The organism is Leeuwenhoekiella blandensis MED217, from assembly GCF_000152985.1.
In the GTDB taxonomy this organism is placed as follows: Bacteria; Bacteroidota; Bacteroidia; order Flavobacteriales; family Flavobacteriaceae; genus Leeuwenhoekiella; species Leeuwenhoekiella blandensis.
On record NZ_CH672395.1, the window covers coordinates 2936866 to 2994536 of the forward strand.

The window sequence follows — 57671 nt, forward strand, 5'->3', positions numbered from 1 at the left end:
ACCATATTCATTAAAAAAGGATTGCACCATAACAAAAAGGATGAAGACAAAGAGAAGAAAAAATCGATGCTAGAAAAGTTACAGCACTTTTTCGATAAGAGTGTTGAAAGCGCCATGAAGCATTATAAAATTACAGTAGGTATTGGTGTACTTTCTATAGTTGTAGGAGTATTCTTTTTCTCTAACCTATCGCAGGAATTGTTTCCGGTAATTGAAAGGAACCAGTTTGCAGTAGAAGTTTATCTTTCTAAAAACAGCAGTCTCGAGGAAACAGAAAAAGTAGTTAAAGCGTTTGAGAAGGTAATGGAAAAAGATGAGCGTATTCAAGACTATACCAGTTTTATAGGCGAAAGTTCTCCAAGATTTCATATGGTATATGCGCCTAACCTTCCTGCTAAAAACTACGCCCAAATTTTAGTGACCACTACCTCAGACGATGCTACGGAAGAGGTGTTAAAAGAATATGATAAAAAATATTCTGAAATGTTTACCAATGCGTATGTAAGGATGAAACAGCTGAATATGGTTGCCAAACCTGCGCAGGTAGAAGTGCGCCTTTTTGGTGATAATATTGACACCTTGAAAAGCTACGGAAACAAAATTATTGATCTGGCAAGGGAAACTCCGGAAACCATTTGGTCTAGAACCAATTATGGGGAAATGCAGCAAACCCTTACCATTGATGTTAATGAAACCGAAGCATCACGCCTGGGACTAACAAGTGAAGATATCGCCAACACTATAGCAATGAATATGGAAGGCTTAAATGCCACACAGGTTTGGGATGGGGATTACGCTATTAACGTAAAAATAAAGGCTGAAGATCACAAAAATCAATCGGTTTCCAGCCTAAGGGAATTATCCATTATTTCGCCTAACACCGGTAAAACAGTACCACTACGTCAGGTAGCCAAAATAGCCCCGGGTTGGGAACAAGAACAAATTGTTAGACGTAACGGAATGCGCTGTTTAACGGTACGCGTAGATATCGAAAAAGGAGCCGTAGCTAATGTAGTATTAGGCAAGCTTCGTCCCAAAATAGAAGAAATGATGCTTCCCGATAGCATTACTGTAGACTATGGAGGCGAACACGAAATGAGTCAGGAAAACCTAATGCCTATGGGGATCTCCTTATCCATAAGTATTCTTATTATATTCTTAATTCTACTTTGGCATTTCAAGGAATTTAAACAAGCCTTATTAAGTTTCATCACAATGCCGCTTAGTATATTTGGTGCAGCCTTAGGACTAATGTTAATGCAATATCCTTTTGGATTTACTTCCTTCTTAGGGCTATTGGCACTTTGCGGGATCGTGGTAAGAAACGGTATTATATTAATCGATTTTGCTAATGAATTGAGAATTCATCACGACCATTCAGTTTACCAAGCTGCCGCACACGCCGCCAAACGAAGAATGCGTCCTATTTTCCTTACCTCCTCTGCAGCAGCTGTTGGAGTAACACCTATGATTATTAGTAGATCAAGTTTGTGGGGACCATTAGGAACCGTTATCGCTTTTGGTTTAATGATGTCTATGATACTTACTTTATATGTTTTACCCGTATTATACTGGCTGTTCTTTAGGAACGAGAAAGACGAAGAGGAAAAAGGAGAAACAAAAGAAAATAATGCAAACGCCTAGAAATAGTATGAAAAAGATGCTAATAAAGAACAGTACATCCCTAGTTATTTGTTGTATGCTAAGTTTTTTGTCCTGCGGGAGTTTACTTGCACAAGAAAAACTAAATTTAGAGGAAGTTAAGCAAGCCGCATTATCGTACAGCAACGATATCAAAAATGGAAAAATAAGAATTGAACAAGCTGAAGCTGCCAAACAAGAAGCTATTGCCAACTATTTTCCGCAGATTAGCGCTACGGGGGTCGGACTGTATGGGTTTAAGGACTTTATACCTCCTATACCAGAAATACTGCCCGATGGAATCGATAATTTTTATCAGGCAGGGGCAACAGCGACCGAAGTTGTGTATGCCGGGGGAAAAATAAGAAGTGCTAACGCTTTGGCAAATCTTCAGGCGGAAACCCGAACCATACAAGCCGAACAGACGGTGGATTCGGTAATTCTCAATACTGAACAGAAATACTGGCAACTAGTACAAGTACAAGAACAACTTAAAGCTATACGGGCAAGTAAAATATACCTTGATGAATTACTGAAGCAACAGCAAGATTTGCTTTCAGCCGGACTTATCGCTAAAAATCAATTATTGCGGGTAAGAACCAACCGCAGCAGAGTTCTTTTACAAAAAAGCAAACTCGGTAATCAGCGTAAACTTGCATTACTTGATTTAGGGCTTTATGTAGGGAAAATTTATGATACAACTACAGTCGTCGCAGATACATTAAAGCAAGTTACCCCTCCCCGAATTAAATATCCTAAGCCCGACCTTGATTTTGATAATAACAATAATTACAAGTTGCTTGAAAAATCGATAACCGCATCGCAACTACAAACAAAAATTACAAAATCAGACGTATTACCACAGGTTTCTGTGGGAGTTAATGCGGGTTATTTCGGGACGTTCAACGATGCGATTGAGAGTCAGTTTATGCCGTTTGCCTTTGGGATGGTAAGCATTCCCATCTCCGATTGGTGGGGAGCCGGGCGTCATAAAGTAAAGCAAAAAGCCTTGCAGGAAAAAATTGTCCAGAATAATTTCCAAGATCGTAAAGACGAACTTAAAATAGGCATTATGAAGTGCTGGTACGACCTGATGGATGCCTATAAGCAAATTAATTATGCTAAGGACAATCTGGAGTATGCCAACGAGAACCTAAAGGTACAACGGGATAATTACAACAGCGGACTTAATAATCTTACCGATCTATTAGACGCACAACAACAAGTAGAATCGGCCGAAACCGAATACGCCAATGCCTATGCCAATTATAAAATTGCAGAATCCAATTATTTATTTGTAACAGATAACTTATAATAATCAGTAAGTTCTTGGTTGTGTCCATTTCATAATACCATCCATATTTTAATAATATTAATTACAAAAGAATGTTTAGATCAAGCCTCCTGTACCAATATCCACTTTTGAGGTTGTTTTTCAGGCAGGTTGGCTTTTGGTTTGTAGCCTATGGAGTGCTGTTGGTCGTACTATATTTCACGGCACAAATGGTAAAAACGCCATTAGACATTAATTGGAATATTAAATTCCCCAAGCTTTTTCTTTTTTTTATGGCATTTGGTTTTTTAACTGCAACTGTACTTTCTCTAGTGGAAGGATTACTGAAAATATTGCCATTTAAAAGTAGCTCTCTGATTGTTAACAGTCTGGTTAGGACGATTTTTTATTTTGTTGCTCTATGGCTTATTTTGAACGTCATAAAAAATGTATTAAATGACTATAGTTACTTATTTATAAGTGGATATTCGACAACACCTTCAAATACGAGGAATTTTGATATTATCATCCTAACTTATACCTTGTTTATGATTTTTATTGTCAGCTTTATAAATGAAATGATCAGTAAAAACAGCCCCGGGTTTACTATGCCTATGATCCTTGGTAAATATCGATTCCCTAAGGAAGAAAAAAGGATCTTTATATTTCTGGATCTCAAAGATTCTACCCATTTGGCTGAAGAATTGGGGCACTTAAAGTATAGTAGTTTTATTCAGGAAAGCATTATGGAGGTCAACCAAGCAGCTAAAATCTTTAAAGCTCATATCTATCAATATGTTGGCGATGAGATTGTACTTACCTGGAAGTTAGAACACTTTAATACATTAAAAGCCATTAAATTCTTGTTCGCAGTACACAAAAGATTTGAAAAAAGAAAGGATTATTATAATTCTGTTTACGGAACAGTGCCGTTTTTCCGTGCCGGTATACATCAGGGAATCGTTACTGCTATTGAAATTGGTGACCTGAAAAGGGAAATTGCCTTTCACGGTGACACCATGAATGTATGTTCTAGAATACAGAGACTTTGCAAAACTGTGAATAAAAAAATACTTATTTCAGAAGAGGTAAATCAGAATGAGGAAATAGCCCTAAACTTTAAAGTTACTGCGCTAGGTTCACATTATCTTGAAGGGAGAGAGCATCCTATCAATCTATTTTCAGTGGAAGAAGAATGATTAATGATTCTTTTCCCAAAATTTAAAAAATAGAGTAGAAATGATTATACAGCTATAAAAGTTATTCATCGGAGTTCCAGAACTATCAATTCAAGGATTTTCTAAATTGAATGGGTGACATTTTTGTCTTTGCTTTAAAAAGTTTACTAAATGACTGCGGATAATCGAAGCCCATTTGATAGGCTACTTCTGAGGCTGTCAAATCGCTTGTACTGAGCATCACCTTTGATTTTTCAATTACCTTTTGGTGAATATAATGTTGGGTAGTTTGACCTGTGGTGGCTCTTAACATATCACTCAAATAATTTGGAGAAACGTGTAACGCATTGGATAGAAATCCAACTGTTGGGAGTCCGTTGTGGAGTGGTAAACCTTTTTCAAAATAATCATTTAATGTTTGCTCTAACTTGCTCAATAAACTCGTGTTGGCAGGTTTTCGGGTTATAAATTGCCGATTATAATATCGATTGGAATAGTTTAATAGTACTTCTAAATGTGAAATGATTACATCCTGACTAAAATGGTCTATCGAAGTTTGGTATTCCTTGTGAATATGCTCCATAATGCCACCAATATTGGCTTCTTCCTCATCAGATAAATGTAAAGCTTCGTTCATTTCGTATTTAAAAAAACCAAACTCATTAATACGATTGGCAAGAGGATAGGTTTGTAAAAAATCTGGGTGAAATAGCAGCCACCATCCTTGTGGTTTATTCTTGCCCGGGGTTTCTACAGCTATCAATTGTCCGGGACCACAGAAAATCATTACGCCCTCATCAAAATCATACCATTGCTGGCCGTACTTCATTTTTCCATCAAAATCTTTTTTGATAAAAACAGAATAAAAATCATTGATAAAACTTCCGGGAACAGCTTCGTTGACCTCGTTTAATTCATCAAGATTGATGACACTTATAAGAGGATGTTTTGGTGACTTTATATTGAGCATACGATGCACTTCGGTCACGGAGGAAACGTGTTTAAAAGATTTTTTATTCATAATTTAAAAATAGTAAAAAAGGAAACAGTTGTGCTGTTTCCTTTCTTAAGTAGTTAACTTATTGATCAATACTTTCCATTCCGTGGGCATCATATCTTGCACCTGTGTCTGCTCCTAGTGGAACAATCCGTTCTAAACGCTGCACATCTTCATTGCTCAATATAATATTTGTAGCCTCAAAGTTCTTTTCTAAATGGGTTCTTTTGCTGGTTCCCGGTATTGGAACATAACCTTTAACTAAAACCCAAGCCAAAGCCAACTGCGCAGTAGTCACTTGTTTCTCGTTTGCTATTAGTTCAATTTCTTGTACCAAATCAAGATTTTTTTGAAACTGTTCTCCTTGAAAACGAGGAATATTCAAACGCCAATCGCCTTCCTTTAAGTCTGACGGACTTTTAATATCTCCGGTTATAAAACCTCTACCTAAAGGTGAATACGGCACAAAACCGATTCCCATTTCATCCAATGCCTTTAAAATACCTGCTTCTTCTACCGTTCTTTCAAACAATGAATATTCGGTTTGTAATGCTGAAATAGGATGTATATTGTGCGCTCTTTTTATAGTTTCTGCAGTGACTTCAGAAAGTCCAAGGTATTTCACTTTTCCTTCTTTGACCAAATCCGCCATCGCTCCGATAGTATCTTCAATAGGAACATTGGGGTCTAAACGGTGCAGGTAATACAAATCGATATAATCTGTATTCAGATTTTTCAAAGAGCGCTCTACAGCCGTGCGTACATATTCGGGTGTTGCGTTTACTTTCCAGGTTAATTCACCCTTATCATTTATTTCGTAACCAAACTTTGTCGCAATGGTATACTGATCTCGCTTGCCCTGAATTGCTTTTCCAAGGAGGCGCTCATTGTCTCCGGGACCGTATTGGTCGGCAGTATCTAAGAAGTTACCGCCCAGCTCCAGTGCTCGGTGAATGGTATTAATGGCTTCTTCTTGGTCTGCGGTTTTGTACACATCGTGACCGGCAAATTTGGTCATTCCCATACATCCAAGTCCTACTTGTGGAACGACCAATCCTTGTGATCCTAATTTTACTTTTTTCATTAGTTCTCGTTTTTAATTCGGATACAAAGTTCAGGAAAGAAGTGTCCTTGTAAGTGTTCAAATCTCTTAGGTTTGTATGCAAATCGCTCTTCAGCTATTGTTTTGTCAATTTGAGTACGGTGATTTCTGAAGTGGTTCCCAATCTAAATGGTGGTCCCCAGTAGCCGGTTCCAGAATTGGTATAGACCCACATATTTTCACATTTGTTAAGTCCTTTCGTATATGGCTGAAAAAGTTTTATAAGAATATTCCAGGGGAAGAACTGTCCTGCATGCGTATGCCCTGAAAGTTGTAAGTCAAAATAGGGAGCAGCTTCCTCGGCAATATTGGGTTGATGCGCTAATAAAATTTTAAGGTCTGTCTCCGGACTTCCCAAAAGTGCTTTCTGAAGATCAGGTCCACTGCCAGGATCCACTTCTTTTACTTCCGGATCGATGACTCCGGCAAAAAGGATGGATCTTTCCTTTTCAGGAACGACAAGATGTTCATTCATCAACACCTGAATACCCAAACTCTTGAAATACGCTAACCATTTATCACTGTCTTTGAGGTACTCGTGATTTCCGACGACATACAAAACCTGACTTTGCACTGTTAGTTTTGAGAGAGACGCTAGATAAGATTGATATCTTTCAAAACTTCCATCAGCAATATCTCCAGTTAAAACAACAAGATCTGCTTTTTGGTTTAGCGCCATCTCTACCGCATTATTTACATAAGTAGCGTCAATACCCGGGCCTGTATGTAGGTCGCTGATTTGAACAATTTTATAATTTTCTAAAGATGAGGGTAGATTATTGATTGGTATCTCAACGCTTACCAATTCCGGTCCTAGCTTAGCTTTCCAAAAACCTACTGCGAGCAATAAAAAAGAGAAACTAAACAAAAATGAAGTCGCAGATTTTGAAAACACAATAGATACCCATTCCACCTTTAAATAGACCAATGGAAGAAAAAGGATGTCTCTAAGGATAAGAAATGTAAGCAGTAGACCAAGTAGACCGATATCGAAATGCACTAGGGCTCTAAGAATCAAATCTGGTTTTTCAGGTAAAACGCCATACCATACCAATGGGTATAGCAATACCGTACCCACTATAAGGGATGCTAGAAGCCAAGAATACGTACCAATTCCGGTAATTCTATACCCTAGAAACAGCAATAGCGCAGCACAAATCGAAACAGCGATGACCAGAAACCAATTCATATATTTTTTTACTGGCCACAAAAGTCACAACTATTGCTTTATGAAAAGGGTTTAAATCTCTGTTTTTTGTGTTTAGATTTGTTGATTTCGGCCGATTTAATGCTTAACTAAAAGCGTATCGTTATTATGATGAATCAACTCTTTAAGTTAACAAAGAAATGTAATAATTATACTGCACAAATCTGCCCAATTCAAATCTACAATTTCGGCTAAGCCTAATGATTTATAACAAGAATAGAGAAAAGCTCTCTGTACGTTATCATTGCTACAAATGCATCAGCAAGAACACTATTTGTAAGCTACCTCAGACTAGAACTGGTTAATTTTTCTAAACATGTTCAAATGACGAGATTAAAATTCTACATGATCATCTAACTGAAAAGCAACTGATAAATTCGTTAATTTGATTAAAACATCACGTATGGCTATTCAAGCAACAAAATTGCAACTATCGAAAATCATATTGGAAAATGAAAAGACGGACTTTTGGGATGAATTGAGTATATCTGAACAAAAAGAAATAAAAAAAGGCATAAAAGATTTAGACAATGGAAAACGGATTTCTTACGAATCTTTTTTAGAGAAAATATCTTAATAAATAAATTTATTTTATCTGCATTTGCTAAAGCTAAAAATTTTTAAAATGTTAAATTTTGTTAACGCATCACCAATTCGGTGTCCCCTTTTTTCAAAATCCGTGTGATGCCTCATAAACATTGATACAGTAAAATTTTGGTCGTTCCGCCCGACTCCACTATCAAATGCAAAATTCCGCAAGGGATTAAAACTTAAAAATCCTGCCAGGTTTACCTGAGCAGGATTTTTTGTTTTAAAACCTCTGAGCGCTAGCGATGGGAATTTAGCATTTGCAGGACTGCAGGTATTGCGTTGAAACAAAGTTAACCCGCCCGACTCCACGATCACCCATAACCGCGTTATGGATTAAAACAAGAAAAGCCCATCAAATGTATTTGAATGGGCTTTTTATTTTTAAAACATCTGACTGATAGGACAGGCAGTTAAACTTGCAGGACCGGAGGTTTTATAAATCAAACTTTAACCAAGCTGATCACTTTTACTATAGCACAACCCCAACTCTAAACCTCTCAATTCTGCTAAAGCTTTTAGCCTTCCTATATACGAATACCCCGGGTAACTTTCAGAATTCCATTCTGAACGAAATAAAAACCCATGGTCTGGTCTTAATGGTAGGTTTATTTTGCGTTGCTGCATTATGCTTAGCACACCTTGCATGATTGCTGCCATAGGATGGTCACCGTCCAGATGTGCTGATTCTTGAAACAGTTTGGCATCATAACGCTTAATGTTTCTCAAATGTAAAAAGTGTATGCGCTCTTTAAAAGTTTCCAATACTTGGATCAAATCCGTTTCAGGGTCTGCTCCTAACGAACCTGTACAATAACAAAGTCCGTTAGCTTGATCAGGCACCGCTTCAAAAATTTGCTTCAAATCATCATAATTACGCACTACTCTAGGCAATCCTAAAACCGAAAAGGGCGGGTCATCCGGGTGAATAGCCATTTGTACATTACAGGATTTGGCTACTGGAATAATTTCCTCTAAGAAACAGATTAAATTTTTGCGCAGTTGATGCTCATCGATATGCGCGTAATCTGCCAACAACTCAAGAATTTGCTTAGCAGTAAAATGTCCTTTGCTTCCCGGAAGCCCTAGAAGCGCATTTTTAAACAATTCATTTTGTTCCTCATCACTTAGACGCTCACCATAAGCTCTCGCTGCTTGTAGTTCATCTTCGGTATAACTTAATTTGGCTCCGGGACGTTGTAAAAGATGTACATCAAAAAACACAAATGCGATATGATCATAAGCTAGTGCTAGCGTTCCATCACTATTTTCAAATCGATGATCCGTACGTACCCAATCGAGTACCGGCATAAAATTATACGTAACGGTGTAAATTCCGCATTGCGCCAAGTTTTCTAAACTGGTTTTGTAATTTACAATATGCCTTTCAAAATCACCTCTGCGTTGCTTAATCGCCTCACTCACCGGTAAACTCTCAACGACATTCCATCTTAAACCAAAAGAATCAATATACTCTTGTCGCTCTTGAATAGCTTTAATAGACCACACCTCCCCTACCGGTATCTCGTGTAAGGCAGTGACCACACCTGATACTCCTGCCGCTTTAAGATCGTCCAGTCTGATCGCGTCGCTAGGCCCAAACCAACGCATGCTCTGTTGTGTTGTATACATGGTATTCACTTTTTAAAATCCAATAGCGTTTCCTCCATCAACACAAAGTACGGTTCCTGTGATGAATTTAGACTCTTTTCCTGCTAAATAAAATACGGCATCTGCAATATCTTCTGGTGCTCCCATCTTCCCCATAGGAGTTCGAGAAAACACCCGGTCTTTACGTTGTTTATCACTATTTAATGCCTTGGCAGTCATAGGAGTCTTAATAAAACCCGGAGCTACGCAATTCACTCGGATGTTATATTGAGCAAGGTCGACCGCCATTGCACGGGTCATTCCTTCTATTGCGGTTTTACTGGCTGTATATGCGATGACTTGAGGGATACCATATTGAGCAGCCATAGAGCTGATGTTCACAATGCTTCCACCATAATTTCCTTTCATCGATTTTACTACTTCCCTACTTATCGCAAACACACTCTTGACATTAGTATGTAAAATACGGTCAAATTCTGCATCGGTCACTTCGGCAAAGTCCTTTTTCATATTGATTCCCGCGTTATTGACCAGAACATCGATTTTTCCGGTTGCCTGCAGGAGTTCGTCTATCAACTTGGGAATAGCTTCCAAATTATTTAAATCAAAAACGATGGGGACTACCAGTTCTCCCAAATTGTCTGCTGCCTGTCTCGTTTTTTCTTCATTCCTACCTATGATATAGACTTTATAACCTGCATCACAAAATTTACGCGCTATAGCATAACCTAGTCCTGAATTTCCGCCGGTAACGACGGCTGTTTGTATTGTCATATTAAAATTTTAAGAGGTTTTATATAAAAATGCCTCTATACATAGAGGCATTTTATAAGCTTGCTTTACACCTTTACTTTAAGGGCAGAAGACCTTTAAAGTATTATTGAGGATAACCCGGGTTTTGCTCTAATAAAGCACCACGGTTACCTTCTATCTCATTTGCAGGAATAGGCCAAAGATTCATATAATCTTGTAATCCCGACTCAACATAATACGGGTTAAAACGCTCTACTCTATCTACGAGTAAACCGAGTCTCATAAGTGTAAGTCTTCTTTTCTCTTCAAGACCCAATTCTCTCACGCGCTCATCTAAAATGTAATCAATATCCATTTCTGCTGCTGTCGCCTGGGAAGCATTTGCTCTATCTCGTATGACATTGATATCTGCCGCTGCCAAACCCGGAGCATTATTTGCAAGGTGTGCTTCGGCTCTTAATAAATAAGATTCTGCCAGGCGTAACATATACTGATCTGTATACGTTCCTCCCGCGTTACTGGTGAGTCCACCATCGTCATTTCTATAAAGACCGGAAGGATGGTTAAATGGTGTCGTAACCTTGGTTTGGTATGCATAAAACTCCCTGATCTTTTCAGAATCCTCTGTAGAATAGGTTTCTCCCGGGGCTAATGCGATCGTATTTTCTGAGTTATACACTCTCATAAAATTATGGTTTGCATTTCTGATATCATTTACAAAGTCTGGATTACTGGCATCACCGCCCCAAACAGTATTGCTAAAAAAGTCTGAAGATATCATCCAGCCAATACCACGTCCTCCGGTATAATCGCTCACGGGCCAGGATCTAAATGCTCCTAATCTGTTGAGTGGCGCGTGATGTCTTTCTAACATATAAGAACCCCCTCTACCCGTTGAAGCGAGACCTCCTCCTTGGGTATCCAATTCAAATTGAATCACCCAAATGGCTTCGGTATTTCCGCTAGTTCTGTTTTGGTTTCCTCTTCGGAATAAATCCCAATAAACATCTCCGGGGGTCTCCTCGCTACGGGAACCAAAACGTTCCTGCATCAATGCGGTTGCCGGATTATCGATAACCTTATTTAAAGCCGCAATGGCGTCGGTATTTCTACCCAAGGCTAAATATACCTCTGCTAAGAAGTGATATGCAGTCAATGCATTTATTCTACCATCTTCTGCAACTTCAGTAATACCCGGAAGATTTTGAGCTGCATATTCTAAATCGGAAGCAGCTTGATTTAAAACTTCTTCTTTTGAGGCTCTTACAAAATCTACTTTAGGAGCTGTAACTTCTGAAGTTACAAGTGGCACACCTCCGTATATATAGGCCAGAGCGCGATAGGTAAACCCTCTAAAAAAGCGTGCTTCTGCTAAGACGCTTGCTTTTTCTTCTTCGGTCATTTGAGATCCTTCTGAACGATCTATTATCGTATTGGTTTCTGCAATGGTCTTATAGTATAAATTCCAATGAACGGTAGGAATTGAACTGGCAGGATTGTATGCAGCTTCCATAAAACTATGTCTGTCACTATTTCTTGGCTCACCGTCATAAACCAAATCTGTACCGTATAAGAAATCAAAAGGTCTTTCTTCATCCCTACTATAATATTGGCGTCGCACCAAAAAATAGAGATTGTTAACAGACGCTAAAAAGTCGTCATAAGTAGTAAAGGCGTTTGCCGAACTCAAGAAATCTTCGGGATTCTCATCCAAATAATCTTCATCACACGAACTAAACGCGAAGATTAAAACTAGTAATATTATTGATTTTTTCATTGTTGCTTTTTTTAAAATGATAAATTAATACCTAAGGAATAGCCTTTTAAAACCGGCCTTCCTCCAAGCGTTAAACCTTGTCCGGTCTCCGGGTCCCAACCCTTCCAATCTGTCCAGGTCGCCAGGTTTTTTCCACTTACAAAAACACTAAGATCTGCTATGGCAAGTTTATCTAACAGGTCTTTGTTGAAACTATACCTTAAGCTAACATCTTGTAAGCGCACAAAACTTCGATCTTCATATCTAGTACCATTAGGACCTTCGGGAGTTTGGTAGGACATTGCGTTCAATCCATCAGGATTGGTTGGCGACCAGTAACTCACTCCACTTATTATATTGTTTCTCAATGAATTTGCATCTCGGTATAGTGCATTGTCATTCGCTCCCATATACCAGCCATTACCACCTTGAATCGAATTTAAAAACACATTTAGCGATAAATTCTTATAGGTAAACGTATTCAGCAAAGAGGCTCTGAAATTTGGACTGGTGTTTCCTATGAAAACACGATCATCCATTTGCTCAATGCTCCCATCTCCGTTTTGATCAACTACGCGATAGTGCCCGGGTAGATATCCATCTAAGATATTCTCTTCACCTATTTGATAAATCCCATTTACCTCATAAGTGTATATTTCTCCTTGAGGTCTTCCTATAAACAGACCATCTTGTATGAGGTCATCTTCTACACCATCACCATCTTCATCTTTTCCTGTTAATTCAACAATTTTATTACGGTTTAAAGAGAAATTGGCTGTGGCGCTCCAGGTAAAATCTGTAGTTCTTATAATATCTCCAGATAGAGATACTTCAACCCCATTGTTGTCTATTCTACCTAAGTTTGTTTGAATCTGATCAAAACCGGTTAAGTAAGGGACACGCACTGCATACAATAAGTCTTCAGTAATGTTATTGTATACGTCGATAGACCCTGATAGCCTGTTTTCAAATAAGCCGAAATCAAGACCAATATTGAGCCCCTTGGTACGTTCCCACCTAAGATTTGGGTTTGCCAGCGAACTCAACTCTTGCCCGAATGAAGGGTTTCCACCATCCCCAAAAACGTACGCAGCTCTTGTTATAAGTCGTGCCAGTGAGGTGTAACGTCCCGTTTGATTACCGCTAACACCATAACTCACGCGAAGTTTAAGATTATTGATAACATTAGATTGATCTAAGAACGATTCATTAGAAATGATCCAGCTCGCCCCACCTGAAGGGAAGTAAGCGGTTTTCTCATTGTCTGCAAATCCTGAAAAACCATCACGCCTAACTGTACCGGTAAGAATGTAACGGTTATCAAACTTATAATTTAACCGAAGCATCTGGTAGTTCAAGCGTTCGGTATTGGCATAGGAGCCGGTGAATTGATTTCCCCCGAGTGAAAGATTATCGTATCCCAAGGTTAAACGATCAAAAACTTCTGCACGTGCATTGGTCCCTTCTGCCTTACGCTCAATAGCACCGTACAGCGCTGTAGCTTCAATATTGTGCTTACCAAAGCTTCTCTTATAGGTTAAAATATTGTCTAGGGTAAAATCTTTATAAAAACCTATATTTTTATAGGCTTGCCCGTTTTCACCGGCAGCATAAATACTCGATTGATAGTTTTTGTCTATTCTGTAGTTATTACCAAAATTGATACGATAAGAAAGACCTTCTACAAACGGTACATCTATTTCAGAAAATATATTTGCAAAGAAAAAATCGTGTCGCTCATAATTATCAATATTTGAACTTAGAAATGGATTAAGCCTTACCGTTCCTGTAGGACTAGGAATGAGTTCGCCATTTTCATCAAAAGGTGATAAGATAGGGGGTTGTATAAAAAGGTCATACAAAGAAGGTTCTGCCCCGTCTTGATTGGTAAAAGACCCGAAAGTTTGCACACCAACTTTCCACCAATCGGTTGCATCGGCATTTACATTGACACGGATACTTTTACGGGAGAAATTATCATTCAATATAAAACCTTCCTGCTCTGTCAATCCTAAGGATAACAAATAGCTCACACGATCAGAACCTCCGCTAACACTTATTTGATTCTCTTGGATAAATCCGGTTTGAGTACCGGCGTCATACCAGTCATAGTCAATAGGACTAAATTCACCTGGATTGTTAGGATCTTCAAATTGAGGTATAAGACCTATGCCGTTACCCGGCTGAAAAAATCCGGGCCAAGAGGGATCAGGTGTAGTAAACTCTGGCGCAGTAAAAATCTCATTATAGCTCAACCTGCGTATATTTTCTATAAACTCTGCTCTTCCCGCAGGGCGAATACCTTCAGAAGGTCGTTGCGTTGCATAAGATGATGTAATGGTGATTCGTGGTTTTTGATCGCGCTTTCCACTTTTAGTTGTGATCAGGATAACCCCGTTTGCAGCTTGAGCTCCGTAAACTGCCGTTGAACTGGCATCTTTCAAAATATCGATAGATTCAATATCGTTGGGGTTTATGGAAGAAAGTGACCCGTTATACTGAATACCATCTAAGACAATAAGTACATTGGTGTTACCACTTAATGTATTATTTCCCCTGATACTTATGGACGGTGTGGCTCCTGCTGAAGTTACCTGACCAATATTCAGCCCGGGGACTGTTCCCTGCAAGCTTTGAACAATATTGGTATTGGGGGACTCCTTAAATGCTTCAAGATTTGCACTTGCCACAGCACCGGTTAAATCACTCCGCTGCTGGGTTCCATAACCTACCACAACCACTTCATCCAACGCAGCCACATCATCTTGCATTACGATATCGATTTCGTTACGCCCGTTTAAAGGAATTGTTTGTTTTTTAAATCCTACTGAAGAAAATAACAGACTGGCATTCTCTACATCCTCGATGCTAATCTCGTATCGACCATCAATATCAGAGATCGCACCGTTATTTGTTCCTTGCTCTACAACATTAACATAGGGAATGGGTAAGCCGTTAGCGTCGGTAATCGTACCGGTAACCGCTTGTTGTGCCTGAAGATCAGCTATCCAACAGCAAAACATAACCAATGTCAAATAGAGACATTTAGATAATCGTTTTTTCATCAAAAAAGTTTTAAGCATTAATAAACATCTGTATACTAGTGTCAAATGTATAAAATAAATATATTTACACAATCGATTGCGTAAATATATTTTATTATTTATTTATAAAAATATCAATCATATTGCTATTAAATCAATTTAGTTGTCATTATTATACTATTTTAATAATTACAACATATTTAATAAAATAGATTTTACTTAATAAAAGCAATCGATTGTCATTACTCTATTAACGAAGCCATAGTCTGTATTGGTGTTATCGTAGACTTGATGCTCTTAAAATAAGTTCTGTTTCAAGGGTGGTTACCTGATTAAGCTGACCTTCTTTAGCAACGAAATCCATATTATCGAGTACACATTGTGCCGCCAGTTTGCCCATCTTTGCCGCCGGATGTGAAACGGTAGACAATTGGGGCTCCAGTATGCTTGCAATAGGATCATTATTAAAACCAATTACGGCTATATCCTTGGGCACGTGTATCCCTTTCTTTTTTAAATACTGAATAGCGCTAACTGCTGCGGTATCGTTAGAAGAGAATAATCCGTCGGGGGGCTCAGGCAGTTGCATAAGCTGGCGCATTGCTTTTTTACCTTCTTGAGCACTTAAAGTATCAAATTGTACTACTCGGCTGCAATCCACTTCAAGCCCTGCTTCTTTCAAAGCATCTTCGTAACCTTTTTGACGATCGCGATAGATCGCTCGCTTTTGCGAACCCGCGAAATGTGCGATACGCGTACACCCCATTTCAATTAAATGTTTTGTAGCCTTATATCCTGCCGAGTAGTTATCGATGACTATTTTATATGCGGCAAAAGATTCAGGAACCCGATCTACAAATACTACCGGAATTTGCTGGTCAACAAAGGGTTTAAAATGTGCATAATCTTCTGTTTGCATCGCAAGTGAAGTTATAATTCCGGCGATACGCAAATCGTATAGCGTGTTGGCATTTTGCACTTCACTCTCATAATCATCATCACATTGAATCATAATTACGGTATATCCCTGCTTTTTAGCTTGATCCTCAATACCACTGATCAATGAAGACATAAACGGTCGATTGATTCTCGAGATCAATACTCCTATTGTTTTAGACCTGTTATTGCGTAAGCCTGCGGCCAGAGTATTTGGCCTATATCCCATTTTCTCTGCTTCGGCTTTTATTTTCTCCGCAGTTTTTTTCCCGATAGAATGATGATCTTTTAACGCCCTTGAAATTGTAGATGTAGAATAATTGAGCTTTTTAGCGATGTCGTATATCGTGATGGGTTTTTTAGCCATAATAATTCAAGTAGAATTGCTAAAATAACACTTCTATATATAAAGGCATCTAGATATTTTAAATCCTAGTAGTTTCTTTCACAAAGGTCAGATCTCAGAATAACTAAAAGAAACCTGTTATATATCACTCCCCATACTCCTCCTTCATCCAGTTGTACGGAGTTCGTGCGACCCACTGCCCTCGTGTAAAATCTGGAAACTCCTGGGGTTCGCCGTTATTGGCGATCGAGGCTTCAGAAAGCGGAGTGATCGCACTCCAGGCTGCTGCATCATAGGCGTCAATGGGCGGCGCTATATTTGCAAGTGCCGACTCTACAAAGGCCTTCATTACAAAATAATCCATTCCGCCGTGACCGGCTCCGGTGGCTTCTGCTTCGTATTTTTTCCATACCGGATGATCGTACTGCGTCAACCAATCTTGCGCAGCATCCCAGCGGTGTGGCTCCGATTTACCTTCAATATAGATACGGTCGCCATCCTTTTCCCATAATCCCTTTGCGCCTTGCACCCTGAACCCTAACGAATAAGGTCTGGGCAAATTGGTATCGTGTGTCACAATAATGGTTTCTCCGTTGGCACAAACTATAGTAGAGGTGATCACATCTCCCTGCTTGAATTTGATCTTGGCATTAGGATGCGCCGCTCCTCCCTGAGCTACAATATGATTGTGCAAGCCTACCGCTTTTGTTGCGCTGGCCGTCATACTCACAAAACGATTGCCGCGGTTGATGTTGGCCATAGCCGCGATGGGCCCCACACCGTGCGTAGGATAGGTATCTCCGTTGCGGTATACCGAATGTTTGGTGCGCCATTTGGCTTCAGAGGTTCCTTTTGCTCCAAACTCCACGCCGCCACCATACGGCTGTTTCCCGTTATTGAACTTCACTTCCCTTAGATCGTGTTGGTAGCCACAACGGTAGTGGATCATTTCACCAAAAACCTGTTGCTTTACCATATTAAGCACCGCCATTACATCCCTGCGAAAGTTTACATTCTCCAAAAACATCATATGCGTCCCCGTCGCCTCGTGTGTGTTTACCAGATCCCAGCACTCCTCGATGGTTTGGGAAGCCGAAACTTCTAGGCCGGCATATACCCCGGCTTGCATGGCAGCCACTGCCATTTTAGTGTGCCACAACCACGGCGTCGCAATGATCACGGCATCTACATCTTTTGAATCTAAAAGGTTCAAATAATCCTCTTCATGCTTCCCAAAGACCAAAGGTTGCTTTCTCCCATCCTTTTCGATCAGGTCTAAAGCGATGTCAATACGCTTCGAGTCAATGTCGCAAATCGCGGTGATCTCAGTATCCTTGCGTCGCATCGCATTGTTTAAGTGATTGACTCCTCTTAATCCTACCCCGATAAAGCCTAACTTCAGTTTGTGGGCCAAGGGCTTGGCTTTTTGTGAAAATACCAAATGCGGTGCGAGGCTTATTCCGGCTCCAACGAGCGCAGAGCCTTTGATAAAAGTTCTTCTGGAATTCATAGATTTTAGATTAGCTCGGGAGCAGGCAGCAGTGCTACTCGTATCTTTGTTAAATTAAAACATTCCTTCGTTCCTACAAAACCTTAGTAAACAACACCTCATGCAACGCCCTTTTATAGACGCTCACGTACACCTCAACACAAACACGCAAGCCAAACTTCAACTGGCAGCACAGTATGATGCGTATTTTGTTTCGATCAATACCGATATTCCGTTCTTTATAGACCTCAAAGCGCAACGTGAGATGATCAACACCTTAAACCAAAGCACACAGCGTTCCTTTTTCATCACTTCTTTTGATACCCAATATTGGAATACCCCTCGCTGGCTGCCACACGCGATAGAACAAATTAAAGCCGGTATTGCCGCCGGCGCTAAAGGCGTTAAGATCTGGAAGAATATTGGGATGGACGAAAACTTAAAAGATGATCAAGGAAATTTTGTGTTGCTTGATGATGCGCGTTTTGATCCCATTTTTCAATACCTGAGCGACGCCGGAATTGTACTGCTAAACCACCAGGGCGAACCGCGCAATTGCTGGTTACCGCTAGAAGAAATGACCGTAGCTTCAGACCGGGAGTATTTTGCCGCACATCCGGAATACCACATGTTTAAAAACAAACACTATCCCGCTTACGAAACGCATATGGCAGCACGCGACCGGGTGTTAGAACGCTTTCCTAAACTGCATTACGTAGGCCTGCACCTCTTCAGTATGGAATATGATCTGGAGGAAGTGGCCAAGCGCCTCGACCGCTTTCCTAACAGTCAGACCGATCTGGCCGAGCGCATCTGCCACGTGCAATTACAGACGATGCACAACCGTGAAAAAGTGCGGCAATTTTTTATAGATTATCAGGACCGTATCCTTTACGGTACCGATGTTATTGATGACGGAAGCCTTACTGCGGAAGCTACCGCTGCTAAATTAGAACAGCTTTGGCAGTATCATTGGGAGTTCTTTGCTACAGACCATTTGATGGAAGCTGCGGAATTTGAAGGAAGCTTTAACGGCTTAAAACTGCCTGAAAGCGTACTGAAAAAGATCTTTTACAGCAACGCTGTTTCAACCTATATGCTGGATGTGCCTTAAATGAAAAGTGTTCGGTAAAAAGATACTATTAGAGGGCTTTCAATCTTGATTATCGCGTAGAGCTTCCTAAAGAGCAGCTAAGCAACGCAGAACGCAAGGTATATCATGCTAAAAAGTCAGCACTGCTGCCGACTTTTTACCAAGAAACTAAAGGATTTGATAACCAAAAAATCAAAGCTTTAGAAGTATGTTGTTTTCAAGAGCTAAAGTACTACCTTTTAGAAGCTGTAAAGACTAAGCACAAATTAAAAAGATTAATGAAAGGTTAATAAGATTAAGCATGGGTTAACTTGGTGTAATCAAGTTTAAAATGTACTATTATCGTATCCTATGATCAAAAATAAGAAAGGATATATCATCATTTTCATCATTGCCGTTTTAGGCCTTTTTGTGGTGCAAATTCAATTTTTACGCATTGGGCTTAATCTTGCCCGGGTACAGTTTGATCAACAAATAAAGGATGCCGGCACCAGCATACAACAGGATCTTCGTGAACGCAATCAGCTTACCTTTCTTTTAGAACAAGCCTTGCTTCAGGACAATTCGTATTTTAAAACCACACCCGACAGTCTTACCGACGCTTCGCGGCATTTCTTTAATGACTTCATCCGTCACAGACTTACCGAAAACGGAATTACGGCAGCCTATACCTACCGCCTTTTTACACGAGACAGCACCTATTATTTGAGTTCGCCCAACAGCCTTCCTTCAACTACCGAAGCGCAAACCTATCCTTTTAAAATTGAAGGTTTTTTGGCTGATGCACTAAATAAACCGCTCATCCTCGAGTTGCAGTTTGAGAACCTGAGTGATTATTTCTTTTTTCAACTCAACGGACTCACTATCCCGGCATTACTCTTTATGATCACCATCATCATTACGGTGATCTGGGTGCTTAGGTCCTTTTACTGGCAGCGCAATGTGATCACGACCACCAATGCATTTATCAATAACCTTACCCACGAACTCAAAACTCCGGTGTTCTCCATTGGGCTGGCTTCAAAAATGCTTTATGAACGGGTAGCCGACCGCGACCGTCCTTTGGTACAAACCGTACGCACCCAGACAGACCGCTTAAAAGTACATATCGAGAATGTATTGGAGTTGGCGCAACTTGAAGAGAAAAAAAGTCTTATACGTCTTGAGCCTGTAGATTTTAAACCGAATCTCGAAGCGCTTTGTGCTTCGTTTGAAGCGATCGCTTCTTTAGAAACTACCCCATTTACCTACCAACTTCAGGAAGGATCCTACCCTATTTTAGCCGAAGCCGGTCATCTGGAAAACGCGGTGAACAACCTGCTGGATAATGCGCTTAAGTATGGTTTGGGCAAGCCTATACACCTGGTCGTCTATAAAAGTAAGCAGCATCTTGAAATATGCATTACAGATCAGGGAATGGGAGTATCAAAAGCAGAACGCCCTAAGATCTTTAAAAAATACTACCGCGGCGCAGCAGTGTTAACTTCTAAAAGCGGTTACGGACTCGGGCTCACCTATGTACAACAAATCATCAAAAAGCATAAAGGAAGGCTTAACTTTGAAAGCAAACCCAATTCTGGCACAACGGTCACCCTTAAAATCCCATTACAACGATGAATGCTTCTAAAAAAAAGCTCTTACTGGTAGAAGACGATCCCACATTAGGTTATCTCCTGTCTGAGTATTTGCAAATGAATGGGTTTGAAGTGGTCTGGGCAAAAACCGGTGCTCTGGGTCTGGAAACCCTCGACCAGCATCTTTTTGATCTGGCCATTTTAGACGTGAGCCTACCGGATATGGATGGCTTTAGGGTAGCTTCTAAAATCAAAGAAAACACAGCGCAACTGCCTTTTATCTTTTTAACCGCGCGTGCCTTAAAAGTCGATGTGCTTAAAGGTTTTGCTTTAGGAGCAGTAGACTATCTCAAAAAACCCATAGACGAAGAAGAGCTCGTGGTACGCATCAAAAACCTCATCAACAGACTGCCGCAGGAACAAGAAGCGCCTGTTCAAGAACGCATTCTTCAGCTAGGCAAGTATACCCTCAATAAAGAGACCCAAGAACTGTCTATTGAAGAGTACACACAAAAGCTCACCAATCGCGAACTCGATCTGTTGGTTTATTTGATTCAGCATAAAAATGAGTTGTGCACACACAAAGCCATCTTGCTTAAACTTTGGGGAGCCAATGATTATTTCAATAAAAAAAGCCTGAATGTTTTTGTATCGCATTTACGCAAATACCTGCAGGAAGACCCTTCCCTGAGCATTGAGAACATTCACCGTAAAGGTTTTATTTTAAAAGAAGATTCTTAGCGAGATTTAGCGCTTAAAACTTCCGGGGATTAGAGTTAAGACGGTTCCCTCCCACTGTAAACCTACGCTTCCCGTTATGCGCGGGCCCACTTGCGTTTCTGATTGATGCGTATGCAGTATATAGCGCAATGTACCTTCGGGATCTACAAAAAGATCCCCGTGACCAATACCGGGCTGTCCGGTGTTTTGCATACTAATAATAGGATTACCTTCGTACTTGATCCACGGGCCCAAAGGATGCGTTGCTGTAGCATAACCCACCGCATAATCGGGATTTCTGAAGTCATTCGCAGAATACATCAGGTAATAAGTTCCTCCGTTTTTAAACACAGTAGGTCCTTCTGAAACCGGCCACTCGGTATTTTGTGTGTTTTCCCATCCGGTGGCTGCATGCAAGCATTCTTTTAAGGTTTCTTGTTTTATAGCCGAAAGGTCTCTCGTCAATTCCGCAACAAAGATGCGGTTGCCTTCCTGAAGCCGTACATGATACAAATAGGCTTTTCCATTCTCAAAAAAGATAAAAGGATCGATCTGCTTGACGGAAGCCTGTAAGGCTGTACCCGTATTTTTAAAAGGGCCTAACGGACTATCAGCAATGGCGATAGCAATTTGCTCATTGGCCGTATACGCCATATAATACCGGTCTTGGTGTTTAAACACTTGCGGCGCCCAAAAACCTGTACTCCCAAAACCATCGCCTTTTTTAAAGGCATAACCTTGCTGAACTCCTGCAGGTCCAGACCAGTGTTCTAAGTCGGTTGACGTATACACCAAAAATCCGGCGCCTTCGATCGAAGCATCTTCTTTGGTCCCATATAAATAATAGATCCCTTCTTCTTCAAAGATCGTTGGGTCAGCCAATAGAACAGGAGATTCTAAAGACTGAGCCATCCCGCCAAAACCTATATTGAATGCTAGAATAAGACTATAAAAAACACGTAAAAACACCATTGCCTTTTTAAAATGAAAACCTCTTAAGTAAACGAACAAGAAGGATTTGATCTCGATTATCGAGTAAATATAATCTTCTTACAGCAAAGCATTCTTCTTGCACCTGCATATGCTAAAACTCTTGAAACCGATGTCTTGTGACAGGCTCCAGTATAACATTGCTTATTCGTAAATCTCTAAGTGTACGCCTTTAGTCCAAAATTTAAAGTCATCACCATAGTACGGGTATACCGTACTCGCAGGTGCGGTATAACTCCCCGAGATATCGGTTTTGAGATCTAAAGCAATACGTTTGACCGCTGCTGCTTCAAAAGAACGCCAATACAAGATCACAAAATTATCAACTACCTCATAATAAGCGATCTGATTTTCTTCCATAAGTTCTTTGAGTTGATACGCTTGTACCGAAGCCCCTGCAGGAATCCCTACAATAGCCGTGATCATCCCTTTCCCTTCTTGCGTGGTGTTACGCACTTCTACCTCCATTCGCGCCAGTTCTCCCTTACGCACTTTAGAGGCAAGCAGTTGCGTACGCAGCTGTACCGGTAAAGCTTCGGCACTCTTAGGTAGGCTGCTCTTCCAGGAATAATTTAATGCATAAGGAAAACTAATTTTCTCATCTGCAAAAGTCACGTGTACCCGCTGTGTCCCGGGTTCAATATAGCGCTCCAGAGAGTCTATATGCAGCACTCCATCATGCTGTGCTGCCTGTTTTAGATCGAGCTTTGTTCCATTAAGGTTTAGGGTCAAGAGCTTTTCTGAAGCCAAAACTTTTGCAGTGTACAGCTGATTGTATTTGAGTAAAGCCTTTAAACACATAACCGTGGTTTGCGTATTGCCAAAAGCACCGTACTCACGGTTTTGCGCGATATACTGCACCCCCTCGGCCACAACCTCGTCAAATACCTGTTCTCGTAAAGCTGCGAGTATGAAAAACGCGGTGGTTTCTAAAAATTTAGCTTTGCCATAAGAACGGGTGATCGTTGCACCCGTATTCCACTCAAAGGCATTCTTATTATAGGCTTCCAGAAGGAGTTCCATGAGTTGCATATAACGCGTATGATCTCCAAAATTATGCGCTGCCAAAGCCATTAAAGCCATTTGATAGGCCTCTTTAGACGATAAGGCTTTTGCTAATGCCGCTTCATATTCGGTCTTGATCTCAGTAGTGATACCCACTTCACTTAAGGCATAAACAATATAGGCATTAGCTACTAAAGGAGGCGAACTAGCAAAGCTGTCGTAACCCTTTTTACTTTTATGAAAACCTCCCTTGCCATCCCGCTGACCCAGCAACCAGGCGATGTTGCGTTTGAGCATCGCTTCACTCACTTCGGGATATACTTCTTTCATTTCAGTAAATTCTAAAATCCCAAAGGCGGTAAGGGTTTGATGTGGAGGGGTTTTCCCAAACCATTCAAAACCACCTTCTTTAGTCTCAAAACTTATCAGGCGTTTATACCCCTGAGCGATATACTCTAAAGCCTTTGCGGTCACCTCCGGATCGGCTTTACCTGTAGCTTTTAAATATTGCAGCACCATAACATTAGGATAGGTCGCTGAAGAGGTTTGCTCAAAACAACCATAAGGTTTTCTAATGATGCCTTCAATGCCATTCATCAACTCGCCCACCACATCAATATAGAGTGCAAAATCTGCCTGAAGGCTTCCGGGAATAACGTTGACAATATCAAAGCTATAAGCAGCACTCTGATTGTTACTAATACTGGTCTCTATGGGAAAATACGGACTTACCACTTCCAGGCGTTCTTCAAAAGCATCTGCACTTGATGCACCCTCAAGCCTTGCTGTAAAGCCTGCGTTTAAAGACGTCTTGACCGGGGTTACCCTAACATCGATTACCTGATAGGAATTTGCTGCTACCTCAATATTTTTTGGGATTTCCTGAGCACGAAGCACTTTAAATTCTTCGGTAAATTGAAGCGCTAAACTCAGTTTCCGGGCGGTAGGTGTTGCATTGGTGATCCTAACAGGAATATTCAGGGTGTCTCCCACACTGGCATAAGCGGGCAGTTTTGCGGTAATGCTCAAAGGCTTGGTCACACTATACGTCTGCGACTTATGCCCTGTGATTCCCTGTGCAGCGATTCCTTCTGCGATGATCTTAAATGAGGTGAGCGCATCAGAATTGTAAAAGCGCAGACTGGCCTTTCCTAAAGCATCGGTTTGTACTACCGGATTCCAATATAGGGTTTTTCTAAAATCAGTACGCTTTTCTGGAACTTCCCGAGAATCATATACCGGCGTATAGAAGTGTACGGGCTGATTGAGTTGTACCTCTTGCTGTCCTTGGTACATCTCGCGTACCGCATAGTTTTTAAACTTTTGGGAAAACAGGCGTTTGTTATTCCCGTAATTTTGATTCTTGGTCGTGATCACAATAACACCATTCGCCCCACGGGCACCATACAAGGCTGTTGCGGCAGCGCCTTTAACCACACTTACCGCATCAATTTGAGAAGCATCTAATTGAGAAAGATCAAAATCCTGACCGGTTCCTAGATTTACCGGTACGCCATCTATTATAAATAACGGACTGCTGTCTCCGCGTATGCTTGCTGCACCGCGTATCGTTATTTGACTGTCCCCGTTACCTTGGGCTTGCGTAACCTGAACCCCAGAAACATTGCCTTCTAATACCTGAGCAACACTACCGCTCACGCCCGCCAGGTCGTCACTATCAACCTTTTGAACCACCCCCGTAGTAGTCGCGGTTCTATCAATACCATACCCCACGATCACCACCTCCTCAAGGGCAGCATTATCAGCATTTAGACTAAGGTCTAACGCCTTTTCTTGTAAGGGTTTGGTAAATGGGGCCTCCGGAGCTTCTGCTTCAACTTCGGTCTCTTTAGTCGCTCTGGCATTTCTATTGAAATTAAACCCGGCAGTACCGTATTTCTCATTCAGGGTTTCATCCAAGTGAATGCTTAGCTGCTGTCGGTCTTCGGTATAGGCTGCGATCACATAATAATTTACAGTACCTGCTTTGAACTTAAAATGACCTTCAGGATCGGTTTTAAATTGAAGGATCTTAGTTCCGTTTCGGTCTAAAACCAAAACCACAGCTTGTACGGCTTCATCTTCCACAGTTGTTATACGCCCATACACAATATCCTTACGCTCGGGGTTATGCTTAAGCGCCTTTCCTCTAGGAACCGGTTTTTGCAAATAAGTCCGCCAGCCGTGTGTAAGCATAACCAGATCTAAGGCTTCCAATCGATCAGGTTCCTCAGGATCAAAGTAAAAAGAAGGCTCGTGAATAGTCCCCTTAAGTTCGCTACTCATCAACAAATAACTTGCAATATTATCTTGCTTATCATCGGCTAAGGTGAGTAAGGCATTGTCAACCACAGCAACAGACAGGTTACTGCTCACGGGATTCCCATGAACATCTGTAGTGCTGATCTCCAGATTCACAGGGGCTCGGGGTAAATACTGTGCTTGATCAAAATTCAAAGCGATCTGTAAGCCGGCTTGTGGATTGACAAATACCAAACGCTCGCTTTGTACGATACCTATGTGATCTTGCAGTTGCACTTTTACAATACCCTGAGGTAGTTGCTTCACGTCAAAATGCAGCGTAGTCTCCCCTTCTTTTAAAACAATTTCCCGGGAATCCCAAAGGTGTTGTGCGGCATCGATAAGAACGATCTTGCCTTTAAATTTTGCAGTGGTAGCCACTTCTAAGACTAAGCTATCGCCCTCTTGCTTAAGCATACCTAGCTTTGCACCCATAAGTTCTGTCTTAGGTAAGGCGTACCTCGACAGACTGTCTGAAACAAAAGGATGGGTAAGCTGTGCATAATACTGCTGGCCTACCTGCGGCTCAAAATAAACACTGCCCATCCCATCATGAAAACTGTCAAAAGGAACCACTTCTTCACCGTTCTGATTAACGATCATCCCACGCACATCGGCAGGCCTCCCAAAAGGGTCTAGCGCTTTAAAAGCAACCTGGTTAGGGCTTCCTAAAAGCAGCTTACCGCCTTCCGGTAAAAATTGCAGGTCTACCGCATCTAGAAGAATAGGCACACTGCGTGAAATAGACTCAGTAACTCCGTTATGTTCGGCTTGAACGACCAGAACGGCATCTACGGTATCCAGGTCTTCCGGCAGGCTAAAGTCTATATTTTGCGTGCCATCGGTGCGTGTTTGCAACTGCTTCCGGGTCACTTCCTTACCATCTATGTACAGCACCACGCTCAGACGAGCATTGGCAACAACGTGATTATCCAGATCTTCGAGCGTATAGATAGCCCGTACAGCGCTTCCCTTACCATAGGCTTCCCGGTCAAAATCGAGCTTAACCAGCAACTGAGGGACCACCACCTTTTGTACGGTGATCTCCTTTGTAAAAAAAGAGTCCTCCCCTTGATTACGCATATATTGGCTATAACTGCGTAGCGTATAGACACCACCTACCCATTCTTTTTTAAGCTGAAATGCTCCATAAGCCGCTCCCAAATGTAGAAAATGTCTTTGCGTCTGTACAACGTCTCCGGCAGGTGAAATCAACTCCGTCACCAGTACATCGCTGATGCCCGAAGGAATATTCGTCTCATCAACCGCATAGGTTTTAAACCAGATCGACTCTCCGGGAAAATAGAAGGGCCGGTCTGTATGCGTATACATTTTTTCGATCTTATGATACTTTTGTGCCAGAGTAAACGCAGGTGTATTCCAAATGCATAACGCAATGACAATTTTAAATAGGGTGATACATTGACGCATTAGATCTTGATGTTTAAATGAATACCCAGTTCACCGGCAAGCGGCATATTAAAGTAATGAAGTGCACTGCCTGTAGGATTACCATATAAGCTGCTATACGGGTTGGCACCTTTAAAACCTGCAGAGTTCCATAGATTATTCCCATACACACTAATGCTGAGCATTTTAAAGAAATAGGAAACCTTGCGTTTCAATTCGTAAGTAAGGCTCAGCTGTTGCAGATTTAAAAAACTAGCGTCTGCAATAGATGCTTCAGCCACACCGCCATAGCCATAACGCACCCATCGGTTTGCCGTAACCGGGGTATCTGGCGGTGCAAATGCAACCGGCTGTGTGTTGGGAGTTCCGTCAGGAGCAACCCCTTCAAAGACATAATCGGTAATCGTTCGCTGCTGTGCAGATTCAAGAGAAGTACCAAAATAGTTTAAGGCTTGTTGCGTCCCGTTCCACACGTCTCCTCCTTGTTGCCAATCTAAGGTAAACTTGAGTAAAAACTTTTTATACCGCAGCGTATTACTCCATCCCAAATTAAAATCAGGTATAGGATCTCCTAAGATCTTAGGTTCAGAAGCGATCTGCGGGAATCCATCAGCTCCTATGCGCAGGTTGCCCTGCCCATCTCGTGCATAGGCCGTACCCATGATAACCCCTACCGGCTGCCCGGCAATGAGATTTTGAGACACCTCTCCAAAACCCGCAACGGGCAGTCTGGTCCCTTCATAGGTTCCCAGGTTGCGAACCACGGGATTGTGCGTACTAAAACTTATCGCTGTGGTATACCTAAAATCGGTTTCTACCGAGTAGTCATAGGTATCGATCTTGATTCCGGCTTCAAAACCGCTGTCCCGTAGCTCGGCTGTATTTAACAACTTCCAGGCCTGCTCTGTAAAAACCGGAAAGATCGCATCTCGCGTCTGTGATCTATAATAATTAAGATCGATAGTTACCTGGTTCCACAACCACATGGTTAGGCTTAAGTCTAAACCCTTTTGTTTTTCAAAAGTTAAAGCAGCGTTGTTGAACAGATCGGCATTGGTGGTATATTGCTGACTTTCGCTTAGCGACAGGTTCAAACTGTTATACCCATAGTTGTTGTAATACAGCGAAAGATCATTCACATTGGTACTATAGGCAGCGGTAAACTTAAATCGCCTCAAAAAATCACTGTAAAAGATGTCCCTAAAATCAGCATTTAAAATAACATCAGGAAGCCACCAATTATTTCCTTGTAATGAACTGGTAAATAGCTTTTGCTGTAAGGTTAGGTTCAGTTTAAAGTCATAGAAGTCGGCCTTGGCATCTAAGGTATTTAACATCTGTATGGTCGTCTTGGACGGATTTAGATCTGTCAGCACTTCACCACTCTGAGTTTCGGTAAAATCAAAATCCAGACCGGAGTAGGTATATTGAAACGTAGCCGAAGGCGAAAAGTCTAGAAAATCGGTGATGTACAGGTCAGACCACATCGCTTTAGCTTCGGCAGCCAACTGTTCACTTTCAAAATTCTTGTTTGTAAACAGGCCGTTGTTAAAACCTGCAGTTCCAGCTGCAATACCAACTTCCTGCCCGGCAGTATTTGTATCATAAAGGGTCTTTACCCGTAATTGAAACTTCTCGCCCAGGTACGTTCCGGTTCCTTGAACATTAAAAGCCTGTTCGTTGAGCCGGTTTGCATTGGTTTGTAATAGCCATAGCGGGTTATTATAATTTCCCGGACTGAAACTGCGTTGCGTACCGTCTGACAATCGTATTCCTTGTGTATTGGAGAATGTAGGCGGCGTAAGCAGGCTGCTGTAGTATACCTGATTATGCAAGCCATTAAGGTTGGCGTTGTTAGTTTTAGAACTGCTGTAACCCGCGCTGAGGCTATAGCTCAAAAAACTATTATTATTTTCGTAACCGAAGTTGATCCGGTTGTAGGTTTCTTTTCCCTGATCAAAAAGATCTCTTTGGGTACCGTTAGCAAAGTTGAAATTCAACCGGTGCACATCATAATACACGCCCAACTTAACTGCAGTTGATGTATTCCATCCGTTTTCAAAAATATCTTGAGCGTAGGGCGTTACGGGGGCACCTGAAACTTGATCCCGAGGTACAGGCCTTCCATTAACGTCATAGGCATAGCTGCTCCCATCGTAAGCTAAGCTGCTCAATAATGGCCCGTAACTAAACCGTTCTCCCGTTTCAGGACCGCGATGGGTAAGTTCACCTGCTTCCGGTCTGCCCTGAGCATAAGATTGTTGCAGCTCGGGCAGATTGCTTTTAGGAACATACTGTAAGGCCGTGTGCTGACTCACTCCTATTTCAAAAAATGCCTCGTCGGCATAGGTCTCCAGGTGAAGGATACTGTCTTTCTTACTCACATTTTTAATGCGATGCACATCCAGATACTTCCTATTTGTGGTATACCTCAGGGGCGTGGTGCTTAAATCGGGAATAGCATAGAAATCCGGATTGTGGTCTTTAATGGCTTGCTCATAGTCCGTTTGCGTAATGGGCGTTACTGCCTTTTTAAGCGGATCGATTTCTAGACCGTCTTCTCTAAACATCGCTGCTGTTACCGTGAGTTCCCGGGTAGCATAGCCCAACGCGGTGATCACCAGCACATCTCCCACCGAGCATTTTAGGGTATATGCACCGTCAAAATCGGTTTGCGTACCTTTTGGAGTACCTTTAATCTGGAGAACAGCCCCCGGTAGTGGCTCCCCATAATCATCAAAAAGTTTTCCTTTAAGCACTCCCTCTTGGGCAAAACCTGTAGCCGCTACAAGCAGCATTAGGCATAGCAGGTATCTAAAGTATATCATGTAAAAAAGCTAAAGACCTGTAGGGAAGGACATCTTCTGAAAAATAGTAAAAAAATGCAAAACGAACTTCTTTTTTTAGTGAAGCTTCTTGTTGAGACGTGAGATATTAGACTTGAGATGTTAGATGTTAGATGTTAGATGAAAGAGCAAACACTATTGAAAGTAAAAAGTAAGAAGTACAAAGTTCAGTAAGCAGTCGCAGTAGGTAGTTGGCGGTTTTCAGTTTACGGTTTGCTGTTTGCTGTTTGAAATACCAAAGTAGAAATACAAAATACAAATTTCAGTAAGCAGTCGCAGTGGGCGGTTTGAAATACGAAATACAAAAAAGCAACGTACTGTCACTTCGAGTGATTCTCGAGCGCCTTAGCGCGAGAGGATTGTATCGAGAAGTCATATGAAGTCTGTAGTCACGGTTGGCAGTTTGTTGTTTTCTGTTTACGGTTTGCTGTTTGAAATACGAAAGTAGAAATACGAAATACAAAGTTCAGTGGGCAGTGGCAGTGGGCGGTTGTTATTGCGTTATTTATTATTTATTATTTATTATTCTGGGGGTGTCACGCTGCTTTTCTAAGTGTTACCGCGCAGCCTGTCCCAATGAGGATTGGGAATGGTATCGCGTGTTTTAGAATCTAAAATCACACCCCGTGTGCAATGCTTTAAGCTCCCCTCCTCGTGGAGGAGGGGTGGCAGCGAGGCGCACGCAGTGCGCAACAGCTGACGGGGTGGTGGCGCCCCAAATATACTAGAACCACCCCTGCCCTGCTGCGCGGGCTTTCCCCTCCTTTAAAAGGAGGGGAGCTTTGTTCTATTCTTTTTTTTGGACCCTTGTAATACGATGCTGAAACACTCCCGATAGCTATAGGGACAGCATGACAGCTCTTATTCATAAGCGTTATATCTACTCATACCCAAAGGGTTAAGGTTCTTTTTCTTCAGTATAGCAAGAAGGCTCCGTTAAAAATTTCTGAAGCCTTGGAAGAAATTTAGGAGCCTTATTGCGGTTTTCGCCCTAAGGCGAAAAATACCTAAGAAAAAGGGTCTTTTCTTTTGATTCGTTTTCTTTGGACAAGCAAAGAAAATGAATGAACACGATGAGTAGTAAACATTACTCAAATCGACGTGAGGAGATTCACGAGCTCTCGTGAAATAAAAAATCGTGCGAGTAAAGAAACGTAAATTGAAAAAATACACTTTCAATTCATCTTCCCTTTCTTTTTTAGCTCGTGTTCATTCATATTATCCGAGAACTCGTGAGCCTCGTACCTCGGTTTGCATTGCGCAAAAAACACCATAAAAAACAGGGCAAAAGCTCGTCCCGAGAAGGGCATCCCCCAGGCAACGCCTAGGCATCCCCTAGGATAGTGTATGAAGAGTGTATGAAAACAAGATTTAAAAGCTTTAATTTTAAGATTTCGTTAACATAGAACGGTATCAATACTGAGGTGCTTTAGGCATACGCTAATACACCTCCACCTTCCTCCTATACCCAGCCCATGCTCAACCACAAATACTGTGGGCAAGTGTGGACTTAGTGTGGGTTTACTGTGGACTCACTGTGGGAGCACTAGGCTTTAATCCAGGAGTGGGCATTCAGCAGTTGGCAGTCACAAAAGACAGAAAACCGTAAACGGTAAACAGAGAACAGTCGGCAGTAAGCAGTCGTTATTTCTGCTGTTTGTTATTGCTGATTTGTTATTCCGTATTAAAATACAAAGGCAGAAGTACAAAATACAAATAAGCAACGTACTGTCACTTCGAGTGATTCTCGAGCGCCTTAGCGCGAGAGGATTGTATCGAGAAGTCATATCCAGTAAGCAGTCGCAGTGGGCAGTTGGCGGTTTGGAGTTTTCTGTTTGTAACGTTTTGAGAAGTTAGATAAAAGAGTATAGCATAAAGAGCAAAGACTATTGGAAAATACAAAGGCAGAAGTACAAAATACAAATAAGCAACGCACGGTCACTTCGAGTGATTCTGGAGCACCTTAGTGCGAAAGAATTGTATCGAGAAGTTGTTCTGAGTTTGTAGTCGGCAGTCTCAGTGGGCAGTAAACGGTAAACAGAGAACAGTCGGCAGTAAGCAGTCGCAGTGGGCAGTAAACGGTAAACAGAGAACAGTCGGCAGTCGCAGTTGGCAGTGGGCAGCAAACAGTAATCGGTAAACAGAGAACCGCATAAGCACTACACATCCCATTCTAATTTTGAACTTTGAATCTTGAATCTTCTAATCTAGTCTACTTCCCGCTGATAGGCTTTTCGCTTAAAGAACTGCAAACGCTCTGCAGCCAGGGCTTCAGCCTGTTGCATAAAGCGTTTGCACAGGTGATAAGCCGCGTTGGCATCGGTATCGGTGACGGTATATGTACTTCCATACCGCAAGTGCTGCTGGGCATGGCTAAGCAGGTGCAAACGACGACGGGCTTTAAAAGAGGTGGTTTCCAGCAGTGTACTAGGGAACGCTGTAAAACTGCAACACAGGGCTAAAAGGTAGTTGAGGGAGGTGTAGGCCGGACTGTACTCCCAAAACAAGCGGATCAAGCCCAGGCAGGTCTGGATCAAGGCTTCCTCATACATATGCAGTTGCACCAGCGCATCTTCGCGAGTATCCAGAATACGGGTACTCTCGATGAGATAATACGCCCGGTTGCTGCGGAGGTCCCAATATTTTTTGAGCTTATCAACCTGTTGTGGGTGGTACAAATACCCTTGCTTTAAAAACCCGCGTAAGCGATCATCTTCCGCATAAAGGGGTTTCCCCTCGCCCAATGCCTTTTGCAGAAAGTTACTGCCAAAATCCAAAGCGTTGTGCGCCCGCTTCAGGGTTTCTAAAATAAAACAGATGCGGATGCGCTGCCCGGTTTGATTATAAACCCGATCGGTGAGTTGCGACGGACTGACCCCAACCGACGTGTACGTGATCAGCAGCACCACCGCGGTGCTTTGGTTTACTTGGGTTTCGGTGGCCGAAAAACAATGAGCAGCCTGCATCCTGCTGTCTTGCGCGCTGTAGAGCAAATAGGCTGAATGCACGCGGTAGGTTTCTCGCAAATAGCTCATAGCCTCCAGCAGCGCTTGCTCCAATGGCGATCGGGTAGCATCCGTTGGGGAGACCGACGCTGCAGGAGTAGGTTTTGGGCTACAGGCTTCCAGCAGCTCCCGGGCTGCAGTATCTACCACCGTAAATACCCGCTCCATACGCATCTGTATCTGGTAACAGGTATGCCGGTCTATAATTTCATCTGAAGGGATCCCTTCTGCCGACCAGGCATCCAGCAATTCTAAGAGTGTAGGATCGGCATCGGGTGCTTCGGGTGTGGGAAAGAGCTTGCGCAATTGGGGAAGAAAAGGAACTACAGCAACGAGCTGGGCTTCTAAAGAAGGGTACGCTGTTAGCCTACCGGTATACAGCTTGCCCGCAAGCGCAAGACAGGTCTTAAACACCTCCACCAAAGCCAATACCGAAGCCGCATAGTCCTCCCGCTCAAACCAGTATACCGCAGTATCAAAGCCTTTACAGATACACGCCGCGTCCTGCTCCAGCTGCTGTTGCGCCTTAAGGTGCAGTTGTTCCAACTGCTGGTCGGAAGAATTTTTAAAGGTATCGGTTGCAGGCCGAGGGTAAATACGATCAGCCAAGTGGTATCCCCACAACCCATACACGCTTCCCTCCTGCTCCAGCTGCTGCAGCTGCTTTGAGGTATACACCTGCATCCGTACTACCGGAAACTGTACCTGCAGTACCGGGATTTGCTGTTGTAAATCGGCTAAGGCCCCGGCCTCCTGCACTACGATCAGGAGGTTGTAGATCGCATCGGGTGTTTGACGGGTTTTACTGAGATAGAGCGCCTGTATGGGAGCAGCTTGCAACAAGGCTTCCGTAAGCGGTTCGAGCGCCTCATGCAGCGCAACTTTAGAGGGGAGTTGGAGTTGTGGAGTCATAATTCAGTTTTACATATTCTACATTTGTCATATTTCTATACGACAAATGTAATAAAACTTTTCAACTGTCAACTAATTATATGACAAAAATGTCATACGATAAGATGACATTTGTTATATGACTAAAGACGCATTAAAGAAAAAAATAGGTAACCGCATCGTTAAATTACGGGAGCAAAAGGGTTGGACACAATCTGATTTGGCTCGTGAATGTGGTAAGGATCGACAAGCTATTGAGAAGCTTGAAAATGGAAAAGTAAATCCTACCGCGTATTCTTTATTTGAAATAAGCAAAGCCCTTAAAATAGAGCTTTACCAACTTTTGAAGTTTTAATTGAATGTCCTTTTCTTCGAATAGGAAGCTTTACATTCCATCAATACCCCTCATCCCCAACCCTTCTCCTACAGGAGATGGGAGCTCCTATGCGAGTGAGCTCTCTCCTAACGTCGAGATTACTGATTGTTTTTAAATAGAATTACTACTCCTACCCGAAGGGTTAAACGAAACTAAAACTCCCTCGGTTCAGAATAGACGCGGGCAGCTCCGAAGGACAGGAGCGGTAGCGACGCGGAGCTGACAAGGCGGTTTTTGCCTGATAAGGCAAAAAATTCCTAAGCGTGGGGGTCTTTTCTTTTGATTCGTTTTCTTTGGACAAGCAAAGAAAATGAATAAAATATTCTATAGGAACTAAAATAAATAAAACGCGTTTAAGCGAACTTTCAAATCAAGAAAAGACCCATCTTCGAGCTGAAGAACTCTACCTCATCGCCTTAGCCATCGACGTACATCCCGGGGAGATGTTTATGGAGTTGCATCAGGACCTGAAATTACCGGAGGAGTAGGTTGTATTTCTTATATTCTATCACAAAAGCTCGATGCTAAGTAGCGCCATTACCACTACTATTCATGTTTCCTTTCTTTTGTCTTGATACAAAAGAAACAAAAGATCAAGGCTCACAAGACGGTATCTAAATTTATCGTTCACTGCACTGCATGCGCTTAACTCGACCGCTATCGCGGCCTCAAACAGAACCGCTTGCTACGTTACGTTCACTTCAAATTTCACAATACCTTCTTGTAGGCCGTTTTTAAATTATAGCTAAGAGTAACATTCTTTAGTCTTCCCTCGGTTCAGAATAGATGCAGGAAACTCGGATTAAGTTGGCAGTCAAAGTTTTCAGTTTGCAAGAGTTACTACTAGTTTAAGACTATAAATTATTTATACCCGAAGGGTTTCCAATTCTTTTTCTTCAGTATAGCAAGAAGGCTCCGTTAAAAATTTTTGAAGCCTTGGATTTTTAGAATAAAGACTATAGAGAAAAGATCAAAGAAGAAGTATTCAAACCCGAAGGGTTACACGCCCTCAAAATTCCCTCGGTTCAGAATAGACGCGGGCAGCTCCGAAGGACAGGAGCGGTAGCGACGCGGAGCTGACAAGGCGGTTTTTGCCTGATAAGGCAAAAAATTCCTAAGCGAGGGGCTCTTTTCTTTTGTTACTTTTCTTTGGAGAGGCAAAGAAAAGTAAGGAACAAGAATAATGATACAAACTTCAATTCACACCCCTTTCTTTTTTGCATCGCCCAAAAAAGAAACAAAAAAGTCTAGGCTTATTTTTAGATCCTTGAAAACTACGCAAACGCCTTTCCCTGCGGATAGCAAACCGCTACGCTAAGCTATCCTCCTCTGCCCAACGCTGCGGCGCCCGCTTGTTTTACTACAAATCTAAAAAGTAGGCCGGTTTTTTATTCAGTTATCAGTAACAGTACTCAGTAAGCAGAATACTTATTTTAAATCAATAAGAAAATTGCTCTTATTCATAAGCGTTATATCTACTCATACCCGAAAGGTTAAACGAATCTAAAACTCCCTCGGTTCAGAATAGATGTAGGAAGCTCCGAAGGACAGGAGCGGTAGCGACGCGGAGCTGACAAGGCGGTTTTTGCCTGATAAGGCAAAAAATTCCTAAGCGAGGGGCTCTTTTCTTTTGTTACTTTTCTTTGGAGAAGCAAAGAAAAGTAAGGAACATGAATAAAAAATACACTTTCAATTTATCTTCCCTTTCTTTTACCTTGATGCAAAAGAAACAAAAGATCAAGGCTTATTTTTAGATCCTTGAAAACTACGCAAACACCTTATCCTGCGGATAGCAAACCGCTGCGCTAAGCTATCCTCCTCTGCCCACCGCTGCGGCGCCCGCTTGTTTTACTACAGATCTAAAAAGTAGGCCGTCTCCAAATTGAAACTAAGAATAGTATTCTTTAGCCCTTCCCTCGGTTCAGAATAGATGCAGGAAGCTCCGAAGGACAGGAGCGGTAGCGACGCGGAGCTGACAAGACGGTTTTTGCCTGATAAGGCAAAAAATTCCTAAGCGAGGGGCTCTTTTCTTTTGTTACTTTTCTTTGGAGAGGCAAAGAAAAGTAAGATGCATTAATAGTAAGTTACATTGCTTAAAATGAAGGCATAAGACTCCCTAGCTCTCGTAAACCAAAATTATGCGAGTAAAGATCTTCCTCTAAAATTTATCTTCAACAGCTTTAAAACACCGTATACAAAGTCGTAACGAGTCTACCTTTAACTCCCGGAGCCGGTAGGGATACCAGCTCTTTAGCGGCTTTTACTTTAAAATTAAAAGGGGGTGCCAGTAGCGCTACCCCACTGTGTTTTTTAAGGCGGATGCCTTGCCCCGAAATGATATCGATGTTGGGGGTAAACTCCTGATCGGGCAGGTGCTCGGTAAGGATCACATAGCGATAGGCGTATAACTTGTTGACGATGGACGCAATCTCTGCATTGGAGAGGTGTTGCAATACCTGCCGTAATAATGCACAATCGCCCTCGGGCAAGGGATCTTTAGCAAGATCCAGGGTTTCAAAACTGAGCTGCTTGCTTTTAAACCTCTTGGTGTTGTACGCGATCAATTCCGGTACGATATCTACGGCTTTATAGGCTTGGGTGTAGGGCACCAACTCTTTCCCCACATTAAAATCACCACAGCCCAGATCACAGACCACCGGTGGGATTTCTAAGCTTTTAAAAAAGCCAATAACCGCTTTTAGGTACGCCTGTACCGTCTCGGTATCGTGCGAACCCGCCCCGGAATAAAAGTCGGTATTCCCGCTACCCCACAACTTCTTGGCATATACCTGCTGCATCGCGTCTTTGGTAGGCCAGGGTGTTTTGGTGGGTTTGGTCATTGGGGACAATTAATTGTTTTTAGAAGTATTCTTGAACGGGTTGAAACTTTTAAACTCCTGCGCAGCGTGTTGTGGAGCGGGGGTTTATATCATAAAAACTGATTTTTTGAAGTTGAGTTATCATAGTCTTGATTGTTAACGAAAAAGTCATACGTTATGGCAAAACCAAATACCCATAACAGTGACTTTTGAAATTCATTATGACCAATTAAAGCTTCTATTTCATCTGCTGACTCTTCGGTAAGGTCTAAGTGATCGCATACTTTTTTGAGTTGTCTGGGACTAAATTTATTAGAAGAACTATAGGTCTCACCAAGAGCTCCTGTTAATTCTTCTGCAGTCCTCTCGTAATTACCATTATGCAATACGGTTGCTATTCTTTTTTTACTAGTAGCTTTTAACCTTCCCCACTTACCCTCGCCTTGCCAAAATCTTAAAAGTTGATAGGTTTCATATAAACTAAAACTTCTTCTTCCGGAAAGGTTATTTTCTTCCAAATATTTACCAAATAGTTTATTGAAGGTGGTTCGTGAGTTTATACCTAAACATTGGCATATAATCTTTCTAGGTATTGGCACCGGAAAAAGATTTTCAAAATGAAGCAGTAAATCTTCATCGGTGAGTTTATCTAGAGGTGTTTCTCGTAAATCTATCAATGAACCATAATGTAACAAGTAAATGATAAACCGTCTAAACGATTTAAACTTAAAATCAATCAAACAACCAATTATGAATAAATAATTTAGCTCGCCTTTGTAAGTGGATATTTTAAAATCTTCTTCATTCATCATCATAAAAAAGGCCGCATAAAAATGTTCTATACGGCCTCAAAATTTAATAGTATTATTTTTTTGAATTTGACTTTCCCGTAGTTTTAGGAGGATTATTACTTCTACCTTTACCTGATGGGTTTCCTGTTTTACTCGGCCCATTTTTTAACCCGCTTGACTTAGACATAATTCTTAAGTTTTTAATTAATACTATGTCAAAACTAGATAAGGATTTTTAACTGCCTTGTAAACTTTGGACGTTAACTGGATTTATAAAACTTCGGGTGTAGAATCTACATCTTCGTTAAGGGTTTCCATTATTTCTTTGAAACTGTTTAAACCAGCTTCGATATTTTCTATTATTTCAACAGCTAGAATATCAGGATCAGGGAGATTGTCTAAATCGGTAAGACTTTTATCTTTTAACCAAAAAATATCAAGACTTGTTTTATCTCTAGCGATTATGTCTTCATAAGTGTATTTTCTCCATCTGCCCTCTTCGTTTTCCTTACTCCAGGTTTCTTTTCTATTATTGATGTTGCTTGAATTGTAAAGTTTTATGAACTCTTCCAAATCTGAAAGCAGCATCGGTTTTTTCTTTAAGGTATGATGGACGTTTGTACGATAATCGTAGAACCAGATCTCCCTTGTCCAAGCCTCTTTGCTTGCGGGCTTGTTTTTAAAGAATAGTACGTTTGCCTTTACACCCGGGCGGTAAAAAATTCCTGTAGGTAAGCGCAGGATGGTATGTAGATCAGCGGTTTTGAGCAATTGTTTACGTACTTCTTCACCTGCTCCTCCTTCAAACAGGACGTTGTCAGGAAGTACCACTGCTGCCTTGCCATTAATTTTTAACTGTGTTTTGATGTGTTGAAGAAAGTTGAGTTGTTTGTTTGATGAGGTCTCCCAAAAGTCCTGGCGGTTGTAGCTTAGATCTTCTTTTTCCTGCTCCCCTTCCTCATTCGTTATGGTCATGCTACTTTTTTTACCAAAGGGAGGATTGGCTAGCACATAGTCAAAGCGTTTGCCATCATCAGCAATAAGTGCATCGTTGGGATTGATAAAAGGTTCACCGTCTATCTCACCAATGTTATGCAGGTACATATTCATAATGCACATGCGGCGGGTATTGGCCACAATCTCATTACCGTGAAACGTATTGTTCTTAAGGAATTGTTTTTCTTCTTTGTCCAGTTTGTGGTGTTCTACAATCCAATCATAAGCAGCCAAAAAGAAGCCCCCCGTACCGCAGGCCGGGTCAGCAATGGTTTTTTTAGGTTGGGGCTGTACACAGGCAACGATGGCCTGTATTAATGAGCGGGGGGTAAAGTATTGACCAGCCCCGCTTTTTGTGTCCTCGGCATTCTTTTGAAGCAGGCCTTCGTAGATTTTTCCTTTAATGTCTGCGCCCATCATATTCCAGTCTTCTCGGTCTATCATATCAATGACCTTAAGCAGTTTGGCCGGATCCTGTATTTTGTTTTGACTCTTGGTAAAAATCTGACCGAGCATTCCTTTCTCTGTAGATAAACTACGAAGCAATTGACTGTAAAACGATTCTAATTCTGCACCTCTTTTACCCGAAAGTGTTTCCCAATCACATGTTTCACCATCTTGAATTTCATTACCGTCTACATCTTTAAGTTTCGGAAATTTCAATCCTTTATTATAAGGTGGTTTATTGAGTTCGTCTGCCATTTTTAAAAACAGCAAATAGGTGATTTGTTCTAAATAATCTCCATAGCCAACGCCGTCGTCACGAAGTACACTGGCAAGGTTCCAAATTTTTGATATTATAGTTGAGTCTGTCATTTTAATACTGTTTTAAACCACTTTATTGCTACTTCACCATCCATTTGCTCTATTTCAGAGATGCTTCTTGAATGTCTAATTCCGTTTCTCAGGGTTCCAAGTTGATTGAAACGGATTTCTAAATTGTTCTTGTCTTTGAATATTGAAGAGAATATTTCCCAGTTTTGTTTGGTAACAATGGTGTCTTGATACTCTCGAAGATCAAAAAACTCAACCCTTTTTGAGAAATTATTGTAGTCTGTGCTTGTGACATTTGGTTTCTTTTTGATGTCAGAATCTATCCTTCTTTGAACCTTATCTTGAATGTGTGGTGGAACGCTTTCCCTATAGGAAATCAAATCTTCTCCAATTTTGGAAACAATTAGATCACGAATGGTATATTCTATTTCTTCAATTTCTGAATCCAGATGTTTTAGGTGAGCTGGAATGTTGATTTTTTCATCAATCAATTGGGTTTGAATAGCTTCAAAAATAGTTCGCTTACGCTCCTCTAAAAATTCATCAAAATCGTCTTTTGTAAAAGGTTTTCTTAGTAAGATGCTAACCGCATGTCGGCTAATCAAATGAGATTCAAAAACCCGATATACTTGGTTTTGATTATTGTTGTCCAACATCTCCTGAATGTAGTCATGCGGCATTCTGTTTCGAATAATATGGCGATTGGTACTATCTGAGATAGGAGTTCTGTTCAGTATGCTATTGATAGCTTTACCGCCCTCTTCTTTGAATATAGAATAAGGGACAATGTGATGATCGTCTAACTCGCTGTACTCAGGTAATTCAAAGCTGCTCCAGTCTCTTGCTTCATTAATAACTAGCAAGTTAAAAATGGCGTTGTATATAGCTGAGCCTTTGGGGTTCTCGTTTCTAAGATCAATATACTTTACACTATTGGTAAACTCTTCAATCATATCGGGCATAGCATCCTCATCGAAAAACCACTTTTTTAGACCCATAAAATCTTTAGCGGTGGTAGATTCTACTGAACTACTGTAACGATTTGTAAAAATAGATGCCCAATACCATTTTCTGATTTTACGGTTTATGTCGAGAGTATTTGATGGTTTAGTTTCAGCAACAAATTCCTTGATTGCTGCAAATGCAGGGATAATAGAAGGGTAAGGGACAAAAGCTGATTTTATCGCTCCAAAGTCCCGTGGGTTCTGTAAACTTTCAATGGCCTTTTTTAGAGCCTTTACGGACTGATACCAACGCTCATTAAATTCTTCAACATCCTCTATAAGAATGATCTGATCCTTACTACCATCTGGCTTGCGAATAGTTTTTTTTGATTCAGGAACCAGATAATACAAATACTTAGATGAACAGTAGGCTTGCTCTAGTACAGACATGACCTGAAGGATGTAAGTCTTCATTTTCTTTGTGTTTGTAAAATCCAATTGCTCTTCAGCATCACGCCACATTTGTTTAAGAAAGATATCTTTTGGACGAAGCATGGCATTGAGCAGGTCAAAAATGTCTAGCCTTACACCTTTCGAGTTGATTTGGGTGAAAATGTCACAGACCTTGGCCACTTCAATTTCATGATCCAGTTCTATATAGCTGATATAGAATTCATTCAACAATTCCTCAATAATGCCTCGGAATTGCTTTGCCCCATCAGCGTATAGCTCAAAGGACTCTTTATCCTTTTCAATTTCAGTGGCCTCGACTTTATCCCGCCAATAGTCACGGTATTCTTTAATCCAATCGCTGGTACCCCAGCTACCGCCTTTCATTTCGCCTAGAGGAAATGTGTGGCTTTCAAACTGTGCGTTTTTATCTTTTAAAAAGCGTTTATTCTTTTTGGTAAGGAATTCATAGCGGATAAAATTCTCGTAGTCCTCCTCTAAAAGTGCTCGTATATCAATAAGGTAAATAACACCATTGCTTCTTTTTGGAAACGGAATTTCTGGAGCGAAAAAAGCGTAATGAATAGCTGTTAAACGTTGCTGTCCATCAAGAACTATATGCTGTGCATCTAGATTGTCTTTAAACCCATAAATAGGTTCACAACTTAGCATTTTAAAGTTTTCCTTATTGCCTTTCCAAAGTAGTAATGTTCCGATATAATAGTCCATGAAAATAGAACGAATGAGTTCTAATACATCCCAGGGTGCCCATTCAAAATCTCTCTGAAAATCAGGGATTACATAATGCCCCTTTCTCAAGCTATCAATTAAACTGCCCAAATGGACGCGATCGGCTTTTTCTACATTCTTCATTCTACTTGTTTTTTTCTGCTTTTATCCTCTCCAACAACACACTCGCCGGCTCATAGTCTGGGTGTGCTTTGCATTTTGCGATTTCTTTATCGCTTAACAAGGTGCCTTCAAAGGCCTTCTTTAAAATGCTTTGGCGCAAGGCCTGTGCTTTTTCTAAACTGTCCTGTATGTTTTGCTCTACAGCATCACATACCGACAACCGACTTTCTATTTCTTGAACGATTTGGTGTTGTTCCTCTACCGAGCATAAGCTGAACATTGAATTATTTAGCTTTACAAGGGTTAACCTTGTTATTGCTACACCTGCTATATTGCTTAACATTCGGTTTCGCGTTACTTGAGCATTGAGAAAACTTTCAAGAAACTTTGGATTTATAAAAGACTTAATTGTTCTAAACACCCCTACACTCGATAAAAGGGAAAACTCTTCTTCTAAAGTATTAACGGCTGCTCTTCCTGTTGTAGCACCATCTTTAATATAAAGCACATCTCCTTTTTTTACATCACATCTACCAAAAATGGCTTCGTGATCTTCTTGCGTCACATAAGAGATATTTCTCAAATCAATTCTTCCTTCTTTAATATTCTTTGCAGTTATGTACTTAAAGTCACCTTTTTCAATATTTTTTGGAGAGAAGTGTGTACCGTCCATTATTTTAAGACAAACGTTACCTAACTTTTCCCAAGCCCAAGTATTTGGGATTATAGGTAATTCTTCTATTTCATTTAGTTCAAATTCTTTTATTTTTCCTGGTTTTCCTGGCTTTTTTCCTTCTTTGTCATTATTCTCCCAAGATATGACAGCCTCTTTCCATTTTGCTAGTTGTTGTTCGTAATGTTTTTGACGCTCCTTTTTTATTTCCTTCAGCAATTCCTCAGCAGTCGGTAACTCAGTTTGTTTTTCTCTCCATTCTTTGGTCAACTTTCCCTCAAACGCCTTTTTTAAAACGGCCTGCCTGTAGATTTTGAGTTGGTCTTGTGCTTTTTTTAGGTCGGCAATACCACTGTCTAAACTACTAAAGAGCTCTTCAATTTTTTTGACGATGGCTTGTTGTATGGGTAGAGGAAAAAGTTTCGTTTTTAAAGCCTCTATTTTTGTCGCTGAAATATTAGGTTGTGCACCACCATAAGCTTGTTGTTCAATATCTCTTTTTAGAGAGTACAGTAAGTAGTAAATGTAATTATTTGATGTAAGCTCTTCTGAATGAGGAATTAAATTTCCGACACGTTGGTTTTGATAAGCTTTTTTATCAGAATTATAAATACCAAACTTACCAGTTGTAGCACCTGACATTGCAATTAGAATATCTCCTTTGTTTACAATGTGAGAATCATATTCTATATTATCATCAATTCTTTTTGCGTTTTCAATATCTACATTCCAATCTTGGATATCCCCAATTCTTATTACAGGAATACCATCCTTTTGATATTTACTACTCTTAAAAGCATATCCATTTTTCAACTTCAATAAACTCCCTAGAGTACATTCAACCCAATCTTCTCTCATTATGCTGCTAGTACTTCATTGAGTTCATTAATAATTTTATTCATTTGCTTAGCAAAAAATTGATGCATTTTTATAAAGTGTTTTATCGCATTTGCTTAGGTTTCCCTGAATAGGTGACTTGAAAAGAAAAAGGTGTTTTTCTAGTACTAACAATCTTAATAATTTCTTCCCATTGCTTTGACAAGATTAACAACATATCCCAAACAGAGAGATTTGCTTTTTTTGAAGCACCCCTAATGAAAAAAAGGCCTATTCCTGCTTCGTGATAGGCAGCAATCTCATCCTTGCGTTTATCAAGGTGGATATCGCGTGTAATAATAAAAGAATTGTTGTTTTTTAATTGAGCAATCCACTCAATGTCCTTAACACCATAACCAAACTTATCTTTAAGCAACTCTATTTCAAACACTTTACCCTTACGCTTAAGGTTTTCGACGTTTTGAATGGTACGAAATCCTTTAGCCAAATGAGGCGGCATATTTTCATCAAAATAAATGATCACGCCGCACGTCTTGATTTATACTGTATTGCGTCTCTGACTTCAGCCTTATTTAACTCATATATCGCAGCAATATATTCAATGCTTTCACCGGCTTGATAATGATCATAAATAATGTCAGGAAAGGTATTATGCGTTTTAAAAACAGGTTGCCCGAATTTTCGTTCAGGATCTATAACAATAGACTTTTTCTTACCAAGCGGATAATACTTGGATGCTAAGTTCTCATTGTTAAATTCAAGCTTTACGCAAAAGTCCTGTATTAACTTTAAGTTGAACTGCTTTGAACCGTCAAGTGTTAATGTTGAACCGTCCTTATCAAAATAGATCTTCCTCTTGTCTGTATGTATATTTTCCAGCACATGTTGAAGCGCAAAAGGAAAAGCGGTATTATAAAGTTCTGAAAGTTCGGTATGAGCTTTCATCACTTCCCGAGGTTTGACTCCAGCCTCAGAAAATTGCATCATTACATAAAATTCTACAAAGGTGTGAAAACTAACGGCTCTTTTACCATCTGTTACCCAAGAATATTTTTCACCATATTCCTTGCTTAATTTTCCGTCCCAATAGATATTAATCCATCTATGAATATGGTGGTATTTGACATTTAAAATGTCAGCTATCTCTGTAGCTGTAAAGCTACCTTTTCCTATTTCTGGTATATTTTCGAAGTCCATAAATATTAGTCGATAAAAATAGAACTATTTCTAAATATCAATAATCCATTTAACATTATGCTGCTAATACTTCATTAAGTTCATTAATCAAGTTATCCATCTCATCTCCAAAAAGCTGATACATTTTCCCTTTACCGCCCTTGGCATCAAATGGAGTATAGTCGAGATCGTCCAATTCTATGTGATAACTGCTTACGACGTGGTCTTTAATCATCCGTAGCCATGCTACCTGTTCTGGTGTAAAGCGATTGTGTTGCCCCGCGTTTTGTTTAAACATCCAGTTTTTAAAGTTTTCGTCAATGGTTTTATCAAAGGCTTTAAGCTCGCTATCAATACCGCAAACTCTTCTTATAAGCGAGACTAAGGCCGTTAATTCATCTTTGGGTTGTTTTGGTGCCATTTTACCCTTCGACAAGCTCAGGGTGACATAAGCGTCCCAAACATAATCAGGTGCCAGTAAGGGTTTTTCCAGTCGTAATTTTTCCATCACTTCCTTGATCATTTTAAACGTGATATCCCTACGATTATAGGGATGGTTGTAAAAAATACTCAGGGCCTTTATTTCGTCTTTATTTGCTTTCAGGTAGTCGCTAAAATCAGTTACAATTTGCTGTGCCTTATCTACAGTAGTGGTTTCCCATTCACTTTTGGTTACCGTATCAAGGTTGATGCTGTCTATAATCTGCTCGTGTTGCTTGCGCACGTTATCAAGGTACTCATTAAGTTCGCCGGTAAAGGTTTTACCGGCTTCAAGAATCAAGGCTTCCTGTGCTTTCTGCTTAGCCTCTTGTTCTAAAGCAGGAGTTCTATCTACTTTAGGTATTTTATCTATTTCCTGCTGTGCCTTTTCATCAATAGCGTCCTGGTCAAATGCCGTTATAAGTTCTTTTGTGATCTGCTTTAGATTTTTACCTCCTGAAAATTCGAGAAGCTTATCCTTTTCCTTTTCGGTAATCTGCTTTTCCAGTCGAATGAGTCGGTTAGCCAAAGACAAAAACAAATCTTCGTCTGCAATCCCCATAGTCACTGCTCCCAACAAATCTTTCATAGGAATAGACGGCTTGCGTTCCAGGGGTCTACTGTCTGTCTTTTTAGATTTGGTTGCGCCTACAGCATCCACGATCACAAAGTGAGTTTTGGTTTTAGCTGTTTTACTTACCAACTGTAACGAATCGCTGTTGATGGTGCGGGTACCACGGCCCTTCATTTGCTCAAAATAGTTGATGCTTTTTACATCACGCATAAACAGCAGTACTTCTAAGGGCTTTACATCGGTTCCCGTAGCGATCATATCTACCGTTACGGCAATACGGGGATAATACGAATTCCTAAAACGATTCAATACCGATTTAGGATCTTCGTCAATTTTATAGGTTACCTTTTTACAAAAGTCATTGCCTTCATTAAATTCCTCGCGTATGATTTTTATGATATCGTCTGCGTGACTATCCGTTTTTGCAAACACTAAGGTTTTGGGTACTTCATAGTCCCCATTTTCATCCAGACGATTTGGGTATATTGTAGTTCTAAGGGCTTTTTTATATTCTTTGATAATGTTTCTAATCTGACTGGGGTTGACCACCTTTTTATCTAAATCATTGCGCTTATACGCCGTGTCCTCATCCTCCTGTTGCCAACGTTTTTTACGAGTCAATTTATCACGTCGGTCTACAAACCAGCCAGCCTTTACAGTTTCTCCGTTTTGAGAAATTTCGGTTTCAATCGTGTACACATCATAGGGTACATTAACCCCATCTGTCACCGACTCCTCATAGGTATACTGACTCACCACATTTTCATTAAAAAACCCAAAAGTTCTTTTATCAGGTGTAGCGGTTAAACCTATGAGAAAGGCATCAAAATAGTCCAATACTTGTTTCCACAGGTTGTAAATGGAGCGGTGCGCCTCATCAATCACGATAAAATCAAACTGCTCTATAGGTACTTTTTCGGTATACTCCACCGGCACAGGCGTATTGGTTTTCATACGCTTTTGCATCCAGCTGGACTCATTAGGATTGTCCAATTCTGCGCTCTCATCAAGCTCCTCGCCTTTTAAGATAGCATACAAACGCTGTATCGTAGAAATACAAACCTGACTGTCTGAGGCTATATAACTCGAAGACAACCGCTGTACATTATACAACTCTGTAAACTTTCGGTTATCATCAGTAGGCTGAAAGGTCATAAACTCCTGTTCTGCCTGTTCGCCCAGGTTTTTAGTATCCACCAAAAACAATACCCGCTTGGCGTCGGCGTGTTTCAATAAACGATATATAAAGGTTGCTGCTGTAAAGGTCTTCCCTGCACCCGTTGCCATTTGTATTAAGGCTTTAGGTCTGTTATTCTTAAAAGAAGTTTCCAGATTATTTATTGCAACAATTTGAGCAGGACGTAATCCTGTTTCATCTAAAGGTGGAATGGATAACAAGCGCTCCCGAAGACTTTTACCCTTTTTAAGCCAATCTGCAATGGTTTCCGGTTTATGAAAACTAAATACGGTTCGTCCTCTTGGTTTAGGATCACGATAATCGGTAAACCTGGTGACTGTTCCTGTACTTTCGTACACAAAGGGTTTTTCGTTATCCAAAGTAAAAGCTCCTATTTTGATAGGTTCTTTTGAATATCTCACCGATTGTTCCTCTACCATCAACAGACGGTGTCCTTCCTCTTCTTTTTTAGCTTCAATAACTCCTACAGGCTTGCGGTCTACAAAGAGCATATAGTCTGCAGAGCCTGAGACTGTATTGGTTTCTCTTAGCGCTACACCTTTACCCGCAGAAAGATCAATGGTACTTTTTGACTGTACTATCCAATCTGCCTGCCTAAGCATCTCGTCTATTTTATCACGGGCTATCTGTTCAGGGTTCTGGTTAAGGTCGTCGGACATTTAAACTTTGGTAGTTGATTGTTTAAAAATATAAAATCTTATGGTTTAATCACTTTTTAAAACTACGAGTAATACACCAATTATTAATGAGGAAATCCTCATTTTAAACATAAGCTATTCAAAAACAATAGCTTAAAGCAATTATCACACCTCTAAACATCAATATAGCATTAGTAAAAACCGGTATATTCTGATATCTTGCACCTACCTAAGGCACTGTACCCCAAACCTATATATTAATTTACAGCTTATCACTGCTCAACTTTAATACGCCAACTATGGATTCTACAAACGATCACGACCACCACAAGGGGCAACAGCCACACAACGCATCAAAGCAGGCTTATGACACCAAGTACTGCCGTGTCGATAATGAGCAACCTAAACAACATCTGCCGTATGTGCGCTTAGGGCATTCCATTTATTATCTCCGTAGCTGCAGTGACCTCGCATCACAGAATTAGGGGGTGTGCATCTTTTGGTTAAAGGGGTTGGGGGTTGCTTCTGTATTGGGTTAAAAAGTCATCTAGTTTTTTAAAGATGGTGAATAAATGGTCTTCTTCTATTTTTTCTTTTAAAAAGTTACTAAAGTCTTCAAACCTTATCTGCTCTTGCGTATAGTTTTCCTTTGCAAAATGGAACCAGCCTTTATGTTTACCTTTAAAAAAATTCTTATCAATTTGCTGTAATTCGTAATCTTCAAAAACTATTTCTTCGTAAATGGAACAATCTTCAAGTGCACCCCGTTGAAGTTCAACGATAACATTCATACTGTGACTGGGATTATCCCACAGCCCAGCATGCCCTATTGTAAACATTAAATCTGGATTGCGTTTTGAAAAAACATGTATGAGATTAGTATTATTTCTTATACTATGATTCACATAATTTTGCTCAAAATCAAGATCTTTAAAAGCCTTAATTATTTGATTGTTGACATACTCTTCAAAACGATTAAAAAACTTTTTAGCTTGTAGTAATTGATCTCGATGCTCTTTATAAAATTGTAGTTCCTCTGGTTTCATATCGGGTGTACTCATATTTTGAATGTTTTGGGCTAAATCTTTTAAATAAACAGCATATTTATCACTTGCTTTAAGTAAATATGCTCCGCTGTTTTGCAGTACGCGCAGCATTAAGTCTTGATGTCTAATATTTATGTAATGCTTGGCTTTCTTGCGGTGTTGATATTTATAAGCTGGAACCGGGTATAAAGAAAGTATGACCCCTATTTTATTCTTATCAGGATCAGCTGCGACTTTTACGCTATTCCAATAGTCATCCAAATCATTGTGATCTATAAGATGATACACTTTATTCTCGATGATGATGGCTTGCTGCTCGTTGTGTAACAGCAGGTCAATACGTCCTCCTTTATCTGTGCTATATTCGGTCTCTATTGTAAAATCACTAAAACTTTGCAAGGCTTCTTTTTGCTTGCCTAGTTTAGACTCCTGTATTAATTCAAGTAAACTTTGTATAAACAGGTCTTGAAATCCGTGCTCTTGTGCTACATCATAAAAGAACGCGTAAATATTGGATAACACATTCTCGTAGTGAGGCTGCTTGGCAATTTCTAAAAAGGTTAAGGGCTTGGGTTCGATAACAGGTATTTCTGCAGTGTCAACGAATTCTTGGAGGGTGGTTAGGTTCATTGGGTGGTGATAACTTATTTGGCGTATTCTTGGTTGAGTTGCTCTAGCTTTTCATTATTAGCTGATATAAAAACAACTAGCTGCTTAACTGTGTTTTCAATGATTTGTTCTCTAAAATTATGATCTGTATATAATTGTGTCAAAAGCCCCTTATCATCCAAATCTAAATACATGTTTTCTTCAGCTTCAACATTTAAATTTTCAGGTAGCAATACCAATTCACAAATGGGGTACAATAGTGTACAATTAATATCCTTACTATACTTAGGGTTTAATGCAGTTGCTCGTTCCTGATTTTCTGCTCTATTTACTATTCCGTAGTATACTGGTCCATCTTCTGCATAAAAGGATTCCATCCCAAAGTAAAAAGGAACACTATTCTTATTTCCTAGATAAATGGCTATTTCTTTACCCTTTTCCTCTACGTGTAAATTATTAAGCTGAGATTGTGTTAAAGCTTCAACTAAGGACTCTTTTACTGCTTTTTTAAAACTTATTTGAATTTCTTTAACCGCTTCATTGTATGCACTATTAACAGCTTCGGCTGCAACAAGGTTTTCTTTAATAGTATTCTTTAATTCGATCATATATCTAGGTTCTAATCGGTTGGTTATTTTCTTTACAAGATTGAGGTATTGTTTTATACCTTGTGCAACGTAAGGGTTATTATCACAGTGTTCTAAGATATCTGTTAGCCATTTAAGTATGTCTTTGCTATAGCTCAAAAGATGATAATCTTTACCCGCTATTAAGTCTCCTTGACTACTTGATGATGCAGGTGTCCCCTCTTTTGTGAGATAGAACACAACATCCTTTTTATTTCTTACCGCGTTTACATAACGTAAGATCTGTTTATCCTGATCGCTTGAATCCACTTTATTCTCAATAAAAATGCGTCGATGAGGTGTGTCAATCACAAGATCTACTCGACCTCCCGTCTCCTGCTCATCATCTCGAAGTCCTAAGTTGAGTTCTTTATGAATACGCACATTACTTAAAAGTTTGGGTAGTTCGGCCTCAACTTCTATTTCATCAAAACCTACTTTAGCTAGAAGTATTTTTAAAAATGCTTTTAAAAATACTTCTCCTTGATGGTGACTTCCTTTGGGATTGAGAAGCTCTGCCAACATTGCCGAGTGGGTGTTGTTTTCATAACGTTCAATCTTAGTGATGCTAAAAATATTAAAGTCTTCTCCAGAGTCTTTTTTTGCCTCCCGATCTCTTTGTACTAAGTCTTGAGTTTTAGCTAATAGGGACTCTACTTCTTTAGTCATTGTGTTTGTTGGTTATATGAATTATTACAATTAAATAGCTAATTACAAACTCTTAACAGTGTCTATATAATCTGAGATATCCTTTGTGAGACTCTTATTAAAGCTAGAACTAGATGGATGCGGATTAACCATAAACGGTATATTACGATCAAGCTTTAGATAGTATATTTTTCTATGTTCACCTTCAATTTCAAAATAGTACTCCTTTGGATAATTATTCCATAATCGGTGTCCCCAAAAGAATACAATGTCTGGTTGTAACTCCTTTACAACTTGTTTAAAAGCATCTATACTTTTTGAGAAATCTTCACCAGATGGAGATTGTCTGGCTGCGTGCATTGGGCTTTGTACATAATTGTAAAAACTTATACTGTTCCAAAATTCAAGAACCTCCGGAGAAGACAAGGTTTTATTAGCATATACATTAGCAAAACGTGTGAAAGTATTCATCCATCTGTGATAACCTTTACCTGTATTTTTATAATGTAAATAATCATCAAGTACGTTTTGAGTAATTAGCTCAATACGTTGTTTGTTAGCTACATAATCTGCGTAATCAGTCTCGTTGAGATAATGACTTTCTCCCAATACGAGCACTTTAAATTCTTGACTGTAGTAATTCTCACCTACATAGGGCTTAAATCTGATGGTATGCATTTTGGTTTGTTTTATATGTGTTCTTATCTATTTAACGGTTTAATCACTTCTCTAAAATATTCCAGGATCATCACCATCGCGAGGGTGTCGAGTTCGCAATAGCGCAGAAGTCCGTTTTCAATTTCCCGGCGTTCTTCGGGAGTTACGGCTTCAAACTGTAGCTTTCCGTAGGCGGTAAGGGCTGCACCCCCATCGCTGATGCCCTCGATGTTGGTGACTGCGGCATCCAGCTGTTCGGCATCCCAATGGTCAAACAAGGGCGGCAGGTTTTTATACGGACTCACCACCGTACCGGCTTCGTCCTCCTGTATAAAGCGGTGCTGGGGTGCAAAGTTGAGACTGCTTACATTAATGCGTTCCAGCGGCTGACTATATTTAACCCTTAGGTAGGCGCTGCTGTTGAGTACCGCCGGCAATACCGCTTTGATACTGTTAGACCCGCCCAGTTGCAGGTCGTAGTAATAGTCGGTCACCAGTTTGTACAGGTCGATCATATCGCGTGCGCCCGTCCAGTTGTCTACCGCTGTACGTGTACTGTGACTGATCTCTTGTATAAACTGCATCAAAGCTTCCCGATCGGGCTCGTCTGAGGTTTTGAGTTGGTTATAGATCACATTGAGAATGGTATTCTCGTGGTTGTGGTATCTAAAGATGCTTCCGGTATTGGTTTCCAGCGCTGTTTTAAGCGCCCGTACAAACTCAAAGTTGGGAAACGCGCCAATGCGGGTATTGATGTATTCGGTATGGTGGGTGACGCTGCCATCCTCATCTATGATATGATGACTGAACTGAAACACCAGTTGCTCATAGGGGTGCATCCCCTTTACAAAGGGAATCGCCACGGCGGTGGTCTCAAAATCGATGCAATTGAGCGGCCAGCTAAACTGTGCAAAAGCATCACGCAGACCCTCCCGTTCAAAATACGGCTCAGGATCCTGAGCGAGGGTCTTTTCTACCTGTAGGGCTTTGCGCTCGGTGCTGCTGATCTTTCCGGCTTCGGGTTTGACCTTAAGGTCGGCATCGGTAAGCTGGTGCATAAAAAAAGTACCGGCCTCCATCAATTTTTTAGATGCTCTAAAATTCCACACGTCATACACCTTAGGTTTATTGATCTCCCCTACCCGAAGCTGCAACTGCTCCTGCCAACACTCGTGAAAACCGCTGCGGTGGGTCGCGGTAGGCTTTTCGGTATAAAACTCACAGCCCTTGCAGTGTTTACCTATAGGCGTGTGCAGTTTGATATCTTCGGCATAATGCTTTTTAAAAAAGGCTAGCGTTTCCGCAAAAGTCATCCCTTCAAAGCTTGGGTTTGTGGTAAAGATCTGCTGAAGCTCTTCCGCCACAGGGATCTTGGCCAAAATAGACGCACCTAAGTCGGTTATCTGGAGTCCGGGAGTTACTTGTACGCCCGTACGCAGATCGGTGTCGCTAACCAGCTGAAAATGCTGATGCAAGCCATCTACGGTAGCCACGGCGTCTTTATCGGCCAGGTAGAGATAGGGTGTGATCTGAAAATCGGGATGCGCCTGTGCGATCACATACTGCTGAAAGGCGACATCGTATAAATAAGCAGACCAGCCACCGGTCACCGAAAACCCGTTATGCCCCCTACTGCTAACGGATTTTGCCTTGACTTCGATAAGCTGGATCTGCTTTCCTTTTTTTACTAAAATATCGGTACGAATGAAGTAGCCGTCGTGTAAAAACGCGGCTTCAAAAATAACCACCTCCTCTTGCTGCAAGAGCTTGTGGGTGCGTGCGGCTAATGCTTCGTAATTATAATCTTCGCCTAAAATAGCAATGCCCTGTGGAAAGTGTAGCCGTGCTAATTCTTCAACCTGAAAACCGCCTTGTGCTAAGGCTTCGAGAAAGGTATCGCCCACCTGCTGATTTTCATACTCCGGCTTGCGGGTATAGTACAGTTTGGTTGGGCAATCCAAGGCTAGTTTAAAGCGGGACTTGGTTAGGAGTCGGTTATGAGTTTGGGGCATAGTTGATTATTGCTATAAATATAATTGTTCTTTTTTTAATGACTTTACGGAATTCTGCATTTAGAGCAGATTTATGGATAAATTGTTTATTTCGCACCAAGCTTTTAACAGTTGCTTTTCGACCTCAGTAGCATTACGATTCATTTTTCCTTTAAACTGAACGACCGTTTTATCGATGACTTGAATGGTACAACAGGGAGTAAAGTGCCCCTTGCGCTGCACGCGTAATCCAAAAATGCGGGAATAGTCCTGAAGACAGCGGTTTACGTAACCGTAAACACAATGCTTCAACACTTTAGATTCGTTATATAAGGTATGGCTATCGGTGATCTCTTCGATCTTATAAAGCCTGTCATCCAGCGTGGCTGTATAGGGTTTAAACGTTCGGGGCTCCCAGGTAACCACAGGCTTATCGAGGTCTACCTCTTCAAAACCGTAGCGATGCCAATGATTCATTTCCCGATTGAAGGACGCCAGCGTTTTATCTTTTAACGAATAGGTGCCGGTAGTATCTATAGCTGTATAGCGCTTATATCCTATATAATCCAGAAATACCGTTGCCCCCTGAAAGTCCTCTTTTTTAAAATGGGTGATGTAGAAGCGTACCACCTCTTGCCAAAAGGCGATGTCTTTTTCAAAGAGATCGATATCATATTCCCACTTATGCGATAGGGTAAGTAATTCTAGTAATGCATCTAAATGCTGCGGTACATTTTTGTACAGGCGTACAATACTGCGGTAATGCTTTAAGGTATTGATTTGCTCAATACCTTCTGTTTCCAGATACGGAATACCTCCATAGAGAAATAAGTGGGCTTCCTGTTTAGACAAGCCTAAAAACGGCAAGGTTTTTCTTAGGCTACGTTCTTCAAAAAGTACCGAAAAGATTCTTCGCTCTAGTGCAGGCAGCTTGGTTTTAGACGTATTGATATAGCCCGGCATCGCCAAACTACGACCAAATAAGAGTTCGTGTAAAGCAATACAAGCTTGAAGATCGCGTACCGAAGTCCACTTCTGGGCAAACAGTCGTGCGCAGGGTGACAAGCGGTTAGGATGGTTGCCGTAATAACACGCCAGCTGAATCATCGCTTGTGCAATGAGTTCGCCCCGTAGCCATAGGTTGGTGGCCAGCACCTCTTTCATAAAACACAAACTGCGACTGAGGGCCTCAAAAGATTGGCGCGTGATCAGGTAATCATCTGCCATCAAATAATTAAGAGCCGACTTATACAGCAGATACCGATATTCTTTAGCATCAAAATACGAATCAAAAAAGCTGCTCCAGATCTCGTATAAGGTAGCCTTGCTTAGGCACGGGTGATCTACTTCTAACCCAAAGTCTTGCAACTTCTCGTGTAACAGGTGCAAGGATGCTGTTACTTTAGGAGGAAAGCTATGCTGTGCTAAATAGGCTTGAAGATCCATAGACATTGTTTGTGATTTCAAAGGTCTATGGAAGCTTCGCCAAAATACGACGGTGGTAAAACTTATTTATAATTTGCTAAGGCTTCTTGCAACATGTGCTGAATCTCTTCTCGTAGTTCCTGAGGCTCTTCAACGATCACAAAGCTGTGCATTTTAAGGAGTTGAATTTTAAACTCGTAGTTAGGAATCAGCACATAGGTTACAGTGCCGTATTCCGCCTTCTTTTCATACTGAATGTCCTGAGAGCGGTGTAAAGGCAGGCTTTGTAAGTACTTAAGGTGTTTATGAAATACCTGCAGCCGGATCTTTTGAGGCCGAGCAGCCCCCTCATTAAAGTTGAGACCAACGATCTTAGCAAATTGGCCGAGTTGGTCTTCATAGTCCGTACGCTTCACTTGGGTGTGTCCGCTGATTTGAAGCTGTTGTATGCGGTCGATCCCAAAAGTACGGATCTCCGTCGCCCCCTCCGGCACGCCCACCACATACCAGCGGTTGAGGTATTCGCGGATTTGCAACGGAGTCATGGTATACTCTTTTTGGGTTTGATTCCAATAATTGATATGCACAAAGCTCAGTTGATGCTGTTGCTGAATCGCGGCCACGATGGTCTTGACCTGCTCGATCCCCTGAAAGATCGACGAATCGTCCAGATGTACGATATCGGCCAATTTACTGAAATCGGTAGTTCCTTCTTGAAGCAAGTGGCCTACATTAGCGAACTCGATAAGTTTTAAGAATTCGTAAACCGCTTCCTGATCGCGTTGTTCTACGTGGTATCCGTTGGTTACACTCTCGTAGATAATATCAATAGAAAATTCCTCCCGGATGGTCTTCAGGTCGCGCTCCAGCGTTCGCGAAGAGACTTCGCCTCCGGTGAATTCGGCTACAGCATCTAGCAATTGGTCTTTTGAAATACCGGATTTATGCTTTACATAGCTGATGATCTTTGCCAGTCGGGCTGCTTTTTTATAGGTACTCATAGTTTGGAAGGTTTCTTCAAAGATAGGATAGTCCGTCATAATTTGACGTACTTAATCCTTATTTTTAAATTTAAAATAAAACGTATGTCTCCCACCCGAAACCAAAAGTACACCCAACTCGCACAACAGCTACACGACAGCTTAAGCTTAATCAACAGCCTGAAAACCCAAGCGGTAACAAAGCATCAATACGCGCTCGCCGCGCAAGACCGGGAGGTAGAAGCGCTTTTGGAAGAGGCGGTGCGTAGACTTATTGAAATACGAAAGTAGAGATACAAAATACAAAGTTTAGTCAGCAGTCTCAGGTTTGCTGTTTGTGGTTTACTGTTTCTGGTTTCTGGTTTCTGGTTTCTGGTTTCTGGTTTATTATTCTGCATTAAAGTACAACGTCAGAAGTACGAAATACAAAGTTCAGTCAGCAGTCTCAATTTGCAGTTTGCGGTTTATTGTTTATGGTTTATGATTCCGCATTAAAGTACAAGGTCAGAAATACGAAATACGATCTGTTAACGCATAGTCATTTCGACCATCGGGAGAAATCGCATCTGATGTGCGTGTTTCATCAAATACCCTCATCCCCGGCCCTTCTCCCGCGAGAGAAGGGAGCTAGCAACCTGTGTGATCTCTCCTAACGTCGAGATGACTTAACATACCCATACCCGAAGGGTTTCTTATTCCTTTTCTTTTCTGCATCCGACGACCGCAGAGAGCCAAATGCACCTGTTGTACTATGTACTGGTGTTAGTCGTATTAGTAATGGTAAAAAAAAATGAACAAACACGATTTAAAGCAAAACTTATCAAACCAATGCTAGGTAAGTAATCCTAGTTTCCCGAGCGGCCTGTCCCAATGAAGATTGGGAATTTTATCGCGTGTTGCGTTCACCCAAATACCATTTTAAACCAAACAAGTAACTCCCTTCCTTCGAAGGAAGGGTTGGGGAAGGATGACATAGCAAAGACTAAAACATCCCTCTAAATCTCCCTTCAAAGGGAGACTTCTAAGACAAGTACTTTGTTTATTTATAAATTCTGGTTATCGCTTGGTCCAAATACGCTTACTACTCTCTTTCCAACCCTACGGAACATCACTCCACGTGTGCTACTATCAGCTCCCCTCCTCGCCGAGGAGGGGTGGCAGCGAGGCGCACGCAGTGCGCAGCAGCTGACGGGGTGGTGTTGCCCCAAATGTACTAGAACCACCCCTGCCCTGCTGCGCGGGCTTTCCCCTCCTTCAAAAGGAGGGGAGCTTTTGTTTTATTCTTTTATTTACAATCACTTTTCAATACGCTTCCAAAGGCATCACCCCAACTCTTTAAACTCTAAGTGATAGGTAAAGAGGGAGATCGTGTCATCTGCTTTGACCTTTGCCAGTAAGGCTTCTTCAGGTTGGTGTATACACAGGATGCCTTTTACAATTTTGCCGGTCAACGCCGCTAATCCCTGAGTGTATTTCTTGATCTGCTCATAGACCGCTATCCCTGTGCTATTGGGTTTAAGCACGACCGCATAAAGTAGCGCTGCTGTCTGATCTATGAGTACTAAATCTATTAAGCCGGTTACGCCGGGCACTTTGTACTGTCTTCCGTAGCCGTACTCATCCTCATAAATAGCTAAAGGTTCTCCAAATACCGGTATCCCGGCCTCGATTTGCAAGGCGATTAGCGCTTCAAGCTTATCTGCTCTGGCAAAGCGTTTCCCCTTTAGGAATTTCTTTACCCCATAGGCCTTTTCTTTGTGAAGTATAGGCGCAAGAATAGCGTCTGCAAACAACTGTCGCTCCAATTGATCTGCGCTGTTTTGCAGTCGGCGTTGAATCAGGCTGGCTTCGGGGTTTAAACGAATGCTTTCTTCCAACAAGGCTTTGGCTTCTTTGTATTTACGAAGTTTGATCAAAGCCGTGGTATAATTGTTTACAAAGACTTCAAAATCTGTAATCTCCTCGGCATCTGTGGTATTGTGTCTTGAAAGCGCTGTCATCTGCTCAAGTGAAAATTCCTGCAGGATGAGTTGCGCCATACGTTCGGCTTCCTTATAGTCCTCGAGTATGACATTAGCCCCCAAAGCATAGTGGCTGAGATCATACAACAGGTACCCATAGGTTATGTGGGTTTGAAATTCTTCAAAGTCCTGTTGCAAGCTTAAAAGGGACTCAAACAAGGTCTGTAGGAGTCGTTTGGCAGGTTCATACTCTTTTAATTGGTAGTAGCACATGCCAGCAAAATACTCGCCCAATTCACTGTCGATCTTAGTGAAGTACGGCAGCGCCAGTTCCGGACTGCCTGCCATAAAGCGCTCCAAACCACATATAAAGTCATAAGCGGCCGGAGCATCG

37 protein-coding genes (2 of these 37 only partly in view) are annotated in these 57671 nt (G+C 41.1%); 9 read left to right on the forward strand and 28 right to left on the reverse strand.

What is annotated here, in order from left to right:
• The 3 genes from MED217_RS12685 to MED217_RS12695 form a co-directional block, all read left to right on the forward strand.
• Nucleotides 1-1644, forward strand: the 3' portion of a protein-coding gene (locus MED217_RS12685; RefSeq protein ID WP_009780926.1) for an efflux RND transporter permease subunit. It extends 1482 nt beyond the left edge of the window; only the last 1644 of its 3126 coding nucleotides appear in the window; the start codon falls outside the window, past its left edge; it ends in the stop codon at nucleotides 1642-1644.
• 55 nt (nucleotides 1645-1699) lie between these two features.
• The gene (locus MED217_RS12690; RefSeq protein WP_009780927.1) at nucleotides 1700-2956 is read left to right on the forward strand and encodes a TolC family protein; all 1257 of its coding nucleotides are present in this window, start codon (nucleotides 1700-1702) and stop codon (nucleotides 2954-2956) included.
• Nucleotides 2957-3027: 71 nt separating this feature from the next.
• Nucleotides 3028-4113, forward strand: a complete 1086-nt coding sequence (locus tag MED217_RS12695; RefSeq protein ID WP_040532817.1) for an adenylate/guanylate cyclase domain-containing protein — start codon at nucleotides 3028-3030, stop codon at nucleotides 4111-4113.
• Nucleotides 4114-4198: 85 nt separating this feature from the next.
• On the opposite strand, the gene MED217_RS12700 is transcribed toward MED217_RS12695, so the two are convergent.
• The 3 genes from MED217_RS12700 to MED217_RS12710 all read right to left on the reverse strand — a co-directional run bounded on the left by MED217_RS12700 (nucleotide 4199) and on the right by MED217_RS12710 (nucleotide 7380).
• Complete coding sequence (locus MED217_RS12700; RefSeq protein WP_040532822.1) at nucleotides 4199-5113, reverse strand: helix-turn-helix domain-containing protein; 915 nt, start codon at nucleotides 5111-5113, stop codon at nucleotides 4199-4201.
• Between the two features lie 58 nt (nucleotides 5114-5171).
• Nucleotides 5172-6173, reverse strand: a complete 1002-nt coding sequence (locus MED217_RS12705) for an aldo/keto reductase (protein WP_009780930.1) — start codon at nucleotides 6171-6173, stop codon at nucleotides 5172-5174.
• 94 nt (nucleotides 6174-6267) lie between these two features.
• A complete protein-coding gene (locus MED217_RS12710; RefSeq protein ID WP_050759331.1) occupies nucleotides 6268-7380 on the reverse strand; it encodes a metallophosphoesterase in 1113 nt (370 codons plus the stop codon).
• Nucleotides 7381-7801: 421 nt separating this feature from the next.
• Between MED217_RS12710 and MED217_RS19135 the strand changes: the two genes are divergently transcribed.
• Nucleotides 7802-7975: a hypothetical protein gene (locus MED217_RS19135; protein WP_009780932.1), complete on the forward strand. Its 174-nt coding sequence runs from the start codon at nucleotides 7802-7804 to the stop codon at nucleotides 7973-7975.
• 461 nt (nucleotides 7976-8436) lie between these two features.
• Here the strand turns inward: MED217_RS19135 and uxuA are convergent, their stop codons facing one another.
• From uxuA to MED217_RS12740, 6 genes are all read right to left on the reverse strand, one after another.
• Entirely contained in the window at nucleotides 8437-9618 is a 1182-nt protein-coding gene (gene uxuA / locus MED217_RS12715; RefSeq protein WP_009780933.1) for a mannonate dehydratase, read from the reverse strand.
• A gap of 12 nt (nucleotides 9619-9630) precedes the next feature.
• Nucleotides 9631-10371 (reverse strand): SDR family NAD(P)-dependent oxidoreductase, encoded by a 741-nt coding sequence (locus MED217_RS12720; protein WP_009780934.1) that lies wholly within the window; start codon nucleotides 10369-10371, stop codon nucleotides 9631-9633.
• Nucleotides 10372-10474: 103 nt separating this feature from the next.
• Complete coding sequence (locus MED217_RS12725) at nucleotides 10475-12127, reverse strand: RagB/SusD family nutrient uptake outer membrane protein (RefSeq protein ID WP_009780935.1); 1653 nt, start codon at nucleotides 12125-12127, stop codon at nucleotides 10475-10477.
• Nucleotides 12128-12138: 11 nt separating this feature from the next.
• Nucleotides 12139-15171: a SusC/RagA family TonB-linked outer membrane protein gene (locus MED217_RS12730; RefSeq protein ID WP_040532824.1), complete on the reverse strand. Its 3033-nt coding sequence runs from the start codon at nucleotides 15169-15171 to the stop codon at nucleotides 12139-12141.
• Between the two features lie 256 nt (nucleotides 15172-15427).
• Nucleotides 15428-16453 carry a LacI family DNA-binding transcriptional regulator gene (locus tag MED217_RS12735; protein WP_040532827.1) on the reverse strand — a complete coding sequence of 342 codons (1026 nt, stop codon included), beginning with the start codon at nucleotides 16451-16453 and terminating at the stop codon, nucleotides 15428-15430.
• Nucleotides 16454-16577: 124 nt separating this feature from the next.
• Nucleotides 16578-17942, reverse strand: coding sequence for a Gfo/Idh/MocA family oxidoreductase (locus MED217_RS12740; RefSeq protein ID WP_009780938.1), 1365 nt, complete (start codon nucleotides 17940-17942; stop codon nucleotides 16578-16580).
• Nucleotides 17943-18042: 100 nt separating this feature from the next.
• Between MED217_RS12740 and MED217_RS12745 the strand changes: the two genes are divergently transcribed.
• The 3 genes from MED217_RS12745 (at nucleotide 18043) to MED217_RS12755 (ending at nucleotide 21329) form a co-directional block, all read left to right on the forward strand.
• The gene (locus MED217_RS12745; protein ID WP_009780939.1) at nucleotides 18043-19035 is read left to right on the forward strand and encodes an amidohydrolase family protein; all 993 of its coding nucleotides are present in this window, start codon (nucleotides 18043-18045) and stop codon (nucleotides 19033-19035) included.
• Between the two features lie 330 nt (nucleotides 19036-19365).
• Entirely contained in the window at nucleotides 19366-20631 is a 1266-nt protein-coding gene (locus MED217_RS12750) for a sensor histidine kinase (protein ID WP_009780940.1), read from the forward strand.
• Nucleotides 20628-21329, forward strand: coding sequence for a response regulator transcription factor (locus MED217_RS12755; RefSeq protein WP_009780941.1), 702 nt, complete (start codon nucleotides 20628-20630; stop codon nucleotides 21327-21329). The genes MED217_RS12750 and MED217_RS12755 overlap by 4 nt, the downstream gene beginning before the upstream one ends.
• Before the next feature lie 6 nt (nucleotides 21330-21335).
• On the opposite strand, the gene MED217_RS12760 is transcribed toward MED217_RS12755, so the two are convergent.
• From MED217_RS12760 to MED217_RS12775, 4 genes are all read right to left on the reverse strand, one after another.
• Nucleotides 21336-22280 carry a glycoside hydrolase family 43 protein gene (locus MED217_RS12760; RefSeq protein ID WP_009780942.1) on the reverse strand — a complete coding sequence of 315 codons (945 nt, stop codon included), beginning with the start codon at nucleotides 22278-22280 and terminating at the stop codon, nucleotides 21336-21338.
• A 162-nt stretch (nucleotides 22281-22442) separates the two neighbouring features.
• Nucleotides 22443-27035 (reverse strand): TonB-dependent receptor plug domain-containing protein, encoded by a 4593-nt coding sequence (locus tag MED217_RS12765; RefSeq protein ID WP_009780943.1) that lies wholly within the window; start codon nucleotides 27033-27035, stop codon nucleotides 22443-22445.
• Entirely contained in the window at nucleotides 27035-29812 is a 2778-nt protein-coding gene (locus tag MED217_RS12770; RefSeq protein ID WP_009780944.1) for a carboxypeptidase-like regulatory domain-containing protein, read from the reverse strand. The genes MED217_RS12765 and MED217_RS12770 overlap by 1 nt, the downstream gene beginning before the upstream one ends.
• Before the next feature lie 2255 nt (nucleotides 29813-32067).
• Nucleotides 32068-33777 carry a hypothetical protein gene (locus MED217_RS12775; protein WP_009780945.1) on the reverse strand — a complete coding sequence of 570 codons (1710 nt, stop codon included), beginning with the start codon at nucleotides 33775-33777 and terminating at the stop codon, nucleotides 32068-32070.
• 118 nt (nucleotides 33778-33895) lie between these two features.
• Between MED217_RS12775 and MED217_RS12780 the strand changes: the two genes are divergently transcribed.
• Nucleotides 33896-34111 (forward strand): helix-turn-helix domain-containing protein, encoded by a 216-nt coding sequence (locus MED217_RS12780; protein WP_009780946.1) that lies wholly within the window; start codon nucleotides 33896-33898, stop codon nucleotides 34109-34111.
• Nucleotides 34112-36312: 2201 nt separating this feature from the next.
• On the opposite strand, the gene MED217_RS12785 is transcribed toward MED217_RS12780, so the two are convergent.
• From MED217_RS12785 to MED217_RS12850, 14 genes are all read right to left on the reverse strand, one after another.
• A complete protein-coding gene (locus MED217_RS12785) occupies nucleotides 36313-36972 on the reverse strand; it encodes a class I SAM-dependent methyltransferase (RefSeq protein WP_009780947.1) in 660 nt (219 codons plus the stop codon).
• A gap of 89 nt (nucleotides 36973-37061) precedes the next feature.
• Complete coding sequence (locus MED217_RS12790) at nucleotides 37062-37766, reverse strand: hypothetical protein (RefSeq protein WP_009780948.1); 705 nt, start codon at nucleotides 37764-37766, stop codon at nucleotides 37062-37064.
• 246 nt (nucleotides 37767-38012) lie between these two features.
• The gene (locus MED217_RS12795) at nucleotides 38013-39554 is read right to left on the reverse strand and encodes a class I SAM-dependent DNA methyltransferase (protein ID WP_009780950.1); all 1542 of its coding nucleotides are present in this window, start codon (nucleotides 39552-39554) and stop codon (nucleotides 38013-38015) included.
• Entirely contained in the window at nucleotides 39551-41779 is a 2229-nt protein-coding gene (locus MED217_RS12800) for a GmrSD restriction endonuclease domain-containing protein (RefSeq protein WP_009780951.1), read from the reverse strand. Before MED217_RS12800 ends, MED217_RS12795 begins: the two co-directional genes overlap by 4 nt.
• A 1-nt stretch (nucleotide 41780) precedes the next feature.
• Nucleotides 41781-43289, reverse strand: coding sequence for a restriction endonuclease subunit S (locus tag MED217_RS12805; RefSeq protein ID WP_009780952.1), 1509 nt, complete (start codon nucleotides 43287-43289; stop codon nucleotides 41781-41783).
• An 82-nt stretch (nucleotides 43290-43371) separates the two neighbouring features.
• A complete protein-coding gene (locus MED217_RS12810; protein WP_009780954.1) occupies nucleotides 43372-43791 on the reverse strand; it encodes a PIN-like domain-containing protein in 420 nt (139 codons plus the stop codon).
• Nucleotides 43788-44465, reverse strand: a complete 678-nt coding sequence (locus MED217_RS12815; protein ID WP_009780955.1) for a DUF433 domain-containing protein — start codon at nucleotides 44463-44465, stop codon at nucleotides 43788-43790. Before MED217_RS12815 ends, MED217_RS12810 begins: the two co-directional genes overlap by 4 nt.
• Nucleotides 44466-44520: 55 nt before the next feature.
• Nucleotides 44521-47355, reverse strand: a complete 2835-nt coding sequence (locus MED217_RS12820; RefSeq protein ID WP_009780956.1) for a type I restriction endonuclease subunit R — start codon at nucleotides 47353-47355, stop codon at nucleotides 44521-44523.
• A 482-nt stretch (nucleotides 47356-47837) separates the two neighbouring features.
• The gene (locus MED217_RS12825) at nucleotides 47838-49010 is read right to left on the reverse strand and encodes a PD-(D/E)XK nuclease family protein (RefSeq protein ID WP_009780958.1); all 1173 of its coding nucleotides are present in this window, start codon (nucleotides 49008-49010) and stop codon (nucleotides 47838-47840) included.
• Between the two features lie 14 nt (nucleotides 49011-49024).
• The gene (locus tag MED217_RS12830) at nucleotides 49025-50284 is read right to left on the reverse strand and encodes a PDDEXK-like family protein (protein ID WP_009780959.1); all 1260 of its coding nucleotides are present in this window, start codon (nucleotides 50282-50284) and stop codon (nucleotides 49025-49027) included.
• Nucleotides 50285-50326: 42 nt separating this feature from the next.
• On the reverse strand, nucleotides 50327-50941 hold the full coding sequence (locus MED217_RS12835) for a hypothetical protein (RefSeq protein ID WP_009780960.1): 615 nt from the start codon (nucleotides 50939-50941) through the stop codon (nucleotides 50327-50329).
• A 23-nt stretch (nucleotides 50942-50964) separates the two neighbouring features.
• Complete coding sequence (locus MED217_RS12840) at nucleotides 50965-52932, reverse strand: DUF2779 domain-containing protein (protein WP_040532830.1); 1968 nt, start codon at nucleotides 52930-52932, stop codon at nucleotides 50965-50967.
• A gap of 60 nt (nucleotides 52933-52992) precedes the next feature.
• Nucleotides 52993-54357 carry a PcfJ domain-containing protein gene (locus tag MED217_RS12845; protein WP_009780962.1) on the reverse strand — a complete coding sequence of 455 codons (1365 nt, stop codon included), beginning with the start codon at nucleotides 54355-54357 and terminating at the stop codon, nucleotides 52993-52995.
• A gap of 62 nt (nucleotides 54358-54419) precedes the next feature.
• Entirely contained in the window at nucleotides 54420-55337 is a 918-nt protein-coding gene (locus MED217_RS12850) for a helix-turn-helix transcriptional regulator (protein WP_195891563.1), read from the reverse strand.
• An 84-nt stretch (nucleotides 55338-55421) separates the two neighbouring features.
• Here MED217_RS12850 and MED217_RS12855 point away from each other — a divergent pair, with 84 nt between their 5' ends.
• Nucleotides 55422-55607 carry a hypothetical protein gene (locus MED217_RS12855; RefSeq protein ID WP_009780964.1) on the forward strand — a complete coding sequence of 62 codons (186 nt, stop codon included), beginning with the start codon at nucleotides 55422-55424 and terminating at the stop codon, nucleotides 55605-55607.
• 1031 nt (nucleotides 55608-56638) lie between these two features.
• Here the strand turns inward: MED217_RS12855 and MED217_RS12860 are convergent.
• Nucleotides 56639-57671, reverse strand: the 3' portion of a protein-coding gene (locus MED217_RS12860) for a hypothetical protein (RefSeq protein WP_009780965.1). Its footprint extends 335 nt past the window's final position; only the last 1033 of its 1368 coding nucleotides appear in the window; its start codon lies off the right edge, out of view; the stop codon is at nucleotides 56639-56641.

Bases quoted from the DNA above. Each gene is read 5' to 3' on its own strand.
- MED217_RS12850 (WP_195891563.1), bottom strand. From the start codon at position 55,337: ATGAGTACCTATAAAAAAGCAGCCCGACTGGCAAAGATCATCAGCTAT.
- MED217_RS19135 (WP_009780932.1), top strand. From the start codon at position 7,802: ATGGCTATTCAAGCAACAAAATTGCAACTATCGAAAATCATATTGGAA.
- MED217_RS12760 (WP_009780942.1), bottom strand. From the start codon at position 22,280: ATGGTGTTTTTACGTGTTTTTTATAGTCTTATTCTAGCATTCAATATA.
- MED217_RS12805 (WP_009780952.1), bottom strand. From the start codon at position 43,289: ATGAGAGAAGATTGGGTTGAATGTACTCTAGGGAGTTTATTGAAGTTG.
- MED217_RS12800 (WP_009780951.1), bottom strand. From the start codon at position 41,779: ATGAAGAATGTAGAAAAAGCCGATCGCGTCCATTTGGGCAGTTTAATT.
- MED217_RS12705 (WP_009780930.1), bottom strand. From the start codon at position 6,173: ATGAAAAAAGTAAAATTAGGATCACAAGGATTGGTCGTTCCACAAGTA.
- MED217_RS12775 (WP_009780945.1), bottom strand. From the start codon at position 33,777: ATGACTCCACAACTCCAACTCCCCTCTAAAGTTGCGCTGCATGAGGCG.
- MED217_RS12780 (WP_009780946.1), top strand. From the start codon at position 33,896: ATGACTAAAGACGCATTAAAGAAAAAAATAGGTAACCGCATCGTTAAA.
- MED217_RS12785 (WP_009780947.1), bottom strand. From the start codon at position 36,972: ATGACCAAACCCACCAAAACACCCTGGCCTACCAAAGACGCGATGCAG.
- MED217_RS12740 (WP_009780938.1), bottom strand. From the start codon at position 17,942: ATGAATTCCAGAAGAACTTTTATCAAAGGCTCTGCGCTCGTTGGAGCC.
- MED217_RS12720 (WP_009780934.1), bottom strand. From the start codon at position 10,371: ATGACAATACAAACAGCCGTCGTTACCGGCGGAAATTCAGGACTAGGT.
- MED217_RS12695 (WP_040532817.1), top strand. From the start codon at position 3,028: ATGTTTAGATCAAGCCTCCTGTACCAATATCCACTTTTGAGGTTGTTT.
- MED217_RS12825 (WP_009780958.1), bottom strand. From the start codon at position 49,010: ATGAACCTAACCACCCTCCAAGAATTCGTTGACACTGCAGAAATACCT.
- MED217_RS12845 (WP_009780962.1), bottom strand. From the start codon at position 54,357: ATGGATCTTCAAGCCTATTTAGCACAGCATAGCTTTCCTCCTAAAGTA.
- MED217_RS12795 (WP_009780950.1), bottom strand. From the start codon at position 39,554: ATGACAGACTCAACTATAATATCAAAAATTTGGAACCTTGCCAGTGTA.
- uxuA (WP_009780933.1), bottom strand. From the start codon at position 9,618: ATGTATACAACACAACAGAGCATGCGTTGGTTTGGGCCTAGCGACGCG.
- MED217_RS12840 (WP_040532830.1), bottom strand. From the start codon at position 52,932: ATGCCCCAAACTCATAACCGACTCCTAACCAAGTCCCGCTTTAAACTA.
- MED217_RS12710 (WP_050759331.1), bottom strand. From the start codon at position 7,380: ATGAATTGGTTTCTGGTCATCGCTGTTTCGATTTGTGCTGCGCTATTG.
- MED217_RS12755 (WP_009780941.1), top strand. From the start codon at position 20,628: ATGAATGCTTCTAAAAAAAAGCTCTTACTGGTAGAAGACGATCCCACA.
- MED217_RS12855 (WP_009780964.1), top strand. From the start codon at position 55,422: ATGTCTCCCACCCGAAACCAAAAGTACACCCAACTCGCACAACAGCTA.
- MED217_RS12770 (WP_009780944.1), bottom strand. From the start codon at position 29,812: ATGCTGCTTGTAGCGGCTACAGGTTTTGCCCAAGAGGGAGTGCTTAAA.
- MED217_RS12820 (WP_009780956.1), bottom strand. From the start codon at position 47,355: ATGTCCGACGACCTTAACCAGAACCCTGAACAGATAGCCCGTGATAAA.
- MED217_RS12790 (WP_009780948.1), bottom strand. From the start codon at position 37,766: ATGATGATGAATGAAGAAGATTTTAAAATATCCACTTACAAAGGCGAG.
- MED217_RS12745 (WP_009780939.1), top strand. From the start codon at position 18,043: ATGCAACGCCCTTTTATAGACGCTCACGTACACCTCAACACAAACACG.
- MED217_RS12765 (WP_009780943.1), bottom strand. From the start codon at position 27,035: ATGCGTCAATGTATCACCCTATTTAAAATTGTCATTGCGTTATGCATT.
- MED217_RS12725 (WP_009780935.1), bottom strand. From the start codon at position 12,127: ATGAAAAAATCAATAATATTACTAGTTTTAATCTTCGCGTTTAGTTCG.
- MED217_RS12835 (WP_009780960.1), bottom strand. From the start codon at position 50,941: ATGCATACCATCAGATTTAAGCCCTATGTAGGTGAGAATTACTACAGT.
- MED217_RS12830 (WP_009780959.1), bottom strand. From the start codon at position 50,284: ATGACTAAAGAAGTAGAGTCCCTATTAGCTAAAACTCAAGACTTAGTA.
- MED217_RS12730 (WP_040532824.1), bottom strand. From the start codon at position 15,171: ATGAAAAAACGATTATCTAAATGTCTCTATTTGACATTGGTTATGTTT.
- MED217_RS12815 (WP_009780955.1), bottom strand. From the start codon at position 44,465: ATGGACTTCGAAAATATACCAGAAATAGGAAAAGGTAGCTTTACAGCT.
- MED217_RS12750 (WP_009780940.1), top strand. From the start codon at position 19,366: ATGATCAAAAATAAGAAAGGATATATCATCATTTTCATCATTGCCGTT.
- MED217_RS12735 (WP_040532827.1), bottom strand. From the start codon at position 16,453: ATGGCTAAAAAACCCATCACGATATACGACATCGCTAAAAAGCTCAAT.
- MED217_RS12690 (WP_009780927.1), top strand. From the start codon at position 1,700: ATGCTAAGTTTTTTGTCCTGCGGGAGTTTACTTGCACAAGAAAAACTA.
- MED217_RS12700 (WP_040532822.1), bottom strand. From the start codon at position 5,113: ATGAATAAAAAATCTTTTAAACACGTTTCCTCCGTGACCGAAGTGCAT.